We start from the raw sequence: 57,425 nt of genomic DNA, 5'->3' as shown, positions 1-57,425 counted from the left end.
GCGCAGCGCCGGGTTCGCGATCAGCCGGTCGAGCGCGTCGACCCAGGCCTGCGGCTCGTCCGGGACCAGCAGGCCGTCGCAGCCGTCGTGCAGCGCGAGGCGATAGGCTGGCCGGTCGCTGACGATCGACGCGATGCCGGCCGCCGCGTATTCCTGCCACTGGATCGTGCTCGTGCCGGCGTTGTAGTCGTGGTCGGCGAGCGGCAGCAGCGCGATGTCCCAGCACCGTTCCGGCAGGCGTTGTGCGTGCGCGTCGTAGTCGTGAAGCTCGGGCTCGCACCCGGCGTCCGGATGGCCGGCCCAGCCTGGCGGGACGCCCGCGCCGACGAAACTCACCTTGACCTTGCCGGGATGGCGCGCGCAGATCGCCTGCAGCGCCGCGTCGACGAGCGCGAAGTTGTCGGCGCGCAGCGACGCGCCGGCGATGCCGATCGTCACGCAGTCGTCGCCGCGCGCCGTCACGGGGCGGTAGAACCGGTCGAAGTCCACGCTGTCGGGCAGCACGTGAACGCGCGGGTGCGACAGCCGGTAGCGGCTGGCGATGAACGGCGTGGATACGATCACGGCGTCCGCGTTGCGCAGCACGAGCTCGATCCCCGCGCGGGCCATCCCGCCTTGCGTGGCGAGCGGATGCGCGGCCGGCAGGTCGGTCAGCAGGTCGTCGGTCTCGTAGATCACCGGCTTTTCATGCTTGAAGATCGTGTACAGGTCGTTGCCCGTCAGGATGCCGGGCGTCAGCCGGTGCAGCAGGATGGCGTCGGCCGTGGCCAGCACGCTGCTGTCGATCTGGCCGTCCCGGATGCCCGGGACGAGTTCCCATTCGTCGTTCAGCAGACCGAACGGCAGCGTGAGGCGAATTCGCGATGACGCGCACGCGTCCGGATCGATCGAATACACGATCAGGCGCTTGCGGCGCGGTGCGGCGTCCGCAGTCGCGGCGACGGGCGCCAGCGTCCGGTTCTCCGCGAGCAGCCGCGCGTACAGCACGCCGTGGCGCGCGGCGTTGCGGCCGATGTCGTGCTGCGCACGGATCGCATCCTGCGCGGCCGCGGCGAGTTGCGCGCGGGTTTGCGGATGCTCGATCAGGTGCGCGATCGCGTCGACCCACGCGTCGGCGGTGTCGGCGACGAGCCAGCCCGTGCGGCCGTGGACAACCGGGCAACCTTCCGCCGGCGTGGCGACGAGCACCGTGGCCGCGCCGGCCGCCGAGCATTCGAGCCACGCGCGCGGTGGCGCATCTTCGCGCAACGTGACCGGCGCCGCGACCAGCGCGATGTCGAGGTCCGCGCGCTTCAGCGCATCGGCGTAGCTGTCGTAAGGGGCCGGCTCCGCGATCAGCGTGACGTCCGGTTCACGGTCCCAGCCGGCCGGCAGCGCCGCGCCGACGAACGACACCCGGGGCTTCCCCGGAAACCGGCGGCGGAGCTCGGCCAGCGCCCGGCGGACCTGCTCGAGACGCACGCCGTCCAGACCGGTGCCGGAGACGGCGAGGTTCACGTGGTCGCGCACGCCGGGCGCCGCGCGGTGCAGACGCTCGAGATCGACGCCGGTCGGCAGCACGTGGACCGATGCGTTGACATGACGGTACTGCCGCACCAGCGCTTCCGACGGCACGACGAGCGCATGCGCGCGCTGCACGGCGCTGCGGATGCCCGCCTTGCGGCGCGCGTTGTCGGCCGCGCCGGGGATGTCGGCGAGCAGCGTGTCGAGCGGCGCGTCGATCTCGAGGACGACCGGCTTGCCGAGCGAGAACAGGTGTTCCAGCGTGGCGGGGGACAGCAGGCCCGGCGTGTCGCCCTGCAGCACGATCAGGTCGGCGCGCTGCAGCGCGTCGGGATCGATACCGGCTGGCGTGACAGGGAAAGTCAGTGCCCATTCGCGGTCCAGCCGCGCGAACGGCTGCGCGAAGCGCAGGCTGGTGCGCGCGTGGTCGGCCGGTTCGGCGGTGACGACCGCGATGCACGAGCGCGGCGCGGAGGCGGGCTGTCCCTGGGCGGCGGCGCCCGTCGCGACGGCCTGCGCATCCAGCGTGTCCGCGTGTGCCTGAGTCCGCTCGACGAAGTTCTCCAACTGCTGCCAGAACGCGTCCTCTTCCTTCTGGTAGACGCTGCGCGCTTCGTGAACGGTGGCCTTCGCGTGCGCGATCTCGTGTTCGTCGAGCCCCCACGCGATGCCCTTGCCGTCCATCACCCACCGGGTCGGCTCCGACAGCGACGCGTCATTCATGATGCACACGACCGGGCATCCGCACAGCAGCGCTTCGAACACGGCGGTGGACCATTCGTACGTGTACACGCACTCGACCTGTCGGAACAGCGCCGCGAGTTCGTGCGCCGAACGTTCCGGCACGCGGGTCGAGATTTCGATCGACTCGGCGGTGACCGGATGCAGCGTGCCGCCGCGCCGCAGGTGGCGATTGATGAAGACGGCCGTGCCGTTGCGGCGGGCGTTGTCGACACCGTCGCTGTTGAAGATACGCGTGTCGACCAGCGGTATGCGCAGCAGGTCCGCCTTCCATTCTTCGGGCACCAGCGACGGCCCGAACGTGAAGATGAGGTCGTTCGGGTGCAGGGCGATCGGTTCGCCGTTGATGCGACCGGGCTCGGCCAGCAGGTAGCGCACGACGCAGCGCGCGTTGAACGGATTGCCGGTGACGACATCCGGGTAGACGACGATCGGGCTGCGATTCGCGCGGGCGTGCGCCTGCACGATGTCGTTGGTCAGCGGCGGCGTGCGCAGGTCAGGATGCACGACCGGCGTGCAGACGTACGCTTCGTGGCCGAGCAGGTTCAGCACGTGGCACAGGTAGTGCATCGCGCGGATCCCGCCGGAGGTTTGCCGGAAATTCGGCGCGTGTATGTAGTACGGGTGGCCGAGTCGCGTAAAGATGCGCGAACCGCCGTGCGCCAAGCCAGGTTGGGGAGTCGTCATCGTTATCGGGTGCGGTAGAAATCGAAGACCACGTCGAGGATGCGATCCTGTTCGGCTTCGGTCATGTCGTGGTACAGCGGCAGCCGGACGAGCCGGTCGGCGACGAGGTCCGTCACCGCCATGCCGGACCCGCAGCGCCCGTAGCGCTGGCCGGCCGGCGAACTGTGCAGCGGCACGTAGTGGAACACCGCGTTCACGCCCACCGCGCGGATCTGCTGCAGCAGCTCGGTGCGTTCGGCGAGGTCGCGTGCGAGGAAATAGAACATGTGGCCGTTGCCGCGCTCGGCGAGCGAAATCGCGGGCAGCTCGATCAGCCCGTCCGCGTGCAGCGGCCGCAGTGCGTCCTGGTAGCGCTGCACGGTCGCGCGCCGCTGTGCGGTGATCACGTCCGCGTGCTCGAACTGCGCGTACAGGAACGCCGCGATCAGCTCGCCCGGCAGGAACGACGAGCCGACGTCGACCCATGTGTACTTGTCCACCTGCCCGCGGAAGAACTGACTGCGGTTGGTGCCCTTCTCGCGGATGATCTCCGCGCGCTCGACGAGGCGCGGGTCGTTGACCAGCAGTGCGCCGCCTTCGCCCGAGATCACGTTCTTGGTCTCGTGGAAGCTGAGGCACGCGAGGTGGCCGAGGCTGCCGAGCGGCTTGCCGTTCCACGACGACTGCAGCGCCTGAGCGGCGTCCTCGATCACCCACAGGTCGTGGTCCGCCGCGAGCTGCCCGATCACGTCCATGTCGCATGCGACGCCCGCGTAGTGCACCGGCACGATCGCGCGCGTGCGCCTGGTGATCGCGGCGGCGATCTGCGTCTCGTCAAGGTTCAGCGTGTCGCGGCGGATGTCGACGAACACCGGCGTCGCGCCGCGCAGCACGAACGCGTTGGCGGTCGACACGAACGTGTAGGACGGCATGATCACTTCGTCGCCGGGCTGCACGTCGGCGAGGATCGCGGCCATCTCGAGCGCGGCCGTGCACGAGTGCGTGAGCAGCGCGCGCTGGCAGCCGATGCGCGCTTCCAGCCAGCGGTGGCAGAGCTTCGTGAACGCCTGGTCGCCGGCGAGGCCGCCCTGCTCGACCGCTTTCGCGATGTAGTAGAGCTCCTTGCCGACCACGAACGGGCGGCCGAACGGAATGACGTCGAGATTGGGTGGGCCGAACATGGTCAGGCTCCGCAGTAAGGGGGACGTTCGGCCGCGCGGCTTGCGCGCGGCGCCGCTCAGATGTCCTTGCGGACGAGAATCGTGAATTCGTACAGGCCGTAGTCGTGCAGCAGCGCGACGTGGCGCGAATAGCGGCGCTTGCAGCGATCGAACAGCGCGCACGGGTCCGCGTAGTACAGGAGGTCCGGGCGCATGAACGGCGGATCGGAATACGACGTCAGGCAGTTGAACGCGAAGCCCAGTCGGCTCGTCGCGTGCAGCGTGTCGAGCGTCGCGTGGATGTAGTCGAGCCATGCGTCGTCGCCGTGACCGCGCCTGACGTTGAAGATGCCGGATGCGATCCCGTAGTCCGACGCGGCCTGCGGCACCGCGCCGACATGAAACGCGACGTTCGCGTCGTCGCGATAGCGCTGCCGCGCGGCGTCGACCATATCGGACGAGATGTCGTAGCCCGCATACGCGAAGCCGTCCGGCAGCGCACGCGCCTTCAGGAAATCGACCAGCGCACCGTAGCCGCAGCCGATGTCGTTCACCGAGTGGCCGCCGGACTCGGGCAGGATCTTCGTCAGTTGTTCGAAGCGCAGGAACTGGCCGGTTTCGCCGTTCCAGTCGACGCCGCGCGCGGTCGCGCCGTGCTCGGCCAGCCGCGCGCTGTAGTACGCGGCCACTTCTTCCAGCAGGCTCGCATGCCGGGATTCGCTCATGGACATCGCCTCAGTCTTTCGAGGTCAGCGCGTACCGACGCGCTTCGGGACCGCAGTTGAACAGCACGTCGAGCACGGTCACGCCGTGGACGAAGTCGCCCCACTGCTGCGGATACTCGGGATAGCTCGGATAGTCGAACCAGCGCACCGCGACGCCGGCATCGGCGAACAGGTTCTCGTCGAGGTAGCTGCGCGCGGCCGGGCCGGACAGGTACTCGGACGCGCCCGCCTGCACGCACAGGTTCAGCAGTTTCTCGGTGCGGTCGCCGTGCAGCGCATAGTCCGACGTCGACGACACGCGCGTGCCGATTTCCAGTTGCCGCAGGACCCACGTCAGCATCGCGAAATTCAGCTCGCTCAGCATCCCGTAGGTGCGACCGGTGTAGAGCGCTTCGAGCTCGTCCGCATAGCGCGCGAAGTGCGGCGCGCGCGCGTAGTTCTGCTGCAGGGCCTTCCAGTGCAGCGGCGCCCAGTCGGCGCCGTCGATCTCGGTTTCGCGGATCGACTGGTGATACTTGCCCTTCACCTTCACCGGCACGCTCAGCCATTGCACGCCCTGCGGCGTCTTGATCTGGTTGCGGTTGCGCCAGTCGCGGCGCGTGTACTGCGCGTCGTCGTAGAGGATGAACTCGTCGCTGGCGGCGATCAGGTCGAAGTAGCCCTTCCACGGAATGTAGTTGGACTGGACGATCGCCACCCGCTTCGCGTCGCGGTTCATGGTCGCACCGCTCATGCCGGAATGTGGCCGTACCGGTACATGTCGACGAGCTCGGGCGGAATGCCCCAGTCCGTTGCGCCCAGCTTGTCGTGCAGCGCCTCCAGGTCCGCGCGTATCGCGTTCTGGAGCTGTTCGACCATGCGGTTGCGCGCCGGCACGAAGTCGTGCTGGTACGCGGCATTGATCTGATGGCGTACCGTCTTCGCGATCGCGGCCTCGCGCGTCATGTTGCGGATCAGCGGGCGTTCGGGCGCGAGTTCCGCGTAGCGCGGATCGATCGGCTCGCCGCGCATCGCCGCGACGAGATCGCGGCACAGCACCGGCGACAGGTGGAAGCCGTCGCGCTTGGTGCCACCGAGAATCCACAGGTCGCGCACGCTGGTTTCGCCGAACAGCGGATACAGGTCGGACGTCGTCGGTCGCCAGCCGACGTTGACGTTGACCAGGTTCGCGCGCGAGAAGCGGGTGTTGATCTGGTCCATCGCGGACTTGAGCAGCGTGTACGCGCTGCCGGCGTGGCCGTGCTCGTGCGGCACCGGGCTGATGTAGTTGCTGGCGCCGACGAGGGTCCGGTCGGGCCCGTACGGCGCCGAATACACACCGCACGCGAGGCCGCGGTTGGTCGTGCGCACGCAGTGCGTGTGCACGTTCTCCGTGCTCTGCAGTTCGATCGACATGCCGATGCCGTAGAACGTCCGCTGCACCGGCAGCTCGGGCAGGCTCGCCTGCAGCACGCGCGTCACGTTGGCGCCGTTGCAGAGGATGAAGCGGTCCGCGCCGAGCACGCTGCCATCGGACAGGCGCGCGCCGGTGACGCGTCCGGCCGCGGTGTCGAGCCGCTCGACCTCGGCGTCGATGAAGCGCACGTTGCCGGCTTGCGCGACCGACGCGGTCAGCGCGTCGAGAAACTGTTTCGGATTGACCCAGCCTTCGCGCTTCAGGAAAACCGCCTTCAGCGCGCGATAGCGCGGGTCCGGATGATAGTTCGGGATGCCTGACGGATCGACCGCCTCGCAGGGCTCCTCGAATTCACGGCAGAACCGCTGCATGGCCGCGAAGTTCTCGTCGTCGAGCGCGTCGGTCGCCGCGTTGTTCAGCACGAAGGTGCCGAAGCCGTGCGCGACCGCGCGCTCCGGCGTGCAGATTTCAGCGAATACGGCGGGCCAGGCCGCCGTCGCGCCGCGGCTCAGCTCGAACTTGAAGCGGTCGATCGGCGTGCCGAGCGAATCGCCTTCCAGCTCGGTGAACGAATTGAGCATCGCCGCCGCAGCGCGCGTGGCCGAGCCGGGCCGATGCGCGTGGCCGACGATCACGAGCTCGACGCCCGCGTCGGCCTGCTGCCATGCTCGGGCCGTCATCAGGCCGAGAATGCCGTTGCCGAGGATTGCGATTTTCATTTGCGTGTGCCCCCACCTTCGGGGAATGACAGGTAGCAGAGCGACGGATAGGCTGCAGCCTTGTGGATCTGGTGCGGACGGTTGCCGAGCAGGTCGCGCAGGTAATGGACGCCTTCCGCGGGCAGCTGGCCGCCGCGGGTGAGCTGCCAGAACGCGACGACGCCGCCGGGCACCAGCCGCTCCATCACCGCGTCGAACGCGTGCCGGGTCGGCTCGATCACGTTCAGGTCGAACCACGCGAGCGCGACCATCTCGCCGGGATGCGCTTCGTCGAACGCCGCCAGCGAGTCGCGGCAGTCGCCTTCCCACACGTGGTGCTTGTCATGCACGTGTCCCATCGCGTTGCTGCGCTCGTGCAGGTTCAGCAGCTTGCGCAGCAGGTCGGCGTACTCGCCGGACAGCGAGTACGTGCCGTCGGAGAACAGCTTGCGGTCGCGCGTGTCGTGCTCGGCGAAGCCCGTGTAGCCCGTGAACGTATCGAATGCATGGATCCGGCGCTGGAAGTTCAGCGGCTCGAGAATCGCGCGGAAGTTCTCGCACAGCACGGCGGTCTGCCCGCGCCACGTGCCGAGATCGAGGATCGCGCCCGGCAGCGGCACGATTTTTTGATAAATCTCGAAGGTCGCGAGAATGCGTGCGAGGAGCGAGCCGCGCACGAACAGGCCGAGCGACCGTTCCAGTTCCTCGCGCGTCGCGGGGTAGGTCTGCATCAGGTCGAACAGTTCGCGGCGCGCCGCGAGCTGATCGCCATCTGCGTTGGTGATGATCGCTGATTCGTGCATACACAGGGCTCCAGGCACAAAGGGTGTGACCGGACGAGCGCGTGTCGGCGCGGTGGCATCGGAATGCGCAACCGTCCGAGCGTCGCAGGTCGGACATCTTTCTACGATCAAGTCTAGCGAGCGCCGCCAGGATCGAATGTCGGATTAGCGGGTGGTTTCACCCCGCATTTCGATGGATGCGCGCGTGTCCGGCGCGAATTCGGGGCGCCCGCGGGTGCGGCTTGCAGTCGCGGGAATAGCGACCAATTCCAGCACCTGCTCGCCAAATTGGAACGCGGCGTGCGCGTGGAGAATTCGGACACGTCGGAGACCGTCGGTGCGTGCATCCGCGGGCGAAGGCGTGTGCCGACGCAGCGGCGCCGGCCGCGATTCGAATCCCGTATTGGCTACCAGGACGACATAGCTCATGATGCCCACCTCCCCCGCCGCCGCCACGATCGAACAGGCGCTGGCGCACCATCAGGCCGAACGGCTGGAAGAGGCCGAGACGCTGTACCGGCAGATCCTCGACACCGATCCCCGGCACGCGGACGCGCTTCACCTCCTCGGCCTGATCGGCCATCAGTACGGGCGCTATCAGGAGGCATCCGACCTGATCATGGCGGCGATCGAGATCCGGCCGGACGCGATGTACTACTACAACCTCGGCAACGTGATGCAGGCGGACAACCGTCACGCCGCCGCCGCCGAGTGCTTCCGTCTCGCAATCGAGCTGCGACCCGACTACGTCGATGCGTACAACAACTTCGGCAACGCGCTGCGGCTCGCCGGCGACGTCCGCGCGGCCGTCGATGCGTTCTGCCAGGCCATTGCGCTGAAGCCGGACAACGGCCAGGCCTACAACAACGTTGCGAATGCGCTGTTCGACCTGAACGAGATTCCGGCCGCGCTCGAGGCTTACCGGCACGCGGTCGCGCTGCGCCCCGAACTGCCGGAGCCGCGCAGCAACCTGCTGTTCGCGAGCCACTTCAGCGAAGCGTTCGACCACGACGCCTATCTCGCCGAGGCCGCGCGCTACGACGAACTCGTCACGCGCTGCGCGAAGCCGTGGACGGACTGGCTCGTCGACCTGGCTCCCCGGGTCGGGCGGCCGCTGAAGGTCGGCATCGTGTCGGGCGACCTGAAGTCGCATCCGGTCGGCTATTTCATCGAGAGCATGCTGAAGCATCTCGACGCGAACCGGATCGAGATGCATGCGTACCCGACGCGCGACGTCGAGGACGACGTGACCGCCCGCATCAAGCCGGCCTTCTCGACATGGACCAGCATCGCCGGCCTGAGCGACGAAGCGGCGGCGGCGCGTGTCCGCGCGGACCGCATCGACGTGCTGCTCGACGCGGCGGGCCATACGGTCTACAACCGCCTGCCGCTGTTCGCGTGGAAGCCGGCGCCGCTGCAGGCGAGCTGGCCCGGTTATTTCGCGAGCACCGGCGTGGGCGCGATCGACTACGTGATCGGCGATCGTCACGTGCTGCCGCCCGCCGAGGCCGCGCATTTCACCGAGCGGCCGTGGCATCTGCCGGACAGCTATCTGTGCTTCACGCCGCCGGCCGAACCTGTCGACGTCGGCGCGCTGCCGATGCTCGCGAACGGCCATCCGACCTTCGGCTATTTCGGCAAGCTCGCGAAGATCACCGATCGCGTCGTCGCGGTCTGGTCGCGCGTGCTGCAATCGGTCACGGGCGCGAAGCTGTTCGTGAAGGCCGAGCATCTCGACGATCCGCGCGAGCAGCAGGCGCTTGCCGCGCGCTTCGCGGCGCACGGCATCGACGCGCAGCGCCTGATCCTCGAAGGCCGCTCGCCGCGCGCCGAATACCTGGCCGCGTACGGGCGTGTCGACCTGATGCTGAGCCCGTTCCCGTATCCGGGCGGCACGACGACCGCCGAAGCGCTGTGGATGGGCGTGCCGGTGCTGTGCCGGCGCGGCGAGCGCTTCCTGTCGCACATCGCCGAGAGCCTGCTGCATTCGGCGCGGCTGCCCGAGTGGATCGCGGACGACGACGCCGCGTATGTCGCGAAGGCCGTCGCGCAGGTCGGCCAGCCCGCCGAGCTGGCGGCGCTGCGCACGACGCTGCGCGCGCAGGTGCTCGCGTCGCCGCTGTGCGACGCGCCCCGCTTCGCGCGCCACTTCGAGGACGCACTGCACGGCATGTGGGCGCAGCACGTCGAAGCCGCGCCGGTCGCATCCGTGTGAGGCCGCTCGCGACTTGACGTGCGTGGGCATTTCCACGTTGGCGGCAAGCGGAACATGGCGCCTCTTGCGCCGAACACCGCGCCGGCCGACGCGATCGTCGTTCCGACCGGCGGCGTGTGCGCGACACCGTCGTCGGGATGGCTCGCGACGGGATTGCGGCGCCGGCCGCGATGATCGGGCAAGGCGGCAGGCTGATCGACTTCCGACGCGAACCGCATCCCTATTGAGCAGGACAGACGAGATGGACGGAACAGGACAGGCATTGCAGGCGGCGCTCGCGCATCATCAGGCGGGGCGTCTCGTGGAAGCGAAGACGCTGTACGGCGCGATCCTCACTGAGCAGCCGGGCCAGCCGGATGCACTGCATTTCCTCGGGCTGCTGGCATGCCAGTTGAAGCAGTACGACGCGGGGCTCGCGCTGATGGAGCAATCGCTCGTCGAGCGGCCGGACGCGTCGTACTTCAACAACCTGGGCAACATGCTGCGCGAAAGCGGCCGGCTCGACGACGCGATCGCGCACTATCGGCGCGCGGTGGCGCTGCGGCCGGACTATCCGGAGGCGCACAACAACCTCGGCAACGCGTTGCGCGACGCACGCGAGCCGGCGGCCGCGATGCAGAGCTGCACGCGCGCGATCGAGCTGCGCCCCGGTTACGCGGAGGCGTACAACAATCTCGGCAACGCGCTGCAGGATCTGGGCGACCTCGATGGCGCCGCCACGCATTACGGTCGCGCGATCGAGCTGGATGCGTCGATGGCGATGGCCCACGCGAACCTGAGCGCCGTGCGTCACAAGCAACTGCGCTGCGCGGAAGCGCTCGCGCATGCGCAGGACGCGATCCGGCTCGCGCCGAACCTCGGCGACGCACATAACCACGCGGGCAACGCGTATCACGGACTGAACCGGCTCGAGGATGCGCAAGCGTGCCATCGCACGGCCGTCACGCTCAATCCGGCGGACGCCGGCGCATGCCACAACCTGTCCGTCGTGCTGCTGAAGCTGCAGCGGCTCGACGAGGCGCTCGTGTATTGCCGGCAGGCGTTGCAGGCCGGCCCGCCGGCCGTGTTGATGCACGTCAATCTCGGCGACATCCTGCGCGCGCAGGGCAACGTCGATGCCGCGGTCCACGCCTATCGCGACGCGCTCGCGCTGGTGCGCGACGATGCCGACGACGTGGCGGCGACCGTGCTGAACCGGCTGCTGTTCAGCGCGGCGGCGTCCGCTTGCGTGAACCCCGCCGACTATCTGGCCGACGCGCGGCGCTACGGCCGGCACCTGGCCGCGCGTTCGACGCGCCATGCGCACGATCCGCGCGAGCGGCGCGCGCGCGCGCAAGGGCGGCCGCTGCGCGTCGGCTTCGTGTCCGGCGACCTGCGTCTGCACCCGGTCGGGATCTTCCTGGAAAGCGTGCTCGCGCACCTCGAGCGCACGCGCATCGACCTGCGCGTGTACGTGACCACGGACGAGGAGGACGCGATCACCGCGAAACTGAAGCCGCACGCGAACGGCTGGCGCTCGATCGCCGCGCTGGGTCCGGACCTGGCCGCACGGATGATTCACGACGACGAAATCGACGTTCTCGTCGACCTCGCGGGCCATACGCAGTCGAGCGGGCTCCCCGTGTTCGGCTGGAAACCCGCGCCGGTGCAGGCGAGCTGGCTCGGTTTCTTCGCATCGACCGGCTGCGACGCGATCGACTACTTCATCGGCGACCGCTACACGCTGCCGGACGCCGAAGCGCATCACTTCGTCGAGAAGCCGTGGCGGCTGCCGGACAGCTTCCTGTGCTTCACGCCGCCGGCCTGCGACGTCGAGGTCGGCCCGCTGCCGATGGCGGCGAGCGGCCATCCGACGTTAGGTTGCTTCGGCCAGCTCGTGAAGATCGGCGACGACGTCGTGCGCGCGTGGTCGCGCATCCTGCACGCGCTGCCGAACGCGCGGCTGCTGCTCAAGGCGCACGAACTCGGTCGCGAGGGCGTGCGCGACGCGACCGCCGCGCGCTTCGCGCGGCATGGCATCGACGCGGACCGGCTGATCCTCGAAGGCGGTTCGCCGCGCGCGGAATACTTCGGCGCATATCACCGCATCGACGTCGCGCTGAGCCCGTTCCCGTACCCGGGCGGCACGACCACGGCCGAAGCGCTGTGGATGGGTGTGCCGGTGCTCGGCATGAAGGGCGGGCGCTTTGTCACGCACATCTGCGAAAGCGTGCTGCACGCGGCGGGCATGGGCGAATGGGTCGCTGACGGCGAGGACAGCTATGTCGCGAAGGCGATCGCGGCGGTGCACGATCGCGAGCGCCTCGCGGCGCTGCGCGCGAGCCTGCGTGCGCAACTGCTCGCGTCGCCGTTGTGCGACGCGCGCCGGTTCGCGGCGCATCTCGAAGCGGCGTTCCTCGCCATGTGGCAACGCTATACGAACTCGGAGCAGGAAGCATGAACGATATCCACGACACGCTGCAGTCCGCGCTGGCGCATCATCAGGCGGGGCATCTCGCGGAAGCGAAGACACTGTACGACGCGATCCTCACCGCGCAGCCGGGCCAGCCGGATGCGCTGCATTTCCTCGGGCTGCTCGCGTGCCAGCTGAAGCAGTACGACGCGGGGCTCGCGCTGATGGAGCAATCGCTCGTCGAGCGGCCGGATGCGTCGTACTTCAACAACCTGGGCAACATGCTGCGCGAAAGCGGCCGGCTCGACGACGCGATCGTGCACTACCGGCGCGCGGTGGGGCTGCGACCGGACTATCCGGAGGCGCACAACAACCTCGGCAACGCGTTGCGCGACGCACGCGAGCCGGCGGCCGCGATGCAGAGCTGCGCGCGCGCGATCGAGCTGCGCCCCGGTTACGCGGAGGCGTACAACAATCTCGGCAACGCGCTGCAGGACCTGGGCGAGCACGAGGCGGCGGCCGCGAGCTACGCCAAGGCCGTCGCGCACCAGCCGCAGTACGCGGATGCGTACTGCAATCTCGGTAACGCGCTGCATGCGCAGGAGAAATTCGACGATGCGGCGGATGCCTATCGTCGCGCCATCGCGCTGCAACCGGGCTTCCGTGTCGCGCACCGGGGGCTGAGCGCGACGCTGCGCGCGGCCGGTGATCTGCACGGCGCGATCGACCATGCGCGCGAAGGGCTCGATCCGGGCGACGCAGACGCGCACTGCGTGCTGGCAAGGTTGCTGCAGCGCATCGGCGATTTCGACAAGGCGCTCGAACTGCTCGAGCACGCGGTCGCGATCGACCCCGCGCATGCACAGGCATGGGCGTGGCTCGGCGATTTGCGCAATCAGCAGGGCGAATACGGGCAGGCGGTGCAGGTGTGCCGGCGTGCGATCGAGCTCGATCCCGAACTGGCCGACGCATACAACTTCCTTGGCTTCGCGTATCACAACCTCAACTTGCTGGCCGCCGCGGAGTTGAGCCACCGGCATGCGATCGACCTGAACCCGGACGATGCCGACGCGCATCACAACCTCGCCGCCGCGCTGTTTCGGCTCGAGAAGCTCGACGAGGCGATGAAGCACACCGAGATCGCGAGGGCGCTCGGCATCGATCCGCTGAAGGTCCAGATGACGCTCGGCGACATCCTGTGGGCGAAAGGGGATCTCGCCGGCGCGCTGGATGCGTTCCGCTCGGCGATCCGGCACGACCTGCATCGCGCGTACTCGCGGATGCTGTTCAACATGTCGAGCTCACCCGCGTTCGAGCCGCAGGAGTGGGTCGCCGAAGCGCGCCGCTACGGCGAGCATCTCGAGCGCGACGCGCACCCGTTCGAGCACGACCGCGCGCAGCGCGTCGCGCAGGCGCAGGGGCGGCCGCTGCGCGTCGGCTTCGTGTCGGGCGACCTGCGGCAGCACCCGGTCGGCATCTTCCTGGAAAGCGTGCTCGCGCGGATCGACCGGTCGCGCATCGAGCCGCATGCCTATGTGACCTTCGTCGGCGAGGACGACGTGACCGCGCGGCTCAGGCCGAACTTCGCGAGCTGGAGGAAGGTGGTCAGCCTGGGCCGCGAGGAGGCCGCGCAACTGATTCGCGACGACGGCATCGACATCCTGATCGATATGGCAGGCCACACCAACTGGAGCGGCTTGCCGATCTTCGGGCACAAGCCCGCGCCGGTGCAGGCGAGCTGGCTCGGTTTCTTCGCGACGACCGGTTGCCGCGCGATCGACTATTTCATCGGCGATGCGCATACGCTACCGGCCGACGAGGCGCATCACTTCACCGAGCGGCCGTGGCGGCTGCCGGACAGCTACCTGTGCTTCACGCCGCCGCCGTACGATGTCGCGGTCGGCCCGCTGCCGATGGCGGCTCATGGCGGCGTCACGTTCGGCTGCTTCGGCAAGCTGATCAAGATCAGCGACGAGGTCGTCGCGCTGTGGTCGCGCATCCTGCACGCCCTGCCGGACGCACGCCTGCTGCTGAAGGCCCATGAGCTCGGCGCCGGCGACGTGAACCGGGCGACGCTCGACCGCTTCGCGCGGCACGGCATCGGCGCGGATCGGCTGATTCTCGAAGGCGGTTCGCCGCGTGCGGAGTACTTCGGCGCGTATAACCGCATCGACATCGCGCTGAGCCCGTTCCCGTACCCGGGCGGCACGACCACGGCCGAAGCGCTGTGGATGGGCGTGCCGGTGCTCGGGATGAAGGGCAGCCGGTTCGTCACGCACATTTGCGAAAGCCTGCTGCACGCGGCGGGCATGGGCGACTGGATCGCGGAAGACGAGGATGCGTACCTCGCGAAGGCCGTCGCGTTCGCGCGCGACCGCGACGGGCTGGCGACGCTGCGTGCAACGCTGCGCGAGCGCGCGCTGGCGTCGCCGCTGTGCGATGCGTCGCGCTTCGCACGCAACCTCGAGGACGCGCTGCACGGCATGTGGACCTGCTATGCGGCCGGCGAGACGGCGCCCCGCGACGCGTGACGAGCGGGATCGCGCCACGGCAGGAAGCCGCGCTCGCGCATCGTCGGGCCGGCCGCCCGAGATGATCGACGCGGCCGTCGAGCGGGCGACGCGGGCGTAGCCGGCGCGATCCGGCTCGCGCTCCCGCCTGCAGGCGAAAAAAAAGCCGCATTGAAGCGGCTCGACGGTACGGCGACGACGGACCGCTCGACTGGCGGCGTCTTTTAATTCGAAATGCGCGGCAGGCGAGACGCCCGGCCGGTCACAGCATGCCGGCTTTCTGGTACTGGCTCGCGGCCTTGATCCGCTCCCGGGACTGCGCAAATTCCGCAGCCAGGCGGTCACGGTCCGTCTGCGCATGCGCCGTGATCGACGCGTCGATCGCCATGATCTGCCGCACCTGGTCCAGCACGTCCGGGGTCTGCTCGCCGGACAGGTTCATCAGCAGCGGCGAGCGTTCGTCGGCGAGGGCCGCGACGCGCACCCAGTCGCGCGCATCGGCCGCCGACTGCATGGCACGGGTCAGGTCGAAGGCGCGGGACAGGGTGTCGTTCGTCATGGTTCTGCTCCGAAGGGGGGCGGCCAACGCTTACTTGTTGTTGGCCATCGCGCCGGCGCTGTTCTGGCCGCCGAACAGCTGGGTCAGGTAGCGGGTGTTGTTCGCCATCGTCGCCATCAGCGTGTTCAGCGCGGTGAACTGCGCATTGTATTGCTTGGTCAACTGGTCCGAGTAGCTCTGCAGCTGCGTCGCCTGACCCTGCACATTCTTCAGATCGGCGTTGATCGCGTTGGTGCGCTGGTCGATCAGGCCGGACGTCTGCGTGTACGAGTTGATGTTCGCATTGAGCGCCTGGGCGATGCCGTTCGTCTGGTTGAAGATCGCCGTCACCGCGGAACTGTTCGACTTGAGCGCGGTGGTCAGCGCCGCGGTGTCGACCGACATCGCGCCGGTCGAGTCCACGTTGATGCCGATGCTGCCGAGCGCATAGGTCGTGCCGCCCGTCGTGACGCCGCTGCTGAGCGTCGTCGCGAGCGTGCTCCTGATCGTGTTCAGCATCGCGTCGCCGAGCAGCGGGCCGGCGGTCTTCGCGGTCGAGTCGTAGCTCGACAGCGATTTCGCGGTATTCACGAAGTTGGTATACGCGGTCGCGAAATTGTTGATCGCGGTCGTCGCCGCGGCCGTGTCCTGCGACAGCGTGACGGTTTGCGTCGTGCCGACCGCGGCCTGCGACAGCGCCAGCGTGACACCCGTCAGCGCGCCCGACACGTTGTTCGACGCGCTCGACACCGGCGTGCCGTCGATCGTCAGCTTCGCGTCGGCGGCCGGCGTGACGGTCGTGTACCCCGACGTCAGTTTCGAGTTGACGCCGGTGCCCGTGATCGAGATCGTGTTGGCTGCACCGGTGACGTTCGACTGCATCACGAGATGCTGGCCGTCCGAACCGGTGATGACCGATGCGGTGACGCCGGCATTGCCGGACGCGGAGTTGATCGACGACGCGATGTCGGACAGCGACGCGCCGGCCGCCACGTTGACGTTGAACGCGGGGTTGCTGCCGAAGGTGATGCTCAGCGAGCCGGCCGAGATCGTGTCCGCCGACGTCACGCCGGCCGACGACAGCTTGTTGGCGGTCGCGAGCTGCGTGACATTGACCGAATACGAACCGGCCACCGCGCCGCTGCCGCTCTTGATCGTCGTCGCGATGCCGGTGCCGCTCGCCGTCGCGGCGAGGCTGCCGAGCGCGGTGCCGTCCGAGAGGCCGGTGAGCGCGGTCTGCAGCGCGGACAGCGCGCCCTTCAGCTGGCCGATCGCGGACAGCTGCGTATTGTCGTTCGTCTGTCGGGTCTGCAGGGCCTGCAATTGCCCGGCCGTCTTCGCGTTCACCAGTGTCGTGACGAGCGTATTGACGTCGAGCGTCGAATTGGTCGCGCCGCTGATGATCGATTGACCTGCATTCGCCAGGATGGTGCTGATGTCCGTGCTGCTGACGGGGGTGGTGGCCATGCCGTTGCTCCGGTCGTCCGCGCAATCAACGTGCGCGATGCGGCGGGGCGCCGCGGTTCAATGCAAAGAGGGAGGCGTGCCTCCCTGGAGAATTCCGGTCCGGGCGGTTTCGGCGGCGTCGCGATGTGTCGCATGGCGACGCCGCCGTGCCCGGAGGCGGGCGGGCACGTGGCCCGCCGCGGGTGCTGCTCGATTAGCCGAGGAGCTTCAGGACTTGCTGCGGCAGCGAGTTCGCTTGCGCCAGAACCGAGATACCAGCTTGTTGCAGCACTTGCGCCTTGCTCAGGTTCGCCGTTTCCGTCGCGAAGTCCGCGTCGGTGATCTGCGAGCGAGCGGCGGTCATGTTGGTTGCCTGGGTTTGCGTCGTCGAGATCGCAGCCTGGAACGTGTTCTGTGCTGCGCCCAGCGTTGCCTGGAACGTGTTGACTTGCTTCAGTGCCGCGTCGATCGCCGTGATCGCCGATTGCGCGCCCGACTGGGTGGCGACGCTCAGGCTGTTCACGCTCATGCCCGTGCTGTTCCAGTTCGCCGTGCCGAAGTCGACGGTAACGACCTGGTTCGCTGCTGCGCCGATCTGGAACGTGACGCTGCCGGCGCCGCCCAGGATGGTCTGGCTGTTGAACGTCGTTTGCGATGCGACACGGTCGATTTCGCTGAGACGCGTCGTCACTTCAGCTTGCAGGTTCGCGCGGGCGCTCGAATCCAGCGAGCCGTCGCCCGCTTGTTGCGCCAGCGTACGGATACGCTGCAGGTTGTCGACCGTCGATTGCAGCGCGCCGTTGGCGGTCTGGATCATCGAGATGCCGTTGTTCGCGTTTGCAACACCTTGCGTCAGCGCGTTGATTGCCGCCGTTTGCGACGTCGAGATCGCCAGGCCTGCTGCATCGTCAGCAGCGGTGTTGATGCGCTTGCCCGACGACAGGCGGTTGATTGCTTGCGACAGTGCGCTTTGCGAGCCCGACAGATTCGTCTGCGTCGTCAGCGAAAGGATGTTGGTGTTGATGTTCAGCATTTGCTTCCTCGTTTTGGAAAATGCCTGAGATACAGACAGGTTCTGATTTCGGCGTGGCGCTTTTTGCGTCTGGCGCTGCCCGCCTTTCCTGGTTGACGGCGGCACCCGGCGAAAACTTTAGAGGGATGTTTGAGGAAATTCGGGACCGAAGGACCGGTTTCGCCGGGAAGGCGCGCGGGGCATGGCGGGCGGCGTGGCGGCCGTGGCGCGAGAATCGCGCGGTTGGGCGGAACGTTTGCCCGCGATCGACAAAAGGATGGTTTTGTCTGTGATTCCCTGCTATGATGGCGGGCTGAATTGAGATTTTCTGTCACGCCTTTGCCGGTTTCGGCATGTCTGCTGGCAGTCAAACGCGGCGCTGCACGCGGTTGTGAAGCGTACTCGCGGTGCTTTCCGCCTCTCTTTTCCGGCCTCCGAGGCCGTATTTCCGCTCGTTTCGCCTGTTGTGGGGACGCTCGGATGGCCGGTGCGTGGCGCTTGGCCGCTACGTTTTTGACCGTTTAAGCAATTTAGGAACGACATGACGACGATTCTTCTGAAAGAAAACGAGCCGTTCGAAGTGGCGATTCGCCGCTTTCGTCGCGCTATCGAAAAAAATGGCCTGATCGCTGAACTGCGTGAGCGCCAGTCTTACGAAAAGCCGACCGCAGTCCGCAAGCGCAAGAAGGCAGCAGCCGTCAAGCGCCTGCACAAGCGCCTGCGCAGCCAGATGCTGCCGAAGAAGCTCCACTAAGAGCGTCTGACGGTTCGCCGCGAAACGGCGGAGTGTGCCTCGAAAGAGGCCGCTCCGCCGTTTTGCTTTTGCGGGCCGGGAAACCCCGGGATCGTTGCCGTGGGTCGGTTTCCGCCGACTGTCCGGCAGCCGGCTGTCGCGCTCCCGCACGCGTGCCCGTGCTTGCGTAAAAACGCAAGTAAGAATCATTCTCATTGGTATAGAATGTCGCGGATCGTATCAACACCCGCCGACCGCGCAACAATTCCATGCCGCGTACAACGGCATCCGGCCTCGCCTGATCGGGCCGGACGACCGCCGCGCGGCGCCCGACATCCAATGGACTGCATCCCGTCGAATCGGGGCCGCCGCGCGTGCCGGCCCGCTTTACTTTCGCTGCGCACGCGATGAATGCGTTCCTGCGACCGTTTCTCGTGCGCCTGCACCGCTGGTTCGGGCTCGCCATCGCGCTGTTCCTGTTCGTCGCGGGGCTTACCGGCGCGCTGATTGCGTGGGACCATGAGCTCGACGCGGCGCTGAACCCGGATTTCTATACCGCGCGCAGCGGCGCGGCGCCGCTTGCGCCGCTCGAACTCGCGGCGCGCATCGAGGCCGCCGATCCGCGCGTGCAGGTGACCTATCTGCCGCTCGCGGTCGAACCGGGACATACGCTGCAGGCGGGCGTGATGCCGCGTACCGATCCGGCGACCGGCCGGCCGTACCCACTCGGTTTCAGCCAGATCGCCGTCGATCCTGCGACCGGCGCGGTGCAGGGCCGCCGCGAATGGGGCGCACTGTCGCTCGCACGGCTCGACCTGATGCCGTTCATCTACCGGCTGCACTACTCGCTGTTCCTGCCCGTGTACGGCGGGATCAATTTCGGGTTCTGGGTGATGGGCGTCGTCGGCATCGTGTGGGCGATCGACAGCCTGATCGCGCTCGTGCTCGCGTTTCCGAACCTGAAAAGCTGGCGCAAGTCGTTCGCGTTCCGCGTGCGGCGCGGCGGCTACCCGCTCGTGTTCGACCTGCACCGCTCGGGCGGCGTGTGGGTGTGGGGGCTGCTGCTCGTCGTCGCGGTCACGTCGATCTCGATGAACCTCGCCGTTCCGGTCGTACGCCCGCTGGTGTCGCTGGTTTCGCCGCTCGCCGAAACGCCGTATACGAATCCCGAACATTTTCCGCCGGCCCGGCCGGGCAGCCAGGTGCTGCCGCGCGAACGGATCGTCGAGATCGCACGCTCGGCCGGCCGCGACGCGGGGATCGCCGCGCCGCCGGGCGCGCTGCTGTTCGCGCCGGCGATGAACGCCTATGCGGTCGGGTTCTTCACGCCGGGCAACGACCATGGCGACGTCGGGCTCGGCAATGCGTGGCTGTACTGGAATGCGGTGACCGGCAAGCCCGTCGCGGCGCAGGTGCCGGGCCGCGGTTCGGCCGGCGACCTGTTCATGCAGGCGCAGTTTCCGCTGCACTCGGGGCGGATCGCCGGGGTCGCCGGACGGGCGATCGTGAGCATGCTCGGCATCGTGATCGCGATGCTGAGCGTGACGGGCGTCTGCATCTGGGTGAAGAAGCGCAGCGCACGCGCGCGGGCCGCGCGGAGCGCGCGGCCGGTCGTGCCGGCGACGTCGTCGTCGCGCGCCGCGCGGTAAGGGTTAGGCGGCAAGCGGCAACCAGCAAGCAGCACGCGGACGGCGCAACCGCCGCGGGGCAGCGCCGGCGCCACGTTTGCGCCTGCGCCGTCAGCCCGCCTTGCGCCGACGTGCCGGCTGCTTGGCGCCGAGCGCCGCGCACTGCGCGTGGCACGGGCAGCCGGCTTCGTGATCGTTGACCATGCCGGTTGCCTGCATCAGCGCATAGCAGATCGTCGAGCCGACGAACTTGCAGCCGTACGCCTTCAACGCCTTGCTGAGCGCGTCGGACTGCTCGGTCGATGCGGGCGCGTCGCGGTACGACTGCCACGCATTCTGGATCGGCGTGTCGCCGACGAACGACCACAGGAACGCGGCGAGCGACCCATGCTCTTCGCGAATGCGCTGCACCGCGCGCGCGTTGGTCACCGCCGATTCGACCTTCGCGCGGTTGCGCACGATGCCCGGGTTCTCCAGCAATTTCTCGATGCGCTTGGGCGTGAAGCGCGCGACGGCATCGACGTCGAAATCGGCGAACGCTTCGCGATAGCCCGCGCGCTTGTTCAGGATAGTCGACCACGACAGCCCGGCCTGCGCGCCTTCCAGGATCAGCATTTCGAACAGGTGGCGATCGTCGTGCGACGGCACGCCCCACTCGGTATCGTGGTAGTGAGCGTCCGCTTCCGTCTTCACCCAGTTGCACCGCTGCGACATCGTCTGCCTCGTTTTCAGTATCGATTCGATCGCGCCAGCATAGCGGAAGCCCTTTTGGCGGGATAGCCGGCCGAACGGCAGATGGGCGCGCGGCGCCGATCCGGTTAAGCTTGGCGCCTGTTCGAATCAGCGGGATGAAGGCATGGCGGCATTACTTTTTGCGATCGGCATCGACGGCGGCGGCACGGGCACGCGCGCGGTGCTGGCCGACCGGCACGGGCGCGAGCTCGCGCAGGGGCGCGGCGGCCCGTCGGGACTCGGTCTCGGCATCGAGCGCGCATGGGCGTCGATCGGCGCGGCGTGCGCGGACGCGTTCACGCACGCCGGTCTCGCGTTCGACTGGTCGCAGTGCGCGCTCGGCTGCGGGCTCGCGGGCGTCAACAACGCGGCGTGGCTCGCCGCATTCCGCGCGCAGGCGCCGCTCGACGCGCTCGCGATCGAGAGCGACGCGTATACGACCGTCGTCGGCGCGCATGGCGGCGCGCCGGGGCTCATCGTCGCGCTCGGCACCGGCAGCATCGCGGCGGCGCTCGATGCGGACGGCGCGTGCCGGATCGCGGGCGGTTTCGGCTTTCCGTCCGGCGACGAGGCGAGCGGCGCGTGGCTCGGCGTGCGCGCGCTCGCCTATGCGCAACAGGCGCTCGACGGCCGCGTGCCGCGCGACGCGTTCGCCACGGCCCTGCTCGCCGAAACGGGCGCGCAGGATCGCGACGCGCTCGTCCAGTGGTCGTGCGACGCGAACCAGACGATCTACGCGCGTCTCGCGCCGATCGTGTTCGCGTATCGCACGCATCCGGTCGCGAGCGCGCTGATCGCGCAGGCCGGCGACGAGATCGGCAAGATGATCGACGCGCTCGATCCTCGGCAGGCGCTGCCGGTCGCGCTGTGCGGCGGGCTGGCGGACGCGCTCGCGCCGGCCGTGCCGGCGCGGCACGCCGCCCGGCTGCGCGCGCCGCTCGACGATTCGGCGCATGGCGCGCTGCGGCTCGCGCTGCATGCGTTGCGGGCGACGGAGGGCGGCTGAGCGGAGCGCGAGCGGGATGGATGCCGCGCCGCAGCAGCACCCCAGGCGGCGCGTGGCCGGCAACCGCCCGGCGCGCCGCCGGGCACGACGTTAGAATGACGCTTCCTCCGTGCCGCGCGCGCCGCTCTCCCGTCCCATGTATAAAGTCATCGCCACCGATCTCGACGGTACGCTGCTGAACAGCGACCACCAGCTGGACCCGTACACGATCGACACCGTGCGCCGGCTCGACCGCGACGGCGTGCAGTTCGTGATCGCCACGGGGCGCCACTATGCGGACGTCGCCGGCATTCGCGACGTGCTGGGCATCCGGCCGTACCTGATCACGTCGAACGGCGCGCGCGTGCATGCGCCGGACGACACGAGGATCCACGCGCAGGACGTCGACGCGGCGATCGTGCGCCGCCTCGTGCAGCCGGAAGTCGCCGGCGCGCACGGCCGCGTGATCGTCAACCTGTTCACCAACGACGGCTGGCTGATCGACCGCGACGCGCCGCACCTGCTCGAATTCCACCAGGATTCGGGCTTCCGGTACGACGTGATCGACATGGCCGCGCACGACGGCGCGGATATCGCGAAGGTGCTGTATATCGGCGAACCGGCCGATCTGGCGGTCGTCGCCGAGCAGATGCGCGTGCAGTTCGGCGATACGCTGTACGTCACGTACTCGCTGCCCGACTGCCTCGAAGTGATGACCGCGAACGTGTCGAAGGGGCGCGCGCTGCGCACGGTGCTCGCGCGGCTCGGCGTCGACGCCGGCCACTGCATCGCGTTCGGCGACAACATGAACGATATCGACCTGCTCGAAACCGCCGGTCACGCGTTCATGATGAACAACGCGAACCCCGACCTGGTGGCGCGGCTGCCGCACATCCCGCGGATCGGCAACAACTTCGACGCGGGTGTCGCCCGCCACCTGCGCACGCTGTTCTCGCTCGAAGACGACGTCGTCGTGTCCTGAGCGCCCGCCCCGGCGCCGTTTCCGTGCGCGGAAATGAAAAACGGGCGCCAGGGGCGCCCGTCGAAATTGCCTGCCTCGTGTTCTTCGACAGCGTGAGGCTCGCTGCTCTGCTCGCTTGACCCCGTAGTGTTTTATTCGCTTGTGCGAGCTGATGCGGGCAGCAGGTCGACGGCGTCGTCACGCCCGGCGACCAGCGGGTAGATGATCCCGGCGAGTGCCGCACCGATCAGCGGCGCGACCCAGAACAGCCAGAGCTGGCCGATCGCGTCGCCGCCGACAAACAGCGCCGGGCCGGTCGAGCGCGCCGGGTTCACCGACGTGTTGGTGACCGGAATCGAGATCAGGTGAATCAGCGTCAGGCACAGCCCGATCGCGATCGGCGCGAAGCCGGCCGGCACGCCGCGCTTGTCGGTCGCGCCGAGGATCACGAACAGGAAGAAGCCCGTCATCACGACCTCGCAGATGAACGACGCGGCGAGCGAGTAGTGGCCGGGCGAGCGATCGCCGAAGCCGTTCGTCGCAAAGCCGCTGCCGACCACGTCGAAACCCGGCTTGCCGGTTGCGATCAGGTACAGGACGAACGCGCCGAGCGTCGCGCCGACGACCTGCGCGACGATGTACGGCGCGAGATCGCGTGCCGGGAAGCGGCCGGCGACCGTCAGGCCGACGCTGACTGCCGGATTCAGGTGGCAACCCGAGATGTGGCCGATTGCGAATGCCATCGTCAGCACGGTCAGGCCGAAGGCGAGTGCGACGCCGGCAAAGCCGATGCCGAGGCCCGGAAAGGCGGCGGCCAGCACGGCGCTTCCGCACCCGCCGAGCACCAGCCAGAACGTGCCGAATACCTCTGCAGCGAGACGCTGAGAAAGATTCATGTAAGGACCTCGTCCAAGTGGGTTGAAGACCCGGGACGACGCAACGGATTTATTGCGCTACCGGGAATTGGTCTGGATTATAGGAAATGAATCGAGCCCGGGAGGGTAAACGATTGTTAAATTTGAATGGCTGGCGAATGCCTTTTATTAGAATAAGTCCGCATTCTCGATATAGGCGATTCGGTTAAAGATGACAGCATTAATTTCGAAGGGCAGGGCGGCAGTGCGGATGACGTAACGGATGTTGGTGTCCCGGCTGGATTCGCCGGGGCCGCATCATCGAAAAGGGGAGTCGAAAAATGTCTCAATACGCGAAACTCAAGGCGCAGATCGCCGATCTGCAAGCCCAGGCGGACGACGTGCGGCGCCAGGAAGTGGCGGCGGTGATCGCCGATGTCCAGCGCATGATTGCCGAATATGGGCTGACGGCCCAGGATCTGGGCTTCGCGGAGCGAGCGCGGCGCGGGCGTCCGCCGAAGAAGGCGCCGCTGCCGCCGAAATACCGCGATCCGAAGTCGGGTGCAACCTGGAGCGGGCGCGGCAAGCCGCCGAATTGGATCGTCGGCAAAAACCGCGATCGTTTCCTGATCGAGTGACGAAAAGCCAAATGGAAAGAGCCGCATCGACGATGCGGCTCTTTGTTTTTGCGTGCCGATTTCCGCGCGGATTTACCGCCGATTTCCGCGCGGATTTCCGTGTCAGGCGCCCGCGACCCGGCGCAATGCCGGTTGCTTGGTGGCCGCGCACAGCGATTCGTAGGTCTCGACGTAGCGCTGCGCCATCGCCTTCGAACTGAAGCGCGTGTCGAAACGTGCGCGGATCGCGGTGCGCGACAGGCTGTCGATCCGGTGCAGCGCGCCGACCGCGCCCTGCACGTCCTCGACGATGAAGCCGGTCACGCCGTCCTCGATCACTTCCGGCACCGACCCGCGGTTGAACGCGACGACCGGCGTGCCGCAGGCCATCGCCTCGATCATCACCAGGCCGAACGGCTCCGGCCAGTCGATCGGGAACAGCAGCGCCTTCGCGCCGGACAGGAACGCGGGCTTCTGCGCTTCGTTGATCTCGCCGATGAATTCGACATGCGCCTGGCCGAGCAGCGGCTCGATCACTTCCTTGAAGTAGTCGGCGTCGGCCTTGTCGACCTTCGCGGCGATCTTCAGCGGCAGCCCGCTTTGCGCGGCGATCCGGATCGCGGTGTCGACACGCTTTTCGGGACAGATCCGGCCGAGGAACGCGAGGTATTCGGGCTTCACGTCCGGCTGCGGCGTGAGCAGCGTGTCGGGCAGCCCGTGGTACACGGTGCCGGCCCACGCGGCCTGCGGCAGCGGCTTGCGCTGGTTGTTCGAGATCGACACGACCGGCGAATCCGGGAACGCGTCGAACACCGGCTGCAGCTCCGGCAGGTCGAGACGGCCGTGCAGCGTCGTCACGTACGGCGTGTCGAGGCGCGACATCAGCGGGAACGGCAGGTAGTCGAGGTGAAAGTGCAGCACGTCGAATTCGTGCGCGACCCGCGCGACCTGCTCGAGGAGCCGCATGTGGGGCGCCATCGAATCGCGGACCGACGGGTCGAGCCGCAGCGCGCGCGGCCACGCCGCCTCGAGACGGGCCGACGTGACGGAGTCGCCGCTGGCGAACAGCGTCACGTCGTGGCCGAGTTCGACGAGCGCCTCGGTGAGGTAGGACACGACTCGCTCGGTGCCGCCGTAGAGTTTCGGCGGAACGGCTTCGTAAAGCGGCGCGATCTGGGCAATTCGCATGGGATTTCTCCTGTGTCGATCCGAGCGCGCGACGGCGCCGATGCGGATCCCTTACAAGGTTGCGGAACTTGCCGACGCACGCGGTTCGCGATACGTGGTCGGGCCCTGGGCGGAGTGCGCGGAGCGCCGGACGGCAAGCTGCGGGGCGGGCCGGCACGGCTCGCGCCGCCGCCCATTGGAGTCCATTATCGATATCGCCCTGAGGGGTTCGAGTGTTTTTTCAAACACTTAAGGCTTGTTACACGATGAAATACGCGAAAACCCCGACAAAAAGGGCACGGAATCGCGAATCGCGACAGCCATAACTATTGTTGCGCTATCGTGAAAAACCACTATAATTTTTACCGATCCGATTGCCGGCGCCTTGCCGGCAAGCCTTCCGCCACCGGCGCGGCGGCGATCGGGCCCTCTCGCAACCGAATCCGCGTTGCAACCCGTTTTCCCGATGGCTCCTTTCAATTCGCCTTGTCGGAAAAATTCCTACACGGTTTACAGACAAATCCTGCATGGCATACGCCACTTCGCTGATACCGACATAAATCCCGTTTGGCCAAAATTCGCCCTGTAAGACTATAAACGAGCCGACTGAGCGCCCAGTGCGCGCTGATCGAGCAAACGTTTTCATAACATGAATGGCCAAAGCACAGCTTTTTAACGGGGGAATCATGAGCGCTACCAGTGAAATGCTCAGTGAGATCAAAGAGGTCAACCTGTCGTACCTCCTCCTCGCGCAGCGACTGCTGCGGGAAGACAAGGCGATGGGCATGTTTCGCATGGGCATTTCCCAGGAACTCGCCGACGTACTCGCCAACCTCACGCTCGCGCAGACCGTGAAGCTGGCCGCGTCGAACCAGATGCTGTGCCGCTTCCGCTTCGATGATCACGCGCTGCTGTCGTCGCTCGCCGACAAGGGCCGCAGCGATGTCGTCGCGCACGCCCACTCGGCCATCCTGATGGCCGGGCAGCAGGTCGAAGGCGTCCGCTGATCCATCCCGCCTTGCGTGTGTCCCGGCGTGCTGCGCCGGCCGGCAGCGTATTGGCCATTCATTCGCACAACGTCAAGCGGACGGTTATCACCATGGCAAGCAAAAGCGTCGTGATCGAGGTGAAGGAAATCACCCTCGCCATCGAACTCATCGAACTGGGCGCCCGGCTGCAGCTGCTGGAGGCGGAGACGAGCCTGTCGCGGGACCGTCTGATCAAGCTGTACAAGGAACTGAAGGGCGTGTCGCCGCCGAAGGGGATGCTGCCGTTCTCGACCGACTGGTTCATGACGTGGCAGCCGAACATCCACTCGTCGCTGTTCTACAACATGTATCGGTTCATGCAGGACCACGGCCGCTGCGATCCGATCCAGTCGATCGTGAAGGCGTACCGGCTGTATCTGGAGCACGTGAACCTGTCCGGCGACGAGGCCGCGCTGAGCCTCACGCGGGCGTGGACGCTGGTGCGCTTCTTCGATTCGGGGATGCTGCAGATGACGCCGTGCACGCGCTGCGGCGGCCACTTCGTCGCCCATGCGCATGATCCGCATCAAGGTTTCGTGTGCGGGCTGTGCCAGCCGCCGTCGCGCGCCGGCAAGACCCGCAAGGCCGCCGCCGCGCGCGCCGAACTGGCCGCCGCCGTGGCCTGAGCTCGGCCGGGCGGGCCGCGAGCGACATCCGAGGGCCGCGCGAATCGTCCACGCATTGCTGGTAAACACCGTCGGGCTGCCGCCGGGCGGCCGCGAAAGTTTTCCTGCCGACTGCCGTAAACCTGTTTAACGGCGGTCTTCCCGCCGGTCTTTCGTGAGGGACAGGCAGTGCTGATTATCGTGGGAACACTCGTGACGCTGTTGTCCGTCTTCGGCGGTTATGCGCTGGCAGGCGGGCATCTGGGCGCGCTGATCCAGCCCATCGAGATCCTGATGATCGTGGGTGCCGGCGTCGGCGCGTTCATCCTCGGCAACGGCGGCAAGACCATCAAGGCCACGCTGCGCGTGTTGCCGACGCTCTTCAAGGGCTCGAAATACACGAAGGACGTGTATATGGAGCTGATGGCGCTTCTCTACGTGCTGCTCGCGAAGGCACGCAAGGAGGGCACGCTGACGCTCGAAGCCGACATCGACGATCCGGAAAAGAGCCCGATCTTCACGCAATATCCGAAGATCCTCGCCGATCACCACATCGTCGAATTCCTGACCGACTACCTGCGCCTGATGGTGGGCGGCAACATGAACGCGTTCGAGATCGAAAGCCTGATGGACGAGGAGATCGAGACGCACCACACGGAAGGCGAAGGCCCCGCGCACGCGCTGATGCGCGTCGGCGACGCGATGCCGGCGTTCGGGATCGTCGCGGCCGTGATGGGCGTCGTGCACACGATGGCGTCGGCCGACAAGCCGCCCGCGGTGCTCGGCGCGATGATCGCGCAGGCGCTGGTCGGCACGTTCCTCGGGATCCTGCTGTCGTACGGGCTGATCGGGCCGCTCGCGAGCCTCGCGGAGCAGCGGGTGGCCGAGTCGACCAAGATGTTCCAGTGCATCAAGGTGACGATCCTCGCGACGCTGAACGGCTATGCGCCGGCGATCGCGGTCGAGTTCGGCCGCAAGGTGCTGTTCTCGACCGAGCGTCCGTCGTTCTCCGAGCTCGAAGAACACGTGCGCCGCGTGAAGGCCAAGTGAAGCGGAGCGAACGATGAGCAAGAGCAAGGATCGCGCGATCGTCGTCAAGCGGGTGGCCCCGGCGAAGAAGGGCCACCACGGCGGCGCATGGAAGCTCGCGTACGCGGACTTCATGACCGCGATGATGGCGTTCTTCCTGCTGATGTGGCTGCTGAGCTCGGTCACGCCGGTGCAGCTGAAGGGGATCGCCGAATATTTCAACATGCCGCTGAAGGCCGCGATTCTCGGCAGCGGCGACCGCAGCTCGCAGGATTCCAGCATCATCAACGGCGGCGGCCGCGACCTGTCGAGCACGGATGCCGGCACGCTGCGCCGCACCGACGGCACGACGTCGCTCGCCGAGCGCCTCGCGAAGGCGGGCGACGAGCATTCGCGGTCGCAGGCGGAGGGCGCGCAGGACCGGCTCGAGCAGACGCGCCTGCACGACCTGCAGATCAAGCTGATGGCGGCGATCGAGGCCAATCCGACGCTGCGCCAGTTCAAGCAGCAGATCCGCATCGACTCGACGCTGATGGGGCTGCGCATCGAGATCGTCGATTCGCAGAAGCGGCCGATGTTCGCGATGTCGAGCGACCACGTCGAGCCGTACATGCGCGACATCCTGCGCGAGATCGGCAAGACGCTGAACGACGTGCCGAACCGGATCATCGTCCAGGGCCACACCGACGCCGTGCCGTACGCGGGCGGCGAGGGCGGCTACAGCAACTGGGAGCTGTCGGCCGATCGCGCGAACGCATCGCGCCGCGAGCTGATCTCCGGCGGCATGGACGAGGCGAAAGTGCTGCGCGTGCTGGGCCTCGCGTCGACGCAGAACCTGAACAAGGCCGATCCGCTCGATCCGGAAAACCGCCGGATCAGCGTGATCGTGCTGAATCGCAAATCCGAAGAAGCGCTGATGCGCGACGACGCGACGACGACGACGCTGTCCGCCGACGCGGCCGGCTCGAAGCTGCTCGCGCAGCAGCTCGGCGGCCCGACGCCGGCGGCGCGCCCGGTCGTGGCGAGCGCCGTCGCCGTGGCGCCGAAACCCTGACGTTTCCGAGACAGACATGATCCGAACCATTCTCGCCATCGACGACTCCGCGACCATGCGTGCGCTGCTGCAGGCCACGCTTGCGCAAGCCGGCTACGACGTGACGGTGGCGCCGGACGGCGAAGCCGGCTTCGACATGGCGGCGACGACGCCGTACGACCTGGTCCTGACCGACCAGAACATGCCGCGCAAGAGCGGGCTCGAGGTGATCGCCGCGCTGCGCAAGCTGACCGCGTACGCGGACACGCCGATCCTCATCCTGACGACCGAAGGCAGCGACGCGTTCAAGGACGCCGCACGCGACGCGGGTGCGACCGGCTGGATCGAAAAGCCGATCGACCCGGGCGTGCTGGTCGACCTGGTCGCCACGCTGTCCGAGCCGGCTGCTTCCTGACATGAACGCGACGATTTCAACCGGTGACCGGGCATGACTCTCGACATCACTCAGTTCTACCAGACCTTTTTCGACGAAGCGGACGAGCTGCTCGCGCAGATGGAGCAGCTGCTGCTGAACCTCGACGTCGATGCGCCCGATCCCGAGGATCTGGCGGCGATCTTCCGCGCCGCGCATTCGATCAAGGGCGGCGCGGCGACGTTCGGCTTTTCCGCGCTGACCGATACGACGCACATCCTCGAATCGCTGCTCGACCGTGCGCGCAACCATGAGCTGACGCTGACCAAGGAGATGGTCGACGCGTTCCTGGAAACCAAGGACGTGCTGTCCGACCAGCTCGTCGACTACCGCGCGAGCGCCGAGCCGGACGCGGCCGCCGCCGCGGCGATCTGCGCGAAGCTCGAACGGCTGAAGGCCGAAAGCGGCGCGGGTGCGCCCGCCGCCGCCGCGCCTACGCCGGCCGCACCTACGCCGGCCGCGCCGGTTGCCGCCGCCGTCGCGCCGGCTGCCGCGCCCGCCGCCGGCGACGACCGGGCGCCCGACCATGTGGTCGAGCAGGCCGTCGCGGCCGCGCATCCGGCGGCCGACGCCGATGCCGGCGCCGACGGCCCGCACCTGAAGATCACGCTGGTCGGCGTCGACGCGAAGGACCAGGCGCTGCTCACCGAAGAACTCGGCAACCTCGGCCGGATCGTCGGCCGCGAGGAAGTGGGCGCGGACCTGACGCTGTGGGTCGAATCGGACGTGCCGTCCGACGACATCGTCGCGGTGTGCTGCTTCGTGATCGACGAAAGCCAGATCCGCGTCGGGCGCGGCACGGCGCCGGCTGCCCAGGCGGCGCCGGCCGTCGCGCCGGCCGCCGCGGCCGTGGCTGCTGAAGCTGCCGAACCGGCCGCCGCCGCGCAGCCCGCGCGCGTCGAGGTGTTCGCGCCGCAGGCCGCCGCGCCGCAACCGGCGGCCGCGGCGCCCGCTACGGCTCCGGCCGCCGCCGTGCAGCCGCAGCCGCAACCCCCCGCTCAACCGCAGCCGGCCGACCACGCAACACCGGCCGCCGCCGCGCATCACGACGACAAGCGCGCGCGCCCGGCCGCCGCGGCGGCAGGCGGCGCCGAAGGCAGCTCGATCCGCGTGGGCGTCGAGAAGGTCGACCAGCTGATCAACCTCGTCGGCGAACTGGTGATCACGCAGGCGATGCTGGCGGAGACGGCCAGTGCGTTCGATCCGGCGCTGCACGACCGCCTGTTCAACGGGATGGCGCAGCTCGAGCGCAACGCGCGCGACCTGCAGGAAGCGGTGATGTCGATCCGCATGATGCCGATGGACTACGTGTTCAGCCGCTTCCCGCGGCTCGTGCGCGACCTCGCCGGCAAGCTCGGCAAGCAGGTCGAACTGGTCACGTTCGGCCAGGCGACCGAACTCGACAAGAGCCTGATCGAACGGATCATCGATCCGCTTACGCACCTGGTGCGCAACAGCCTCGACCACGGGATCGAAACCGTCGACAAGCGCGTCGCCGCCGGCAAGGATGCGGTCGGCCAGCTCGTGCTGTCGGCCGCGCATCACGGCGGCAACATCGTGATCGAGGTGAGCGACGACGGCGCGGGCCTGAACCGCGAGCGGATTCTCGCGAAGGCCGCGAAGCAGGGCATGCAGATCTCCGAGAACATCAGCGACGACGAAGTGTGGCAGCTGATCTTCGCGCCGGGCTTTTCGACCGCCGAGACGGTGACCGACGTGTCGGGCCGCGGCGTCGGGATGGACGTCGTGAAGCGCAACATCCAGTCGATGGGCGGCCACGTCGAGATCTCGTCGCAGGCGGGCCGCGGCACGACCACGCGGATCGTGCTGCCGCTCACGCTCGCGATCCTCGACGGGATGTCGGTCAAGGTCGGCAGCGAGATCTTCATCCTGCCGCTGAACTTCGTGATGGAGTCGCTGCAGCCGTCGAACGACGACATCTACACGGTCGGCAACGGCGAACGCGTGGTGCGCGTGCGCGGCGAATACCTGCCGCTCGTCGCGCTGCACGAGGTGTTCTCGGTCGACGACGCGCGCACCGACCCGACGCAGGGGATCGTCACGATCATGGAAACCGAGGGGCGTCGTTTCGCGATGCTGATCGACGAACTGGTCGGCCAGCAGCAGGTGGTCGTGAAGAACCTCGAAACCAACTACCGCAAGGTCCACGGCATCTCGGCGGCGACCATCCTCGGCGACGGCAGCGTCGCGCTGATCGTCGACGTCGCGGCGCTGAACCGCGAAACCCGTGCGATGCACGGCGCCCGAGCCGGCGCCGAGCTCGCCGTCTTCTGACTCTCGCCATTCAACCGATTGGGGGCAAACGTGTCTGCTGAAGTCCAAATGATCAATACGGCCGCGGCGAATGCGGCGGCGACCAGCCGCCGCGACGCCGAACACGGCGATGCGACGGGCCAGGAATTTCTCGTCTTCACGCTCGGCGACGAGGAATACGGGATCGACATCCTGAAAGTGCAGGAAATCCGCGGCTACGACAGCGTCACGCGGATCGCGAACGCGCCCGAGTTCATCAAGGGCGTGATCAACCTGCGCGGGATCATCGTGCCGATCGTCGACATGCGGATCAAGTTCCACCTCGGCCGCGTCGAGTACGACCACCAGACCGTCGTGATCATCCTGAACGTGTCGAACCGCGTGGTCGGGATGGTGGTCGACGGCGTGTCGGACGTGCTGACGCTGCAGACCGACCAGATCATGCCGGCGCCGGAATTCGGCGCGACGCTGACGACCGAGTACCTGACGGGCCTCGGCACGGTCGACGGCCGGATGCTGATCCTGATGGACATCGAGAAGCTGATGTCGAGCCGTGAAATGGCGCTGATCGAGACGCTCGGCGGGTAAGCGCGCCGCGCGCGCAGCAATTTCGGGAGAATCTGCAATGTTGCATAACTGGTCGATCCGCACGACGCTCACGGCGGTCGGACTCATCCTCGTGTGCCTGACCGCCGCGGTCGGCGGGCTCGGCCTCTACGCGCTCGATCACGCGAGCCGCTCGCTCGACGAGATCGCGCACGTCGACCTGCCGGCGATCCACACGCTCGACGACACGGCCGCGCAGCTGCTGCGCTCGCGCGTCGCGCTCGATCGCTTTCGTACGCTGACCGAAGGCGGCAATGCGGCCGACGCGGCGAAGGTGCTCGACCGCGCGCAGGAGCTGTATGCGAAGTCGAACCAGAACTGGCAGGCGTTCCAGTCGACGCCGAAGCTCGGGGTCGATCAGGCGCTGCTCGACGAACTCGCCGCACGCTACACGACGATCGTGAAGGAAGGCGTCGAGCCCGAGTTCGCCGCGGCGCGCGCGGGCGACATGGCCGCGTACCACGCGGTCGCGGACACGAAGATCAGCCCGATGTTCGTCGCGTTCGACCAGACGGCGGCGGCCGTGATCGCCGCGCTGCAGAAGCGCGCGCAAGACCGTCAGACCGAGACGCAGTCGCAGATCTCGATGATGATCGCGCTGATCGCGGCCGGCATCGCGATCGCGTTCGTCGTCGTGATCGCGATCCGCTTCGTGCTGCGCGGGCTGATCGTCCAGCCGATCGAGGACGCGATCGCGCATTTCGAGCGCATTGCCGGCGGCGACCTCACGCAGCCGGTGAACGCCTCCAGCACGAACGAGATCGGCCGCCTGTTCGGCGGCATCAAGCGGATGCAGGACGCCGTCACGACGATGGTGCAGGCCGTGCATCGCGGCACCGAATCGATCGACGTCGGCGCGCGCGAGATCGCGACCGGCAACATCGACCTGTCGCAGCGCACCGAGGAGCAGGCCGCGTCACTGCAGGAAACCGCGTCGAGCATGGAGCAGCTGACGGGCACCGTGCGGCAGAACGCGGAGAACGCGCGGCAGGCGAGCCAGCTCGCGGTGAACGCGTCGGACATCGCGACCCAGGGCGGCGACGTGGTCGGCCAGGTCGTGTCGACGATGCAGGACATCGCGGCGAGCTCGGGCAAGGTCGTCGACATCATCGGCACGATCGAAGGGATCGCGTTCCAGACCAACATCCTCGCATTGAACGCGGCCGTCGAAGCGGCGCGGGCCGGCGAGCAGGGCCGCGGCTTCGCGGTGGTCGCGGGCGAGGTGCGCTCGCTCGCGCAGCGCAGCGCGAGCGCCGCGAAGGAAATCAAGCAGCTGATCGGCGATTCGGCCGAGAAGGTCGACAGCGGGTCGGCGCTCGTCGCGCGCGCCGGCTCGACGATGGAAGAGATCGTGCAGGCCGTGCGCCGCGTGACCGACATCATGGGCGAGATCAGCGCCGCGTCCGACGAGCAGTCGACCGGCATCGAGCAGGTCAACCGCGCGGTCGGCCAGATGGATGCGGTCACGCAGCAGAACGCAGCGCTCGTCGAGCAGGCGGCGGCCGCGGCCGCGTCGCTCGAGGAGCAGACGCGCCAGATGAAGGCGATCGTGTCGGGCTGGCGCGTCGCGGGCGGCATCGCGCTCGCGCCGGCGCGCAGCGTCGCGCGGCCGGTCGCGCACGAACCGGCGGCGCTGCCGTCGGCGTCGCGCCACGATACGCCGGTCGCCGCGCTGCCGGCGCCGCAGGCTGCGGCCCAACCGGCGGCACGCCGCGCCGCGCCGGCGTCGCGTGCGGCTGCGTCGGGCGCCGCGGCCGCCGCGTCCGAACCGACGCGTGCGCCCGAGGCCGCCGCGCGGACGCAGAAGGATGCACCGACCTCTCGTGGCGGCGCCGCCGCGGGCGGCTACGGCCCGCGTCTCGCGAAGACGGCCGCGCCGGCGGACAAGCCGGCCGCGAAGCCCGCGCTCGTGCGCCCGGCGCTGAACGGCGAGAAGCCTGCGCTGGCGTCAGCCGGCGCGTCCGACGACGACTGGGAGACCTTCTAAGCCATGCAGCACGCGCGCGCGCCGTTTCGACCCGATGCACCGGATGCCTCGCCTCGCGCGGGCGAGCCGGGGCGCGACTTCGCGTTCACCGGCGCGGATTTCGCACGCATCCGCGCGCTGATCCATCAACGCGCGGGCATCTCGCTGTCCGAGCACAAGCGCGACATGGCCTATAGCCGGCTCGCGCGACGGCTGCGGGCGCGCGGCCTCGACACGTTCCGCGACTACCTCGACCTGCTCGAGCAGGAAGACGATCCGCTCGAATGGGAAGCGTTCACCAACGCGCTGACCACCAACCTGACCGCGTTTTTCCGCGAGTCGCACCATTTCCCGATCCTGGCGGAATTCGTGAAATCGCGGCCGGCGCCGGTGTCGGTCTGGTGCTCGGCGGCGTCGACCGGCGAGGAGCCGTACTCGATCGCGATCACGCTGATCGAGGCGCTCGGCGACACGGCCGCGCGCAGCGCGACGATCCTCGCGACCGATCTCGACACGCAGGTGCTCGCGAAGGCCGAAGCCGGCATCTACACGTACGACCAGGTCAAGCACCTGTCGCCGGAGCGGCTCAAGCGCTTCTTCCTGAAGGGCACGGGCGCGCAGGCCGGCCGCGTGAAGGTGCGCCCCGAGCTGCGCGCGATGATCCGCTTCGAGCAGCTGAACCTGACCGATGCGGACTACGGGATCGCGAAGCCGTTCGACGCGATCTTCTGCCGCAACGTGATGATCTATTTCGACAAGCCGACGCAGGGGCAGGTGCTGTCGCGCTTCGATCCGCTCGTGAAGCCGGGCGGGCTGCTGTTCGCCGGCCATTCGGAGAACTTCACGTACGTGACGCAGGCGTTCCGGCTGCGCGGGCAGACGGTGTACGAACTGACGCGCGACGCCGAGCAGGGTGCGCGCTCGCGCGGCGCGCAGGCGAGCGCGGCGGCCGCGATGCCGTCGCGCGCGCGGGCCGCAGGCGGCGCGCCGGCTCTTGGAGAGCGCGGATGAGCGCACTGCCGATCGCGACCAATCGCTACTTCGACAACCACTTCGAGCGCCCCGGCGTGAAGCTGTTGCCGAACGAGTTCTACACGACCGCCGAGGACATGGTGCTGATGACCGTGCTCGGCTCGTGCGTCGCCGCGTGCCTGCACGACCCATACGCGGGCATCGGCGGGATGAACCATTTCATGCTGCCGGACGACGGCGCCGATCCAGGCGCGGCCGCGTCGGAATCGATGCGCTATGGCGCGTATGCGATGGAAGTGCTGATCAACGAGCTGATCAAGGCCGGCGGGCGCCGCGAGCGCTTCGAGGCGAAGGTGTTCGGCGGCGCGGCCGTGCTGGCCGGGATGACGACGATCAACATCGGCGATCGCAACGCGGATTTCGTGCGCCGCTATCTGGCGCTCGAGCGCATCCGCATCACCGCGGAAGACCTGCAGGGCGTGCATCCGCGCAAGGTCGCGTTCATGCCGCACAGCGGGCGCGCGATGGTGAAGAAGCTGCGGCTGCAGGTGCCGGGCGTGACCGAGCGCGAAGCCGCGCTCGCGCGCGAGGCCGAGCGCGCCCGTCGCGCGCACGTCGAGCTGTTTGCCGCGAAGCGGCCTGCCGCGCCGCAGCCGGCGCGTCCGCGCATCGAGCTGTTCGGCGGGCGCGGCGCCGCGCCGGCCGGCGGCGGTAGCGCGGCCGCGGCCGGCGCCGCGCGGACGGCGACCCTATCAAGAAAGCAGGAGGCATGACCGCAGTGCAGAAGATCAAAGTGTTGTGCGTCGACGATTCGGCGCTGATCCGCAGCCTGATGACCGAGATCATCAACAGCCAGCCCGACATGACGGTGGTCGCGACCGCGCCCGATCCGCTCGTCGCGCGCGAGCTCATCAAGCAGCACAACCCCGACGTGCTCACGCTCGACGTCGAAATGCCGCGCATGGACGGGCTCGACTTCCTCGAGAAGCTGATGCGTCTGCGGCCGATGCCGGTCGTGATGGTGTCGTCGCTGACCGAGCGCGGCTCGGAAATCACGCTGCGCGCGCTCGAACTCGGCGCGGTGGATTTCGTCACGAAGCCGCGCGTCGGGATTCGCGACGGGATGCTCGACTACGCGGAAAAGCTCGCCGACAAGATCCGCGCGGCGTCGCGCGCGCGCGTGCGCCAGGCGCCGCAGCCGCAGGCCGTCGCGCGCACGGCGGACAGCGCCGCGGCCGCGCCGATGATCAACAACCCGCTCGTCAGTACCGAGAAGCTGATCATCATCGGCGCGTCGACGGGCGGCACCGAGGCGATCCGCGAAGTGCTGACGCCGCTGCCGCCGGACGCGCCGGCCGTGCTGATCGCGCAGCACATGCCGCCGGGCTTCACGAAATCGTTCGCGCAGCGGCTGAACGGCCTGTGCCGGATCGCGGTGAAGGAAGCCGAGCACGGCGAACGCGTGCTGCCGGGCCATGCGTACATCGCGCCGGGCCATGCGCACCTGTTGCTCGCGAGAAGCGGCGCGAACTATATTGCGCAACTGTCGGACGAGCCGCCGGTGAACCGGCACCGCCCGTCGGTCGACGTGCTGTTCCGCTCGGCGGCGACGCATGCGGGCAAGAACGCGATCGGCGTGATCCTCACCGGGATGGGCCGCGACGGCGCGGCCGGCCTGCTGGAAATGAAACGCACGGGCGCTTACACGTTCGCGCAGGACGAGGCGAGCTGCATCGTGTTCGGGATGCCGCGCGAGGCGATCGCGCTCGGCGGGGCGGACGAGGTCGCGCCGCTCGCCGACATGAGCCGCCGCGTGATGGCGCGCCTGGCGACGATGGGCGACCGCGTGCAGCGTGTGTGAATGGACTGTCACGGGGCGCGTGCCACGATACGCGTCCCGACGGAAACGAATCTGGAAAGGAACGACGATGGACAAGAGCATGAAAATCCTGGTGGTGGACGATTTCCCGACGATGCGCCGGATCGTCCGCAACCTGCTCAAGGAACTGGGCTACACGAACGTCGATGAGGCCGAGGACGGCGCGGCCGGCCTCGCGCGGCTGCGCGGCGGCGGCTTCGACTTCGTGATCTCGGACTGGAACATGCCGAACCTCGACGGTCTCGCGATGCTCAAGGAGATCCGCGCGGACGCGACGCTCACGCATCTGCCGGTGCTGATGGTCACGGCCGAGTCGAAGAAGGAGAACATCATCGCGGCCGCGCAGGCCGGCGCGAGCGGCTACGTCGTGAAACCGTTCACGGCCGCGACGCTCGACGAGAAGCTGAACAAGATCATCGACAAGATGGCCAAGGCCGGGAGCTGAACGTGAACGAGCCGATCCATGCGGCGCTTGCCGGCGCGGCGGTCAATGCCGACGGCCATGCCGAAGGCGCCGATTACGCGAGCGACCGGATCCTCGCGCGCATCGGCCACGTCACGCGCACGCTGCGCGATTCGATGCGCGAGCTCGGGCTCGACAAGCATGTCGAGCGCGCGGCGGAAGCCGTGCCCGATGCGCGCGACCGGCTGCGCTACGTCGCGACGATGACCGAGCAGGCCGCGGTGCGCGTGCTGAATGCGATCGAGATCGCGAAGCCGATGCAGGAGCGCGTGCAGAACGAGGCCGAGGCGCTTGACGCGCGCTGGGCGCAGTGGTACGCCGCGCCGATCGAGCACGCGGAAGTGCGCGAGCTGATGGACGACACGCGCGCGTTCCTGCGCACGCTGCCCGAATCGACGGCGGCGACCCGCGCGCAACTGCTCGAGATCATGCTCGCGCAGGATTTCCAGGATCTGACCGGGCAGGTGATCAAGAAGATCATGGACATGGTCTACCTGATCGAGCAGCAGCTCCTCACCGTGCTCGTCGAGAACATCGCGCCGGAGCGGCGCGAGCAGTTCGCGGCCACCGCGGCGGCATTCGCGGCCGAAGCGATGAGCGCGACCGGCAGCCCCGAATCGCTGCTGAACGGCCCGCAGATCGCGCCGGAAGGCAAATCCGACGTCGTTCAGGACCAGGGGCAGGTCGACGACCTGCTCGCGAGCCTCGGCTTCTGATCCTGCCGGTGCGCATCGCGCGTCCCATTGTCGGGCGCCCCGTTCCGCGGGGCCGCTCGACGCGCGCATGCCCCGTTCCCGCCTCATTTCCCCCCCGCCCGCCGCCGCTGCGCGGCGCAGCGTGATCCTGCGTCGAATTGACACTTCGACACACTCCGCAGGCATACTACGCGTCAGCAGCAACGTAGCGTCATTCGTACGATTCATCAGTGGGCAGACGGCGCGGGCCGATGGCGGCGCCGTCGGCACCGAAGCCAGTCCCTTGGGGGGGAACGTGAAGCTGAAACGCTTGGGCTGGACCGTCGCGCACGCGACGGCTGCAATGGGTGTGCTGTGGGCTGTCCACGCACACGCGGAACTGGGCGGCGCGCCGATGTCGCCGCCGGCGGACGATCAGGCCGCCACCGTGCGCGCGCTGCAGCGCGCGATGCGCTCGGCGGACGGCGTGCAGACGAGCACGGCCGCCTATACCGTTCGCGAGATCACGCTCGGATCGGGCACCGTCATCCACGAATACACGTCGGCCGCCGGCAGCGTGTTCGGCCTCGCGTGGCGCGGGCCGACGATGCCGGATCTCGCGTCGCTGCTCGGCAGCTATTTCCCGCAGTACACCGCCGGCGTCCAGGCGGCGCACCGGGCGCGCGGCTGGCGTGCTCCGGTGGCCGTCGAGACGAGCGGCCTCGTGATCCGGACGGGTGGCCACATGGGCGCCTTCTCCGGCCAGGCATGGCTGCCGTCGGCGCTGCCGACCGGCGTGGCCGGCACCGATATCCAGTGACAGCGGGAGAGCGATCTTGAGCATGACTCATACATTCAAGCGCTGGTTCGGCGTGCTAGGCCTCCTGGCCGCGACGGCCGTGCTCGTGACGGCCTGCGGCGGCGGCGATGACGGCGGCGGCAGTTCGGGCAACAACGGCAATACCGGCAACAGCGGCTCCGACGGCAACAGCGGCAACACGGCCGTCGTCACGGTCGCCGCCGGCGCCGCGAACGTGATCAACATCCCGACCATCAGCGTGAAGGTTTGCGTGCCGGGCACGTCGAACTGCCAGATCGTCAACAACGTGCTCGTCGATACCGCGTCCTACGGGCTGCGGCTCGTCGGCAGCGCGGTGGCCGGCGTGCACGACAGCCTGCCGCAGGTGAAGAGCGGCGGCGCGCCGGTCGCCGAATGCGGCAAGTTCGTGTCGAGCTACACGTGGGGCTCGGTGCGCACCGTCGACCTGTCGATCGGCACCGAGCAGGCCGCGTCGCTGCCCGTGCAGATCATCGGCGACCTCGGCACGACGAACGTGCCGAGCTCGTGCACGAACGGCGGCGCATCGGCCAACTCGACGAGCGCGCTCGGCGCGAACGGGATCCTCGGCATCGGGCCGGCGCCGTACGACTGCGGCACGACCTGCGCGACGTCGACGTCGACGAGCAACAACTACTACGCGTGCCCGAACGGCGACAACGCGAGCTGCACCGTCACGCTCGTGCCGCTCGCGCAGCAGGTGGCCAACCCGGTGCACCGGTTCGCGAACAACGACGGCGTGAGCGTGCAGATGCCGGCCATCTCGAACAACGGGCAGGCGAGCGCGACCGGCACGCTGACGTTCGGCCTGCCGAACCTGAGCGGCAAGACGGTGCTGACGTCGACCACGACCGGCGACGTCAGCGCGACGTTCCAGGGGCGCAACGTGACCGCGTTCTTCGATACGGGCTCGAACGCGTATTTCTTCAACGATTCGGCGCAGACGGTCTGTTCGAGGAATACGGAGTTCTACTGCCCGTCGGCGACGACGACCTATTCGGCCACGCTGAGCGGCCAGAACGGCGCGTCGGGCACCGTGTCGATGCCGGTCGCGAACGCGGATGCGCTGTTCTCGAACGCGTCGACGTTCGCGTTCAACGACATCGCGGGGCCGTTCGGCTCGTCCAACTGGCTCGACATCGGCATGCCGCACTTCTACGGCAAGACGATCTACTTCGGGATGGACAAGACCGCGAGCGGCGGCGCGCAGCCGTTCGTCGCGTTCTGACGCGGCGTCGCCGGACGCAGGAACGAGGGGGCGAGCGATCGCCCCCTTTTTTTATTCCGGCGCGCCGTGCGTGCACTACGGACCGGATCGCCGCCACGCGCCGGCATAGCGCCTACGATGTAAGACCGGCACCGGTGCCGGCACGACATCGAAGGAGACAGCGCATGAACCCGCGTATCCAGCGCATCACGCCGTTCCTGTGGTTCGACCGCGACGCCGAGGCGGCGGCCGGTTTCTACGTATCGGTGTTCGACAACGCGCGCATCGTGCACGTCGCGCGCTACGGCAAGACCGGCGCGCATGCGTCCGGCAACGCCGAGGGCGCGGTGATGACCGTGGCGTTCGAGCTCGACGGGCAGGCGTTCGTCGCGCTGAACGGCGGCCCCGTGTTCCAGATGACGCCGGCCGTGTCGTTCGTCGTCAACTGTCGCGACCAGGACGAGATCGACCATTACTGGGCGCGCCTGTCCGAAGGCGGCGACGCGCGCGCGCAGCAATGCGGCTGGCTGCGCGACCGCTTCGGCGTGTCGTGGCAGGTCGTGCCCGTGCAGATGGCCGAACTGATGACGGGCGACCCGGCCCGCGCCGAGCGCGTGATGGCGCAGGTGATGACGATGAAGAAGCTCGATCTCGGCGCGTTGCAGCGGGCGGCGGCCGGTTAGGGCGCTTCGGTCGCTTCGGTCGCTTCGGTCGATCACGCCGTTCGGGCCGTTCGGGCCGGCGATGGTCGGCCACCCCGTCCCGACGCCGCAGGGTGCGATTCGGACGGAACCGGCGATGCCGAAAGGCGCCGCGACCGGCAGGCCTGCGTATCGCCGGCCGGTCGGTTAATCGAATGCCGGACACTCGAGTCGATTATCGATTCGTGCGATTTCATTCGGGTGTAATCAAAGCCGGATTATTCACGGCTGCCGTTTCTGTCAGATCTTCACGATTATTAAAATGACGCGGCATGCAAGCCGGGCATGCCGAAATCCGCTCTTGCAGCCGTTCCTGCGCCATATGGGCGCGTATTGCCCCATATGCGAAAAGAGATGGAATCCGCCGAACTTCGATCATATAATTCCGGCGTTGTTTCCGGGGTGCCAATATAAAACAGGAGGGTAATAAAATGAATTTTTCCGAAGCCGTTCGTACCGTACTGAATAAATACGCAACATTCGAAGGCCGTGCGCGTCGTGCCGAATACTGGTATTTCGCGCTGCTGACCTCCGTGCTGTCGGTCGCCGGCCAGATCATCGGCGCGGCCGGCCGCGATGCGGGCCTGATCACGCTGCTGCTGCTCGGCGTGATCTTCCTGGTGTCGCTCGCGCTGATCATTCCGGGCATCGCGGTCAGCGTGCGCCGCCTGCACGATACGGGCCGCTCGGGCTGGTTCCTGCTGCTCGCGCTGATTCCGATCGTCGGCGGCATCCTGCTGCTCGTGTGGATGTGCTCGCGCGGCACCGAAGGCCCGAACCGTTTCGGCGCGGACCCGATCCCGGCCGTCTGACCGACGCCTGCCCCGACCGACGCGCGACGCCGTTGCGTCGGGGCCTGCTTGCCCCGCTTCTCGCGCTTCTCCCGCTTCTCCCGCGGCTCTCCCGTCTTTCCCGCCCGTCGTTTCACCGTTCCCCGCGCGTGGCGCCGCTGCCGTCCCGCTTGCGGCCGCCGCCTCGCCAATGCGCCGGCCGGTCCCGCTTTTCCGCCACGCCGCGCGTCGCTCCGCCCCCGTTCCGGCCGCGTTCGCGGCCGCTCGCCCGATTCCCCGAAATACCCCCCTTTCCCGGCTTTGCTCGACCGATCGGCGTTTGACGCGTCCATGAATAATCGGTGTCACTGGAAAGCGGCATTCCGCCGTACCCGACTGGAGGCCCCGTGGCAGACGAGAGCGATCTCGACAAGACCGAAGCCGCCACTCCCAGGCGCCGCGAGAAGGCGCGCGAGGAGGGGCAGGTCGCGCGTTCGCGCGAGCTGGCTTCGTTCGCACTGCTCGCGGCGGGGTTCTACGGCGCATGGCTGCTCGCGGGCCCGTCGGGCGGGCATCTGCAGGCGATGCTGCGCGGCGCGTTCACGTTCGATCGCGCGACCGCGTTCGACACCCACCGGATGCTGTCGGCGGCCGGCAGCGCGAGCCGCGAAGGCTTCGCCGCGCTGCTGCCGCTGCTCGCGCTCACCGGCGTCGCCGCGCTGCTCGCGCCGATGGCGCTCGGCGGCTGGCTGATTTCGCAGAAGACGTTCGAGCTGAAGTTCGACCGCCTGAACCCGATCGCGGGCCTCGGCCGGATCTTCTCGATCCAGGGGCCGATCCAGCTCGGGATGTCGATCGCGAAGACGCTGGTCGTCGGCGGGATCGGCGGCATCGCGATCTGGCGCAGCAAGGACGAGTTGCTCAGCCTCGCGACGCAGCCGCTCGGCGCCGCGCTGCCCGATGCGCTGCATCTGGTCGCCGTGTGCTGCGGCACGACGGTCGCCGGGATGCTGGTGGTCGCCGGGCTCGACGTGCCTTACCAACTCTGGCAGTACAACAAGAAGTTGCGCATGACGAAGGAAGAAGTGAAGCGCGAGCATCGCGAGAACGAAGGCGATCCGCACGTGAAGGGGCGGATCCGCCAGCAGCAGCGCGCGATCGCGCGGCGCCGGATGATGGCGGCCGTGCCGAAGGCCGACGTGGTCGTCACGAACCCGACGCACTTCGCGGTCGCGCTGCAATACACGGACGGCGAGATGCGCGCGCCGAAGGTCGTCGCGAAGGGCGTGAACCTCGTCGCCGCGCGCATCCGCGAACTCGCGGCCGAACACAACGTGCCGCTGCTCGAAGCGCCGCCGCTCGCGCGTGCGCTGTATCACAACGTCGAACTCGAGCGCGAGATCCCCGGCTCGCTGTACTCGGCCGTGGCCGAAGTGCTCGCATGGGTCTACCAGCTCAAGCGCTTCCGCTCGGAAGGCGGCGCGTTCCCGGCGATGCCGGTCGATCTCGACGTGCCGGCCGAACTCGACAAGGGCACGTCGGTCGCCGCCGACGACGAACGTGAAGAAGCCGAGGACGCCCTCGGCCAGCAAGGGAACGCGGCATGAGCACCCCCACCACCGGCCTGTTCGGCAAGCGCGCGAACCCGTTCGCAGGCACGAACCTGCGCGCGCTCGCGGGCCCGGTCCTCATCTGCATGATCCTGGGGATGATGATCCTGCCGCTGCCGCCGATGCTGCTGGATCTGCTGTTCACGTTCAACATCGCGCTGTCCGTGATGGTGCTGCTCGTCAGCATGTACACGATGAAGCCGCTCGACTTCGCGGCGTTCCCGAGCGTGCTGCTGTTCTCGACGCTGCTGCGCCTGTCGCTGAACGTCGCGTCGACGCGCGTCGTGCTGCTCGAAGGCCATACCGGGCCCGACGCGGCCGGCCAGGTGATCGAGGCGTTCGGCCACTTCCTCGTCGGCGGCAACTTCGCGGTCGGCATCGTCGTGTTCGTGATCCTGATGATCATCAACTTCATGGTGATCACGAAGGGCGCGGGGCGGATCGCCGAAGTGTCCGCGCGCTTCACGCTCGATGCGATGCCCGGCAAGCAGATGGCGATCGACGCCGATCTGAACGCCGGCCTCATCAACGAGGAACAGGCGCGCAAGCGGCGCCTGGCCGTCTCGCAGGAAGCCGAGTTCTACGGGTCGATGGACGGGGCGTCGAAGTTCGTGCGCGGCGATGCGATCGCCGGCCTGATCATCATGGCGATCAACGTGATCGGCGGGCTGATCGTCGGGATGGTCCAGCACGACATGAGCTTCGCCGCGGCCGGCACCAACTACACGCTGCTGACGATCGGCGACGGCCTCGTCGCGCAGATCCCGTCGCTCGTGATCTCGACCGCGGCCGGCGTGATCGTGTCGCGCGTCGCGACCGACGAGGACATCGGCACGCAGATCACCGGCCAGCTGTTCACGAATCCGCGCGTGCTGAACATCACCGGCGCGATCATCGTGCTGATGGGGCTGATCCCGGGCATGCCGCACTTCGCGTTCCTCGCGCTCGGCGGCGGCGCGATCTGGCTCGCGCGCACGCAAACCAAGCGCGCGGCGGCCCGCAAGGCGGCCGGCGACGTGACCGACATCGCGCCACCCGCGGTGCTGCCGGCCGACAGCCACGAAGCGACCTGGGACGACGTGCAGCTGATCGACCCGCTCGGCCTCGAAGTCGGCTACCGGCTGATCCCGCTCGTCGACAGGAACAGCGACGGCGAGCTGCTCAAGCGCATCAAGAGCATCCGCAAGAAATTCGCGCAGGAAATCGGCTTCCTGCCGCCGGTGATCCATATCCGCGACAACCTCGAACTGCGGCCGAACGCGTACCGGATCGCGCTGAAGGGCGTCGAGATCGGCTTCGGCGAAGTGTTCCCGGGTCAGTGGCTCGCGATCAACCCGGGCCAGGTGACGGCCGCGCTGCCGGGCGCCGTCACGCAGGATCCGGCGTTCGGGCTGCCGGCCGTGTGGATCGACGTCGCGCTGCGCGAGCAGGCGCAGGTGTACGGCTACACGGTCGTCGACGCGAGCACGGTCGTCGCGACGCACCTGAACCATCTCGTCGTCCAGCACGCGGCCGAGCTGCTCGGCCGCCAGGAAGTGCAGGCGCTCGTCGAGCGCACCGGCAAGGACGCGCCGTCGCTCGTCGAGGACCTGGTGCCGAAGACGATCTCGCTCACCACGCTGCAGAAGGTGCTGCAGAACCTGCTCGAGGAAGGCGTGCCGATCCGCGACATGCGCACGATCCTCGAGGCGGTGTCCGAGCACGCGGGCCGCGGCGACGCGTTCGAGATCACGGCCGCGGTGCGGCTCTCGCTCGGCCGTGCGATCACGCAGCAGTGGTATCCGGGCAACGGCGAAATGCAGGTGATGGGCCTCGACGCGAACCTCGAGCGCGTGCTGTCGCAGGCGCTCGCCACCGGCGCGAACCCGGGCCTCGAACCCGGCCTCGCGCACAACCTTCTGACCGGCACGCAGCAAGCGATGCTGCGTCAACAGAATCTCGGGCTGCCGCCCGTGCTGCTCGTGCAGCACGCGCTGCGCGCGATGCTCGCGCGTTTCCTGCGCCGCAGCCTGCCGCAACTGAAAGTGCTGTCGTACGCCGAAGTGCCGGACACACGCACGATCAAAGTCGTTAACGTCATCGGGGGTTCCGCTTGAACATTCGCAAATTCACCGGCGCAACGAGCCGCGACGCACTTCGTCTCGTGCGCGAGGCGCTCGGCGCCGACGCGGTCGTGCTGTCGAACCGCACGCTCGATGACGGCAGCGTCGAAATCGTTGCACTCGCCGATTCGGATCTCGCCGCGGTGGCGCCGCCGGCCGCGCGTGGGCGCCTCGCCACGTCGCGCGCGCCGGACTCCGTGCCGGCCGCCGCCGTGCCGGGCATCGTGTCGCGCCCGGGGATCGCCCCGCGCCCGGCCGTCAATCCGTATGCGGCGGGCGAAGGCGGGCTGCCGGACGTGTTCTCGTCCGTGTTCGGCGCGAGCGCCGACGCGCAAGACGCGGATGCGCACCCCGCGTCGATCGATGCGGACGCGCCCGCGGCGGCAGCGCCGTCGAGCGCTGCATCCGCCGCGGTCGGATCGCCGGCCGCCGGATCGCCGGCCGCCGGATGGCCGGCCCCCGGATCGCCGGCCGCCACTTCCGAACCCGCACCGTGGCTCGTCGAGCATGCGAAGCGCCTGACGCAGCAGCGCGACGCGCTGATCGCCCGTGCGCAGGCGCCCGCCGAGCCGCAGGTGGCCACGCCCGCGCCGCAAGCCGCCGCCCGCGCGACGCCGCCCGACTGGGCGCGCGACATCGTGCGCGACGCCGAGCGCCGGATGCCGGCCGCCGCAGCGCCGGCCGCGGCGAAGCGCGCAGCCGACACGGGCGCCGCGTACGGCGCCAAGCAGACCGACCGCACGCGCCTGTCCGTCGACGCGGCCGCCGTGGTGGCCGATGCGGTGAAGTCGCGCATCGAACGAATCGTCAACGACACGGTGATGCAGGAGCTGGGCGAGCTGCGCGGGATGATGGAAGAGCAGTTCGACAGCCTGATGTGGCACGACCGCCAGCGTCGCAGCGCCGTGCACGGCGCGCTGACGAAGCATCTGTTCGCGGCCGGCTTCTCCGCGCAGCTCGTGCGGATGCTGGTCGACAACCTGCCGTCCGGCGACGGCGCGCAGACCTTCGAGCAGGCCGCCGAATGGGCGCAGTCGGTGCTCGCATCGAACCTGCCGGTGCTCGACAGCGAGGACGCGCTGATGGAGCGCGGCGGCGTGTTCGCGCTGATGGGGCCGACCGGCGTCGGCAAGACGACCACCACCGCGAAGCTGGCCGCGCGCTGCGTGATGCGCTTCGGTGCGAGCAAGGTCGCGCTGCTGACCACCGACAGCTACCGGATCGGCGGCCACGAGCAACTGCGCATCTTCGGCAAGATCCTCGGCGTGCCGGTTCACGCGGTGAAGGATGCGGGCGACCTCGCGCTCGCGCTGTCCGAGCTGCGCAACAAGCACATCGTGCTGATCGACACGATCGGCATGAGCCAGCGCGACCGCGCGGTGTCCGACCAGATCGCGATGCTGCACGGCGCGAACGCGCCGGTGCAGCGCCTGCTGCTGCTGAACGCGACGAGCCACGGCGACACGCTGAACGAAGTCGTGCAGGCGTACCGCAGCGCGGGCGAGCATCCGGATCTGGCCGGCTGCATTCTCACGAAGCTCGACGAGGCGACCCACCTCGGCAGCGTGCTCGACACGGTGATCCGCTACAAGCTGCCGGTCCACTACGTGTCGACCGGCCAGAAGGTGCCGGAGAACCTGTACGTCGCGTCGACCAAATTCCTGCTGAAGAGCGCGTTCTGTGTGCCGCGCGACGGCTCGCCCTTCGTGCCGCAAGACGAGGACATGCCGACGCTGCTTTCCGCACTGACCGCACGTTCCACCGCCGAGCTGCACGAGGTGCGATTTGGATAAACGGATCATCGACCAGGCCGAAGGGCTGCGGCGCCTGCTGGCCGGGCGCGCGTCGCGCATCGTCGCGGTGACGGGCGGGCCGGCGGGCGTCGGCTGCACGTCCACCGTGGTGAACCTCGCGGCGGCGCTCGCGTCGCTCGGCAAGGACGTGCTGGTCGTCGACGAGCGCGCCGACGTGCATTCGGCCAGCGCGACGCTCGCCGGCGCGTGGCTGCGCGACGGCGAACGCACGCGGGTGGCGGCCGGCTTCGGCCTGTGCGGCGCCGCCCAGCTCGCGCGCGCCGGCTACAGCGACGCGCAGCTGAGCGACTTCATCGACGGTCCGGCCGACATCGTCCTCGTCGACGCGCAGCTCGGCGCCGACGGATCGCTGTCGGCGCTCGCGCGCGAAGCGCACGACGTGCTGATCGTCACGCGGGTTGCCGTGCAGGCGATCACCGAGGCGTATGCGTGCATGAAGCGGCTGCATTTCGCGCACGCGTTCGCGCAGTTCCGCGTGCTGACCAATCAGGTCGCCAGCCACACGGACGCGAAGACGGCCTTCGACAACCTCGCGGGCGTCGCGAGCCGCTACCTGTCCGTGTCGATCGCCGACGCGGGCTGCGTGAGCGCCGATCCGCTCGTCGAGCACGCCCGCGAACTGATGCATGCGGCGGTCGACGCGTTCCCGTCGTCGGCTGCCGCGCGCGATTACCGGCAGATTGCCGCCGACCTGTTGTACTGGCCGATGCGCCCCGGTTCGGGCGCGGGCCGCGCGGTCCACGCCGGCGGCAAGCCGTCGTATGAGGCGGGCGCGGCACACGCCGCGTGAGCGCCACCCGAAGGAGGGAGCCATGATGTACAACGCTCAAGGAAAGATGTCCCAGGCCGACGTGCTCGCGCAATATGCGCCGCTCGTGCGCCGCCTCGGACTGCAGCTCGTCGCGAAGATGCCGGCGAGCGTCGATCTCGACGATCTGATCCAGGCCGGCATGATCGGCCTGATGGACGCGGCCGGCCGCTACAAGGAAGACCAGGGCGCGCAGTTCGAGACCTACGCGACGCAGCGCATCCGCGGCGCGATGCTCGACGAGCTGCGCAGCAACGACTGGCTGCCGCGTAGCCTGCGCAAGACGTCGCGCGAGGTCGAGCACGCGGTGCACCAGGTCGAGCAGCATCTCGGCCGCTCGGCGAGCGAGACCGAGATCGCGCAGCACCTGAACATGCCGCTCGACGAATACCAGGGGATGCTGCAGGACCTGCACGGCAGCCAGCTCATCTATTACGAGGATTTCGATCGCGCGGCCGACGACGAGCCGTTCCTCGACCGCTATCGCGTCGATCATGCCGATCCGTTGTCGGCGCTGCTCGACGAGCACCTGCGCGAGGCGCTCGTCGAGGCGATCGAGCGGCTGCCGGAGCGCGAGAAGCTGCTGATGTCGCTGTATTACGAACGGGGTCTGAATCTGCGCGAAATCGGCGCGGTGCTCGAGGTGAGCGAATCGCGCGTGTGCCAGCTGCACAGCCAGGCCGTCGCGCGCCTGCGCGCACGGCTGCGCGAACAGGCCTGGGTCGGCGCGGAGTCCTGACCCCGAAGTCCTGCCCCTTCGGCCACGGCCACGGCCGCGCGCGCCCGCGCCGCGCGCGTCTCGTGCCGACGCGTCGTCGTTGCGCATTTCGCGCGCCGATTTGCTACAATCCCCTCCGTTTTCCGAGGAGCGTTGCGACGGACCATCAGCGTCCGCCAGGCTCGGAAGGCTTCACCAAGCAGCCGTGCGGCGATCGTTTTGAGCGACCGTCGCGCCGGCCCCGCTTCCTGAACGGCGCTCACGTCACCAATCTAGAAACTTTTTAGAAAGGAGGGCGTGATGAACGCCATTATCGATTCCAAGGCTTCCCACGATTACGTCGTCGCCGACATGGCGCTGGCCGGCTGGGGCCGCAAGGAACTGAACATCGCCGAGACCGAAATGCCGGGCCTCGTGCAAATCCGCGACGAATACAAGGCGCAGCAGCCGCTGAAGGGCGCGCGCATTGCCGGTTCGCTGCACATGACGATCCAGACGGGCGTGCTGATCGAGACGCTGAAGGCGCTCGGCGCGGACGTCCGCTGGGCGTCGTGCAACATCTTCTCGACGCAGGATCACGCAGCGGCCGCGATCGTCGAAGCCGGCACGCCGGTGTTCGCGTTCAAGGGCGAGTCGCTCGACGAATACTGGGAGTTCTCGCACCGCATCTTCGAATGGCCGAACGGCGAATTCGCGAACATGATCCTGGACGACGGCGGCGACGCCACGCTGCTGCTGATCCTCGGCGCGAAGGCCGAGAAGGACCGTTCGGTGATCGCGAAGCCGACCAACGAGGAAGAAGTCGCGCTGTACAAGTCGATCGCGAAGCACCTCGACGTCGACGCGACCTGGTACTCGAAGCGCCTCGCGCACATCAAGGGCGTGACCGAGGAAACCACGACCGGCGTGCACCGCCTGTACCAGATGGAAAAGGACGGCCGCCTGCCGTTCCCGGCGTTCAACGTGAACGATTCGGTCACGAAGTCGAAGTTCGACAACCTGTACGGCTGCCGCGAATCGCTCGTCGACGGCATCAAGCGCGCGACCGACGTGATGATCGCGGGCAAGGTCGCGGTCGTCGCGGGCTACGGCGACGTGGGCAAGGGCTGCGCGCAATCGCTGCGCGGCCTGGGCGCGACCGTGTGGGTCACCGAAATCGATCCGATCTGCGCGCTGCAGGCGGCGATGGAGGGCTACCGCGTCGTGACGATGGAATACGCGGCGGACAAGGCCGACATCTTCGTGACGGCGACCGGCAACTACCACGTGATCAACCACGATCACATGAAGGCGATGCGTCACAACGCGATCGTCTGCAACATCGGTCACTTCGACTCCGAAATCGACGTCGCGTCGACGCGCCAGTACCAGTGGGAAAACATCAAGCCGCAGGTCGACCACATCATCTTCCCGGACGGCAAGCGCGTGATCCTGCTGGCCGAAGGCCGCCTCGTGAACCTCGGCTGCGCGACCGGCCACCCGTCGTTCGTGATGTCGAACTCGTTCGCGAACCAGACGCTCGCGCAGATCGAGCTGTTCGTGCGCGGCAACGAGTACGAGAACAAGGTGTACGTGCTGCCGAAGCATCTCGATGAAAAGGTCGCGCGCCTGCACCTCGCGCGCATCGGCGCGAACCTGTCGGTGCTGTCGGACGAGCAGGCTGCGTACATCGGCGTGCAGAAGGACGGCCCGTTCAAGCCGAACCACTACCGCTATTGATGCGCGGCCGCCGCCGCACCGTGCGCGCCCGTGGCGGGCGCACGGCGCGGCGGCGCTCACCGATCGTACCGATCGACAACCGAACCGGAGCCCTCCATGAGCGTCATCCTCACCTGGGTCATCAACGCGCTCGCGCTGCTGATCATCACGTACCTCGTGCCGTCGATCCACATCAAGAGCTTCGGCACCGCGCTGATCGTCGCGGTCGTGCTCGGGCTGATCAACACGGTGATCCGGCCGGTGCTGATCCTGCTGACGCTGCCCGTCACGATCGTCACGCTCGGGGTGTTCATCCTCGTCGTGAACGCGCTGTGCTTCTGGTTCGCGTCGTCGCTGCTGAAGGGCTTCGAGGTGTCGGGGTTCTGGTCCGCGTTCTTCGGTTCGATCCTGTACAGCATCGTGTCGTGGCTGCTGTCCGCCCTGATCTTCGGCCAGCGCGACATCGGCTGACGGCGAGCGGGCGCAGGCTCAACCCCATCGAATCATGAAACCGATCGAACTCTCGTTTGAATTCTTCCCGCCGAAGACGGCGGACGGCGTCGAAAAGCTGCGCGCCACGCGCGCGCAGCTGCTGCCGCTGAAGCCGAAATTCGTCTCCGTGACGTTCGGCGCCGGCGGCTCGACGCAGCAGGGCACGCTCGATACCGTGCTCGACATGCAGAAGGACGGCCTCGAGGCCGCGCCGCACCTGTCGTGCATCGGCTCGTCGCGCGACAGCCTGCGCGCGATCCTCGACCAGTACCGCTCGCACGGCATCCGGCACATCGTCGCGCTGCGCGGCGACCTGCCGTCGGGGATGGGCGAGGTCGGCGAGCTGCGCTATGCGTCCGAGCTCGTCAGCTTCATCCGCGCCGAGCATGGCGACTGGTTCCACATCGAGGTCGCCGGCTACCCGGAGTACCACCCGCAATCGCGTTCGCCGAAGGCCGATCTCGAGAATTTCGCGCGCAAGGTGAAAGCCGGCGCGAATTCCGCGATCACGCAGTACTTCTTCAACGCGGATGCGTATTTCCGCTTCGTCGACGATACGCGCAAGCTCGGCGTCGACGTGCCGATCGTGCCGGGCATCATGCCGATCACGAACTTCTCGCAGCTGATGCGCTTCTCCGAGATGTGCGGCGCCGAAGTGCCGCGCTGGGTCGCGCGCCGGCTCGAGAGCTTCGGCGACGATCGCGAGTCGATTCGCGCGTTCGGCGCGGACGTCGTCACGAACCTGTGCCAGCGCCTGATCGACGCGGGCGTGCCGGGGCTGCACTTCTACACGCTGAACTTGGCGACCGCCACGCGGACGATCTGCGAACGGCTCGCGGTGTAACGAGCGCCGTCACGCGGTTGCCTGCGTGAAAGCCCCGCCGGTTTGCGCCGGCGGGGCCTTTTTATCGTGACGCGCCGCGCATGCCGCGTGGCGCACGTCGCCGAATCAGCGCTGCGCCTGCATCAGCGGCGGACGGCGGTCGAACCACGGCCGTGCCTGTTCGAGCTGCCGCGCGAGCCGGAGCAGCAGCGCGTCGTCGGCGTGGCGCGCGGCGAACTGCACGCCGATCGGCAGCCCGCGCGCATTCCAGTACAGCGGCACCGACATCGCCGGCTGCCCGGTCAGGTTGAACAGCTCGGTGCAGCCGGCCCACGCGAACGCCTTCTCCGACGATTTCGCGAGCATTTCCTTCAGCAGCGGCTTCACCGGCAGCGCGGCAAGCAGCTTCATCTGCGCGGATTCGAACGGCGTCGGCTGCAATTCGCCGATCTTCACCGGCGGCCCCGCGAGCGACGCGCACAGGATCGCGTCGTAACGCGACACGAGACCGGCGACCTGCACGGTGAGCTGGCGCTGCCATTCGAGCACGTCCGGCAGGCGCGTGCGCGCGAGACGCCGGCCGACCACCGCCATCGCCCACGTCGCGGCCTCGAATTCGCCGCGGCGCGGCGTGCGGCCGGTCAGCGCGCGTGCGCCGAGCACCATGTCCTCGGCGATCGTCGCCCATAGCGTCAGGAAGGTTTCGGCCGCGCGCGCGTAGTCGATCGGCAGCGTCGCCGGCTCGACGTGGTGGCCGAGCGATTCGAGCAGCGCGGCCGCGTCGTCGAGCGCCGCGCGCGTGTCGTCGGCGAGCGCCGGCGCGAGCATCGGATCGACGACGAGGCCGATCCGCAGCGGGCCGGGCGGCGTATCGAGCGCGCCGAGGAAGGTGCCGGGCGCGCCGGGCGGCAGCGTCTGGCCGGTCGTCACGTCGAGCAGCAGCGCACTGTCGCGCACGCTGCGCGACACCGCGTGCTGGACGACGAGTTCGCCGTTCGACGGCAGGTCGACGAGCACCGGGTTGCGGCTCGGCTTCAGCCCGAACAGCCCGCAGCACGATGCCGGAATGCGGATCGAGCCGCCGCCGTCGGACGCATGCGCGAGCGGCACGATGCCGGCCGCGACGGCCGCCGCCGCGCCGCCGCTCGATCCGCCGGGCGTGTGGTCGAGATTCCACGGGTTGCGGCACGCGCCGAACAGTTCCGGTTCCGTGTACGGCATCTGGCCGATCTCGGGCGTGTTGGTCTTGCCGAATACGTTCAGGCCCGCCGCGCGGCTGCGCGCGATCACCGGCGAATCGTCGACCGGCACGAAGTACCGGTAGTGCCGGCTGCCCATCGACAGCGGCAGCCCGGCGACCGCCGCGCCGAGATCCTTGACGAGATACGGCACGCCCGCGAACGGCGCGTCGGCGCCGGGTTGGGGCGCGGCCGCCGCACGCGCGCGCGCGGCTTCGTAGTCCTGCAGCACGATCGCGTTGATCGCGCCGTTCACCGCTTCGGCCTGGCCGATCGCGGCGTCGAGCAGTTCGCGCGGGCTGGCGTGGCGGTCGCGCACGAGCGCGGCGAGGCCGATTGCGTCATGCGCGAGATAGTCCGAGTGCATCGCGGTCACCCCCGTTGTGACTCGTGGCGATGGTGCGAGCATAACGCGGGCCCGGTGCGCCGGGCCCGCGGCCGGGCTTTTTTAGAGATGCTCGGCGAGGAAGGTCAGCGTGCGGCCGTGCGCGAGCGCCGCGGCGCGCTGGTTGTACGACGCGCGGTCCGTGCAGTTGAAGCCGTGCTCGGCGCCCGGGTACACGTGGAACGACGCGTTGCCGCGGCCGGCGAACGCGGCCTTCACCTGATCGACGGCCGTGAGCGGAATCCCGTGGTCGTTTTCCGCGTAGTGGAACAGGATCGGCTGCGTGACCTGGCCGGCGAGGTCCAGCGCGTTCTGGATGCCGCCGCCGTAATAGGCCACCGCCGCATCCAGCTTGCCGGTCGCGGCCGCGCGATACGCGAGCTGGCCGCCGAAGCAGTAGCCGATCGCGGCGAGCTTGCCGGCCACTTCGGGGCGCGCGCGCAACGCGTCGGCCGCCGCGACGATGTCCGCGACCGCGAGACCCACGTCGGTCTTCTTCAGCAGCTCGATGCCCTTGTCGCGATCCGCGCCCTCGTAGGTCAGCTCGACGCGCGGCTGCGTGCGCCAGAATACGTCCGGCGCGAGCGCGACGAAGCCGTCGGCCGCGTACTGATCGGCGACCGCGCGGATGTGCGCGTTCACGCCGAAGATCTCCTGGATGATGATGACGGCAGGGCCCTTGCCGCGCTTGGGCAGGGCGAGATAGCCGCCGAAGCTGTCGTTACCGGTCGGGATGTCGATCCATTGGGCAGTCACGTTCTGAACTCCTGCGTGCGGGGTGCGCAAGGCGCCCCGAGGGTGAAAGAGGGCGGCCTAGTGTGCCACCAATCGATCGGTGCTGCAGCGCACGCGGGCGGTTCTCGCGCCGCGATCGTTTCGATCTCGATTTTTCATTTTTCGGCGCCGCGCCGCTTCGATAGAGTCGATGGGTCGGCCTTTACAAAGCGCTTTCGCGCATCGTCATCGAGGGATTCGCCATGTCTGCCTGCTCGTTTTCCACGCCCTTTTCCGCACGCTTCGGCCTGCGCCTGCCGCTCGTGCAGGCGCCGATGGTCGGCGCGACCACGACCGCGATGGTCGCCGCCGCATCGAATGCCGGTGCGCTCGGCAGCCTCGGCGCCGGCGCGCTCGCGCCCGAACGGATCGACGCCGAAGTCGCCGCGATCCGCGCGGCGACCGATCGCCCGTTCGCGATCAACCTGTTCGTGCTGCCCGATGAAGCCGCGCCCGACGCGGCGACCGTCGCGCGCGCGCTGGCGGCGATCGACCCGCTCAATGCCACGCTCGGCTTGCCGCCGGGCACGGCGCCCGCGCGCTACGCGCCCGATTTCCGCGCGCAGCTCGATGCGCTCGTCGCGCTGCGCGTGCCGGTCGCGAGCTTCACGTTCGGCGTGCTCGACGCGGCCGACGTCGCACGCCTGAAAGCCGCCGGCACCTTTGTGATCGGCACCGCGACGCACGTGGCCGAAGGGCTCGCGTGGCAGGCGGCCGGCGCCGACGCGATCTCCGCGCAGGGCGCCGAGGCGGGCGGCCACCGCGGCACCTTCATCGGTGCCGCCGACGACGCGCTGATCGGCACGCTCGCGCTCGTCCCGCAGCTCGTCGACGCGACGGGCCTGCCGGTGCTGGCCGCGGGCGGCATCATGGACGGCCGCGGCATCGCGGCCGCGCTCGCGCTTGGCGCGCAGGCCGCGCAACTCGGCACCGCGTTCCTTACGTGCGCGGAAAGCGCGATCGCCGCGGACTGGAAGGCGCGTCTGCTCGCGAGCGCCGATACGTCGACGCAGGTCACCCGTGCGATCACCGGCCGTCACGCACGCGGGCTGCGCAACACGCTGATGGCGCGGCTCGGCGAGCACGTGGCCGACGTCCCACCGTATCCGGTGCAGAACGCGCTGACCCAGCCGCTGCGGCAGGCGGCCGCGCGCGCGAACGACGGCGACTACCTGTCGCTGTGGGCCGGCCAGGGCGCGCCGCTCGCGCGGCGGCGCGGCGATGCGCTGACGACGTCGCAGCTGGTCGCCGCGCTCGATGCGGAATGGCGCGCATCGGCTGCCTGAACACCGTTTCGGCCGCTTGAACCGTTCATGTGGGGCGACGAAACGCGCGGGGTGTCACGCGCGTTTCATTCAATGATCCAGGTCACAAAATACCGAATCGAAATGCCTGCGCGACTCGCTTGAAACGACCTTTCGACAGTGCGCCGAAATTAGCGGAAACCCTTATCCGCCGGGGCTTGCAGCGCGATTCGAATCATCCTTCCAAAGCGCGCATATCGGTAGTGTTACCACTATCCTAAAAAAGTCCCACAAATTAATTTGATCACCTACACTTGCGCGCAAGTACGAGCGGGCGGCTGCTAAAAGCGGCGGTTTTCACGTGCTTGAGGCCAAGTGCATGAAGGATGCAACCGGCGAATCGTCCAGTGATTGCAAACACGGGGATGGCAGCGGGGCACCGGGCGATGGCGTTTTTTGGGACCGAACTGGAGACTTACATGAATATCAAGATGCAAAAGCTGTTGCCGATCACCGCAGCGGCAATGCTGTGCGCTGCAGCTGCAAGCAACGCGTCCGCCGATCAAGTCGTCAAGATCGGCCACGTCGCGCCGTTGACGGGCGGCATTGCACACCTGGGCAAGGACAACGAAAACGGCGCGCGTCTCGCAGTCGAGGAGATCAACGCGAAGGGTCTCACGATCGGCGGCCAGAAGATCACGCTGCAACTCGACCCGCAGGATGACGCCGCCGACCCGCGGCAGGCGACGCAGGTTGCGCAGAAGCTCGTCGACGACAAGGTCGTCGCGGTGGTCGGCCACCTGAACTCGGGCACGTCGATCCCGGCCTCGAAGATCTACAGCGATGCGGGCATCGTGCAGATCTCGCCGTCGGCGACCAACCCGGCCTACACGCAGCAAGGCTTCAAGACCACGTACCGCGTGGTGGCGACCGATGCGCAGCAGGGCCCGGCACTGGCGAACTACGCGCACTCGAAGGGCATCAAGAGCGTGGCGGTGGTCGACGATTCGACCGCGTACGGCCAGGGTCTCGCGAACGAGTTCGAGAAGAAGGCGAAGGCGCTCGGCCTGAAGGTGATGTCGCATGACGCGACGAACGACAAGGCGGTCGACTTCCGCGCGATTCTGACGAAGATCAAGGGCGAAAACCCGGACGCGATCATGTACGGCGGCATGGACGCCACCGGCGGCCCGTTCGCGAAACAGGCGAAGCAGCTCGGCCTGCGCGCGAAGATCTTCGCGGGCGACGGCGTGTGCACGGAAAAGCTGGCCGATCTGGCCGGCGACGCGACCGACAACATCGTGTGCTCGGAAGCCGGTGCCTCGCTCGAGAAGATGCCGGGCGGCGCGGCGTTCAAGGCGAAGTACGAGAAGCGCTTCGGCCAGCCGATCCAGATCTACGCACCGTTCACGTATGACGCCGTGTACATCATCGCCGACGCGATGAAGCGTGCGAACTCGACCGACACGGCGAAGATCCTCGCGGCGATGCCGGCGACGAAGTACACGGGCGTGATCGGCACGACGACCTTCGACGCGAAGGGCGACCTGCAGCACGGCGTGATTTCGCTGTACAACTACAAGAGCGGCAAGAAGTCGCTGCTCGACGAAGTGAAGATGTAACGCTTCAGCGGCCGACAGAAGGGGGTGAAAGCGCGCATGCGGCAACGCATGCGCGCTTTCTTTTTGGGTGCGCCCGGCAGGGCGCACTTACTTGGAGGTGAAAGTCCTCTACTCGCCCGGCAAGGGGAAGAGTTAGCCGAAGGCAAGGGTTTCCCGGG

Annotated in this window: 50 protein-coding genes and 1 riboswitch (1 of these 51 running past the window's edge); of the genes, 35 read left to right on the top strand and 15 right to left on the bottom strand. The window is 68.2% G+C overall.

The genetic code is table 11. The features are described from left to right. The 7 genes from HWX55_RS31835 to HWX55_RS31805 all read right to left on the bottom strand — a co-directional run. A protein-coding gene (locus HWX55_RS31835) for a glycosyltransferase (RefSeq protein ID WP_175978599.1) crosses the window boundary here: on the bottom strand, nt 1-2,931 show its 5' portion. The gene continues 435 nt to the left of window position 1, outside the view; the window shows 2,931 of its 3,366 coding nt (coding positions 1-2,931); the start codon lies at nt 2,929-2,931; its stop codon lies beyond the left edge, outside the window. Between the two features lie 2 nt (nt 2,932-2,933). Further along, the gene (gene rffA / locus HWX55_RS31830; RefSeq protein ID WP_175978598.1) at nt 2,934-4,091 is read right to left on the bottom strand and encodes a dTDP-4-amino-4,6-dideoxygalactose transaminase; all 1,158 of its coding nucleotides are present in this window, start codon (nt 4,089-4,091) and stop codon (nt 2,934-2,936) included. A 56-nt stretch (nt 4,092-4,147) separates the two neighbouring features. Continuing rightward, on the bottom strand, nt 4,148-4,795 hold the full coding sequence (locus HWX55_RS31825; protein ID WP_050015944.1) for a class I SAM-dependent methyltransferase: 648 nt from the start codon (nt 4,793-4,795) through the stop codon (nt 4,148-4,150). 10 nt (nt 4,796-4,805) lie between these two features. Further along, nucleotides 4,806-5,528, bottom strand: coding sequence for a WbqC family protein (locus HWX55_RS31820; RefSeq protein WP_089434369.1), 723 nt, complete (start codon nt 5,526-5,528; stop codon nt 4,806-4,808). Then, entirely contained in the window at nt 5,525-6,910 is a 1,386-nt protein-coding gene (locus tag HWX55_RS31815; protein ID WP_175978597.1) for an FAD-binding oxidoreductase, read from the bottom strand. The genes HWX55_RS31820 and HWX55_RS31815 overlap by 4 nt, the downstream gene beginning before the upstream one ends. Then, on the bottom strand, nt 6,907-7,692 hold the full coding sequence (locus HWX55_RS31810; RefSeq protein ID WP_175978596.1) for a class I SAM-dependent methyltransferase: 786 nt from the start codon (nt 7,690-7,692) through the stop codon (nt 6,907-6,909). The genes HWX55_RS31815 and HWX55_RS31810 overlap by 4 nt, the downstream gene beginning before the upstream one ends. A gap of 144 nt (nt 7,693-7,836) precedes the next feature. Next, a complete protein-coding gene (locus tag HWX55_RS31805; protein WP_175978595.1) occupies nt 7,837-8,100 on the bottom strand; it encodes a hypothetical protein in 264 nt (87 codons plus the stop codon). Here HWX55_RS31805 and HWX55_RS31800 point away from each other — a divergent pair. The 3 genes from HWX55_RS31800 (at nt 8,099) to HWX55_RS31790 (ending at nt 14,809) form a co-directional block, all read left to right on the top strand. Further along, nucleotides 8,099-9,886 carry a tetratricopeptide repeat protein gene (locus tag HWX55_RS31800; RefSeq protein WP_175978594.1) on the top strand — a complete coding sequence of 596 codons (1,788 nt, stop codon included), beginning with the start codon at nt 8,099-8,101 and terminating at the stop codon, nt 9,884-9,886. The two genes, HWX55_RS31805 and HWX55_RS31800, sit on opposite strands and share 2 nt — an antisense overlap. A 241-nt stretch (nt 9,887-10,127) precedes the next feature. After that, the gene (locus tag HWX55_RS31795; RefSeq protein WP_175978593.1) at nt 10,128-12,326 is read left to right on the top strand and encodes a tetratricopeptide repeat protein; all 2,199 of its coding nucleotides are present in this window, start codon (nt 10,128-10,130) and stop codon (nt 12,324-12,326) included. Next, nucleotides 12,323-14,809: a tetratricopeptide repeat protein gene (locus HWX55_RS31790; protein WP_175978592.1), complete on the top strand. Its 2,487-nt coding sequence runs from the start codon at nt 12,323-12,325 to the stop codon at nt 14,807-14,809. The genes HWX55_RS31795 and HWX55_RS31790 overlap by 4 nt, the downstream gene beginning before the upstream one ends. 241 nt (nt 14,810-15,050) lie before the next feature. On the opposite strand, the gene HWX55_RS31785 is transcribed toward HWX55_RS31790, so the two are convergent. From HWX55_RS31785 to HWX55_RS31775, 3 genes are all read right to left on the bottom strand, one after another. Then, nucleotides 15,051-15,347 carry a flagellar protein FliT gene (locus HWX55_RS31785; RefSeq protein ID WP_175978591.1) on the bottom strand — a complete coding sequence of 99 codons (297 nt, stop codon included), beginning with the start codon at nt 15,345-15,347 and terminating at the stop codon, nt 15,051-15,053. Between the two features lie 30 nt (nt 15,348-15,377). Further along, complete coding sequence (gene fliD, locus HWX55_RS31780; RefSeq protein WP_175978590.1) at nt 15,378-16,793, bottom strand: flagellar filament capping protein FliD; 1,416 nt, start codon at nt 16,791-16,793, stop codon at nt 15,378-15,380. 193 nt (nt 16,794-16,986) lie between these two features. After that, nucleotides 16,987-17,805, bottom strand: a complete 819-nt coding sequence (locus tag HWX55_RS31775; RefSeq protein ID WP_027783219.1) for a flagellin domain-containing protein — start codon at nt 17,803-17,805, stop codon at nt 16,987-16,989. 520 nt (nt 17,806-18,325) lie between these two features. Between HWX55_RS31775 and rpsU the strand changes: the two genes are divergently transcribed. Together rpsU and HWX55_RS31765 are read left to right on the top strand one after the other, a co-directional pair. Continuing rightward, on the top strand, nt 18,326-18,538 hold the full coding sequence (rpsU, locus tag HWX55_RS31770) for a 30S ribosomal protein S21 (RefSeq protein ID WP_006401410.1): 213 nt from the start codon (nt 18,326-18,328) through the stop codon (nt 18,536-18,538). Nucleotides 18,539-18,924: 386 nt separating this feature from the next. Further along, complete coding sequence (locus HWX55_RS31765; RefSeq protein ID WP_175978589.1) at nt 18,925-20,166, top strand: PepSY-associated TM helix domain-containing protein; 1,242 nt, start codon at nt 18,925-18,927, stop codon at nt 20,164-20,166. A 90-nt stretch (nt 20,167-20,256) separates the two neighbouring features. On the opposite strand, the gene HWX55_RS31760 is transcribed toward HWX55_RS31765, so the two are convergent. After that, nucleotides 20,257-20,859: a DNA-3-methyladenine glycosylase I gene (locus HWX55_RS31760; RefSeq protein ID WP_175978588.1), complete on the bottom strand. Its 603-nt coding sequence runs from the start codon at nt 20,857-20,859 to the stop codon at nt 20,257-20,259. A 142-nt stretch (nt 20,860-21,001) separates the two neighbouring features. On the opposite strand from HWX55_RS31760, the gene HWX55_RS31755 reads away from it, so the two are divergent. After that, nucleotides 21,002-21,883, top strand: a complete 882-nt coding sequence (locus tag HWX55_RS31755) for a BadF/BadG/BcrA/BcrD ATPase family protein (protein WP_175978587.1) — start codon at nt 21,002-21,004, stop codon at nt 21,881-21,883. 136 nt (nt 21,884-22,019) lie between these two features. Next, complete coding sequence (locus HWX55_RS31750) at nt 22,020-22,844, top strand: Cof-type HAD-IIB family hydrolase (RefSeq protein ID WP_175978586.1); 825 nt, start codon at nt 22,020-22,022, stop codon at nt 22,842-22,844. A 131-nt stretch (nt 22,845-22,975) separates the two neighbouring features. Here HWX55_RS31750 and aqpZ read toward each other — a convergent pair whose 3' ends face one another. Continuing rightward, on the bottom strand, nt 22,976-23,719 hold the full coding sequence (aqpZ, locus tag HWX55_RS31745) for an aquaporin Z (RefSeq protein ID WP_175978585.1): 744 nt from the start codon (nt 23,717-23,719) through the stop codon (nt 22,976-22,978). A gap of 299 nt (nt 23,720-24,018) precedes the next feature. Here aqpZ and HWX55_RS31740 point away from each other — a divergent pair, with 299 nt between their 5' ends. After that, the gene (locus HWX55_RS31740) at nt 24,019-24,315 is read left to right on the top strand and encodes an H-NS histone family protein (RefSeq protein ID WP_006489320.1); all 297 of its coding nucleotides are present in this window, start codon (nt 24,019-24,021) and stop codon (nt 24,313-24,315) included. Nucleotides 24,316-24,417: 102 nt separating this feature from the next. Here HWX55_RS31740 and HWX55_RS31735 read toward each other — a convergent pair whose 3' ends face one another. Beyond that, nucleotides 24,418-25,482 (bottom strand): glycosyltransferase family 4 protein, encoded by a 1,065-nt coding sequence (locus tag HWX55_RS31735; protein WP_050015987.1) that lies wholly within the window; start codon nt 25,480-25,482, stop codon nt 24,418-24,420. 665 nt (nt 25,483-26,147) lie between these two features. Between HWX55_RS31735 and flhD the strand changes: the two genes are divergently transcribed. From flhD to metF, 25 genes are all read left to right on the top strand, one after another. Beyond that, the gene (gene flhD / locus HWX55_RS31730) at nt 26,148-26,468 is read left to right on the top strand and encodes a flagellar transcriptional regulator FlhD (protein ID WP_011350590.1); all 321 of its coding nucleotides are present in this window, start codon (nt 26,148-26,150) and stop codon (nt 26,466-26,468) included. A gap of 92 nt (nt 26,469-26,560) precedes the next feature. After that, nucleotides 26,561-27,115, top strand: a complete 555-nt coding sequence (gene flhC, locus HWX55_RS31725; RefSeq protein ID WP_050015993.1) for a flagellar transcriptional regulator FlhC — start codon at nt 26,561-26,563, stop codon at nt 27,113-27,115. A 168-nt stretch (nt 27,116-27,283) separates the two neighbouring features. Next, nucleotides 27,284-28,144: a flagellar motor stator protein MotA gene (gene motA / locus HWX55_RS31720; protein ID WP_050015994.1), complete on the top strand. Its 861-nt coding sequence runs from the start codon at nt 27,284-27,286 to the stop codon at nt 28,142-28,144. A 13-nt stretch (nt 28,145-28,157) separates the two neighbouring features. Next, nucleotides 28,158-29,177, top strand: coding sequence for a flagellar motor protein MotB (gene motB / locus HWX55_RS31715; protein ID WP_050015998.1), 1,020 nt, complete (start codon nt 28,158-28,160; stop codon nt 29,175-29,177). Nucleotides 29,178-29,193: 16 nt separating this feature from the next. Continuing rightward, entirely contained in the window at nt 29,194-29,571 is a 378-nt protein-coding gene (locus HWX55_RS31710; protein ID WP_050016002.1) for a response regulator, read from the top strand. Between the two features lie 33 nt (nt 29,572-29,604). After that, nucleotides 29,605-31,884: a chemotaxis protein CheA gene (cheA, locus tag HWX55_RS31705; RefSeq protein ID WP_175978584.1), complete on the top strand. Its 2,280-nt coding sequence runs from the start codon at nt 29,605-29,607 to the stop codon at nt 31,882-31,884. Nucleotides 31,885-31,932: 48 nt separating this feature from the next. Further along, the gene (gene cheW / locus HWX55_RS31700; protein WP_050016005.1) at nt 31,933-32,451 is read left to right on the top strand and encodes a chemotaxis protein CheW; all 519 of its coding nucleotides are present in this window, start codon (nt 31,933-31,935) and stop codon (nt 32,449-32,451) included. A 37-nt stretch (nt 32,452-32,488) separates the two neighbouring features. Continuing rightward, complete coding sequence (locus HWX55_RS31695; protein ID WP_175978583.1) at nt 32,489-34,456, top strand: methyl-accepting chemotaxis protein; 1,968 nt, start codon at nt 32,489-32,491, stop codon at nt 34,454-34,456. A gap of 3 nt (nt 34,457-34,459) precedes the next feature. Further along, entirely contained in the window at nt 34,460-35,446 is a 987-nt protein-coding gene (locus HWX55_RS31690) for a CheR family methyltransferase (protein WP_175978582.1), read from the top strand. Beyond that, on the top strand, nt 35,443-36,180 hold the full coding sequence (gene cheD / locus HWX55_RS31685) for a chemoreceptor glutamine deamidase CheD (protein ID WP_175978581.1): 738 nt from the start codon (nt 35,443-35,445) through the stop codon (nt 36,178-36,180). The genes HWX55_RS31690 and cheD overlap by 4 nt, the downstream gene beginning before the upstream one ends. Continuing rightward, on the top strand, nt 36,177-37,268 hold the full coding sequence (locus HWX55_RS31680; RefSeq protein WP_175978580.1) for a chemotaxis response regulator protein-glutamate methylesterase: 1,092 nt from the start codon (nt 36,177-36,179) through the stop codon (nt 37,266-37,268). Before cheD ends, HWX55_RS31680 begins: the two co-directional genes overlap by 4 nt. 67 nt (nt 37,269-37,335) lie before the next feature. After that, entirely contained in the window at nt 37,336-37,731 is a 396-nt protein-coding gene (cheY, locus tag HWX55_RS31675) for a chemotaxis response regulator CheY (RefSeq protein WP_006754880.1), read from the top strand. 2 nt (nt 37,732-37,733) lie between these two features. Next, nucleotides 37,734-38,465, top strand: a complete 732-nt coding sequence (gene cheZ / locus HWX55_RS31670; RefSeq protein WP_069618698.1) for a protein phosphatase CheZ — start codon at nt 37,734-37,736, stop codon at nt 38,463-38,465. Nucleotides 38,466-38,739: 274 nt separating this feature from the next. Then, nucleotides 38,740-39,243, top strand: coding sequence for a DUF2844 domain-containing protein (locus HWX55_RS31665; protein ID WP_050012090.1), 504 nt, complete (start codon nt 38,740-38,742; stop codon nt 39,241-39,243). A 16-nt stretch (nt 39,244-39,259) separates the two neighbouring features. Continuing rightward, nucleotides 39,260-40,489: a DUF3443 family protein gene (locus HWX55_RS31660; RefSeq protein WP_175978579.1), complete on the top strand. Its 1,230-nt coding sequence runs from the start codon at nt 39,260-39,262 to the stop codon at nt 40,487-40,489. Nucleotides 40,490-40,653: 164 nt separating this feature from the next. After that, nucleotides 40,654-41,151, top strand: coding sequence for a VOC family protein (locus HWX55_RS31655; protein ID WP_050011820.1), 498 nt, complete (start codon nt 40,654-40,656; stop codon nt 41,149-41,151). 449 nt (nt 41,152-41,600) lie between these two features. After that, nucleotides 41,601-41,981: a DUF805 domain-containing protein gene (locus HWX55_RS31650; RefSeq protein WP_050011821.1), complete on the top strand. Its 381-nt coding sequence runs from the start codon at nt 41,601-41,603 to the stop codon at nt 41,979-41,981. Nucleotides 41,982-42,346: 365 nt separating this feature from the next. Continuing rightward, the gene (gene flhB / locus HWX55_RS31645) at nt 42,347-43,546 is read left to right on the top strand and encodes a flagellar biosynthesis protein FlhB (RefSeq protein ID WP_175978578.1); all 1,200 of its coding nucleotides are present in this window, start codon (nt 42,347-42,349) and stop codon (nt 43,544-43,546) included. Next, nucleotides 43,543-45,645 (top strand): flagellar biosynthesis protein FlhA, encoded by a 2,103-nt coding sequence (gene flhA / locus HWX55_RS31640; protein WP_175978577.1) that lies wholly within the window; start codon nt 43,543-43,545, stop codon nt 45,643-45,645. Before flhB ends, flhA begins: the two co-directional genes overlap by 4 nt. After that, the gene (flhF, locus tag HWX55_RS31635; protein WP_175978576.1) at nt 45,642-47,444 is read left to right on the top strand and encodes a flagellar biosynthesis protein FlhF; all 1,803 of its coding nucleotides are present in this window, start codon (nt 45,642-45,644) and stop codon (nt 47,442-47,444) included. The genes flhA and flhF overlap by 4 nt, the downstream gene beginning before the upstream one ends. Continuing rightward, complete coding sequence (locus tag HWX55_RS31630) at nt 47,437-48,255, top strand: MinD/ParA family protein (RefSeq protein WP_175978575.1); 819 nt, start codon at nt 47,437-47,439, stop codon at nt 48,253-48,255. Before flhF ends, HWX55_RS31630 begins: the two co-directional genes overlap by 8 nt. A 22-nt stretch (nt 48,256-48,277) precedes the next feature. Next, entirely contained in the window at nt 48,278-49,012 is a 735-nt protein-coding gene (locus HWX55_RS31625; protein WP_006484033.1) for an RNA polymerase sigma factor FliA, read from the top strand. Nucleotides 49,013-49,130: 118 nt separating this feature from the next. Continuing rightward, nucleotides 49,131-49,259: riboswitch (S-adenosyl-L-homocysteine riboswitch) on the top strand. Nucleotides 49,260-49,291: 32 nt separating this feature from the next. After that, the gene (gene ahcY, locus HWX55_RS31620; protein WP_175978574.1) at nt 49,292-50,710 is read left to right on the top strand and encodes an adenosylhomocysteinase; all 1,419 of its coding nucleotides are present in this window, start codon (nt 49,292-49,294) and stop codon (nt 50,708-50,710) included. Between the two features lie 96 nt (nt 50,711-50,806). After that, a complete protein-coding gene (locus HWX55_RS31615; RefSeq protein WP_011882923.1) occupies nt 50,807-51,160 on the top strand; it encodes a phage holin family protein in 354 nt (117 codons plus the stop codon). A 34-nt stretch (nt 51,161-51,194) separates the two neighbouring features. Further along, entirely contained in the window at nt 51,195-52,025 is an 831-nt protein-coding gene (gene metF / locus HWX55_RS31610) for a methylenetetrahydrofolate reductase [NAD(P)H] (RefSeq protein WP_175978573.1), read from the top strand. 105 nt (nt 52,026-52,130) lie between these two features. Here the strand turns inward: metF and HWX55_RS31605 are convergent, their stop codons facing one another. After that, entirely contained in the window at nt 52,131-53,609 is a 1,479-nt protein-coding gene (locus HWX55_RS31605; RefSeq protein WP_175978603.1) for an amidase family protein, read from the bottom strand. Between the two features lie 81 nt (nt 53,610-53,690). Then, the gene (locus HWX55_RS31600) at nt 53,691-54,383 is read right to left on the bottom strand and encodes a dienelactone hydrolase family protein (protein WP_050011828.1); all 693 of its coding nucleotides are present in this window, start codon (nt 54,381-54,383) and stop codon (nt 53,691-53,693) included. Between the two features lie 221 nt (nt 54,384-54,604). Between HWX55_RS31600 and HWX55_RS31595 the strand changes: the two genes are divergently transcribed. Together HWX55_RS31595 and HWX55_RS31590 are read left to right on the top strand one after the other, a co-directional pair. Beyond that, a complete protein-coding gene (locus tag HWX55_RS31595; RefSeq protein WP_175978572.1) occupies nt 54,605-55,687 on the top strand; it encodes a nitronate monooxygenase in 1,083 nt (360 codons plus the stop codon). Between the two features lie 437 nt (nt 55,688-56,124). Beyond that, nucleotides 56,125-57,267: a branched-chain amino acid ABC transporter substrate-binding protein gene (locus HWX55_RS31590; RefSeq protein ID WP_050011830.1), complete on the top strand. Its 1,143-nt coding sequence runs from the start codon at nt 56,125-56,127 to the stop codon at nt 57,265-57,267. The last annotated feature ends 158 nt before the right edge of the window (nt 57,268-57,425 follow it).

The organism is Burkholderia sp. BCC1047 (assembly GCF_902833155.1).
Lineage (GTDB): Bacteria > Pseudomonadota > Gammaproteobacteria > Burkholderiales > Burkholderiaceae > Burkholderia > Burkholderia sola.
This window is presented reverse-complemented; position numbering and strand designations above follow the sequence as displayed.

Excerpts from the sequence above, each read along its gene's own strand:
- ahcY (WP_175978574.1), top strand. The coding sequence starts at position 49,292 with ATGAACGCCATTATCGATTCCAAGGCTTCCCACGATTACGTCGTCGCC.
- HWX55_RS31735 (WP_050015987.1), bottom strand. The coding sequence starts at position 25,482 with ATGCGAATTGCCCAGATCGCGCCGCTTTACGAAGCCGTTCCGCCGAAA.
- HWX55_RS31785 (WP_175978591.1), bottom strand. The coding sequence starts at position 15,347 with ATGACGAACGACACCCTGTCCCGCGCCTTCGACCTGACCCGTGCCATG.
- HWX55_RS31810 (WP_175978596.1), bottom strand. The coding sequence starts at position 7,692 with ATGCACGAATCAGCGATCATCACCAACGCAGATGGCGATCAGCTCGCG.
- HWX55_RS31760 (WP_175978588.1), bottom strand. The coding sequence starts at position 20,859 with ATGTCGCAGCGGTGCAACTGGGTGAAGACGGAAGCGGACGCTCACTAC.
- cheY (WP_006754880.1), top strand. The coding sequence starts at position 37,336 with ATGGACAAGAGCATGAAAATCCTGGTGGTGGACGATTTCCCGACGATG.
- motB (WP_050015998.1), top strand. The coding sequence starts at position 28,158 with ATGAGCAAGAGCAAGGATCGCGCGATCGTCGTCAAGCGGGTGGCCCCG.
- HWX55_RS31815 (WP_175978597.1), bottom strand. The coding sequence starts at position 6,910 with ATGAAAATCGCAATCCTCGGCAACGGCATTCTCGGCCTGATGACGGCC.
- flhA (WP_175978577.1), top strand. The coding sequence starts at position 43,543 with ATGAGCACCCCCACCACCGGCCTGTTCGGCAAGCGCGCGAACCCGTTC.
- cheA (WP_175978584.1), top strand. The coding sequence starts at position 29,605 with ATGACTCTCGACATCACTCAGTTCTACCAGACCTTTTTCGACGAAGCG.
- cheD (WP_175978581.1), top strand. The coding sequence starts at position 35,443 with ATGAGCGCACTGCCGATCGCGACCAATCGCTACTTCGACAACCACTTC.
- HWX55_RS31615 (WP_011882923.1), top strand. The coding sequence starts at position 50,807 with ATGAGCGTCATCCTCACCTGGGTCATCAACGCGCTCGCGCTGCTGATC.
- aqpZ (WP_175978585.1), bottom strand. The coding sequence starts at position 23,719 with ATGAATCTTTCTCAGCGTCTCGCTGCAGAGGTATTCGGCACGTTCTGG.
- HWX55_RS31775 (WP_027783219.1), bottom strand. The coding sequence starts at position 17,805 with ATGCTGAACATCAACACCAACATCCTTTCGCTGACGACGCAGACGAAT.
- HWX55_RS31750 (WP_175978586.1), top strand. The coding sequence starts at position 22,020 with ATGTATAAAGTCATCGCCACCGATCTCGACGGTACGCTGCTGAACAGC.
- HWX55_RS31590 (WP_050011830.1), top strand. The coding sequence starts at position 56,125 with ATGAATATCAAGATGCAAAAGCTGTTGCCGATCACCGCAGCGGCAATG.
- cheW (WP_050016005.1), top strand. The coding sequence starts at position 31,933 with ATGATCAATACGGCCGCGGCGAATGCGGCGGCGACCAGCCGCCGCGAC.
- HWX55_RS31765 (WP_175978589.1), top strand. The coding sequence starts at position 18,925 with ATGAATGCGTTCCTGCGACCGTTTCTCGTGCGCCTGCACCGCTGGTTC.
- HWX55_RS31820 (WP_089434369.1), bottom strand. The coding sequence starts at position 5,528 with ATGAGCGGTGCGACCATGAACCGCGACGCGAAGCGGGTGGCGATCGTC.
- HWX55_RS31650 (WP_050011821.1), top strand. The coding sequence starts at position 41,601 with ATGAATTTTTCCGAAGCCGTTCGTACCGTACTGAATAAATACGCAACA.
- HWX55_RS31690 (WP_175978582.1), top strand. The coding sequence starts at position 34,460 with ATGCAGCACGCGCGCGCGCCGTTTCGACCCGATGCACCGGATGCCTCG.
- HWX55_RS31695 (WP_175978583.1), top strand. The coding sequence starts at position 32,489 with ATGTTGCATAACTGGTCGATCCGCACGACGCTCACGGCGGTCGGACTC.
- HWX55_RS31800 (WP_175978594.1), top strand. The coding sequence starts at position 8,099 with ATGATGCCCACCTCCCCCGCCGCCGCCACGATCGAACAGGCGCTGGCG.
- HWX55_RS31795 (WP_175978593.1), top strand. The coding sequence starts at position 10,128 with ATGGACGGAACAGGACAGGCATTGCAGGCGGCGCTCGCGCATCATCAG.
- HWX55_RS31625 (WP_006484033.1), top strand. The coding sequence starts at position 48,278 with ATGATGTACAACGCTCAAGGAAAGATGTCCCAGGCCGACGTGCTCGCG.
- rffA (WP_175978598.1), bottom strand. The coding sequence starts at position 4,091 with ATGTTCGGCCCACCCAATCTCGACGTCATTCCGTTCGGCCGCCCGTTC.
- HWX55_RS31680 (WP_175978580.1), top strand. The coding sequence starts at position 36,177 with ATGACCGCAGTGCAGAAGATCAAAGTGTTGTGCGTCGACGATTCGGCG.
- HWX55_RS31605 (WP_175978603.1), bottom strand. The coding sequence starts at position 53,609 with ATGCACTCGGACTATCTCGCGCATGACGCAATCGGCCTCGCCGCGCTC.
- flhD (WP_011350590.1), top strand. The coding sequence starts at position 26,148 with ATGAGCGCTACCAGTGAAATGCTCAGTGAGATCAAAGAGGTCAACCTG.
- HWX55_RS31755 (WP_175978587.1), top strand. The coding sequence starts at position 21,002 with ATGGCGGCATTACTTTTTGCGATCGGCATCGACGGCGGCGGCACGGGC.
- HWX55_RS31825 (WP_050015944.1), bottom strand. The coding sequence starts at position 4,795 with ATGAGCGAATCCCGGCATGCGAGCCTGCTGGAAGAAGTGGCCGCGTAC.
- HWX55_RS31805 (WP_175978595.1), bottom strand. The coding sequence starts at position 8,100 with ATGAGCTATGTCGTCCTGGTAGCCAATACGGGATTCGAATCGCGGCCG.
- HWX55_RS31710 (WP_050016002.1), top strand. The coding sequence starts at position 29,194 with ATGATCCGAACCATTCTCGCCATCGACGACTCCGCGACCATGCGTGCG.
- metF (WP_175978573.1), top strand. The coding sequence starts at position 51,195 with ATGAAACCGATCGAACTCTCGTTTGAATTCTTCCCGCCGAAGACGGCG.
- HWX55_RS31655 (WP_050011820.1), top strand. The coding sequence starts at position 40,654 with ATGAACCCGCGTATCCAGCGCATCACGCCGTTCCTGTGGTTCGACCGC.
- HWX55_RS31595 (WP_175978572.1), top strand. The coding sequence starts at position 54,605 with ATGTCTGCCTGCTCGTTTTCCACGCCCTTTTCCGCACGCTTCGGCCTG.
- rpsU (WP_006401410.1), top strand. The coding sequence starts at position 18,326 with ATGACGACGATTCTTCTGAAAGAAAACGAGCCGTTCGAAGTGGCGATT.
- HWX55_RS31740 (WP_006489320.1), top strand. The coding sequence starts at position 24,019 with ATGTCTCAATACGCGAAACTCAAGGCGCAGATCGCCGATCTGCAAGCC.
- HWX55_RS31790 (WP_175978592.1), top strand. The coding sequence starts at position 12,323 with ATGAACGATATCCACGACACGCTGCAGTCCGCGCTGGCGCATCATCAG.
- flhC (WP_050015993.1), top strand. The coding sequence starts at position 26,561 with ATGGCAAGCAAAAGCGTCGTGATCGAGGTGAAGGAAATCACCCTCGCC.
- fliD (WP_175978590.1), bottom strand. The coding sequence starts at position 16,793 with ATGGCCACCACCCCCGTCAGCAGCACGGACATCAGCACCATCCTGGCG.